The organism is Streptomyces kryoterrae (assembly GCF_054072135.1).
Genome location: NZ_CM133358.1, coordinates 4,802,322 through 4,859,992, shown reverse-complemented (window position 1 = coordinate 4,859,992; position 57,671 = coordinate 4,802,322). Strand labels below are relative to the sequence as shown.

Genomic DNA, 57,671 nt, shown 5'->3' with positions numbered 1-57,671 from the left:
ACCTTGGGGTGAATCGCTCGTCCGCCTCCGTGGCAACACGGCAGGTATACGCGCGTAGGAGACCTTCCTGCTCCGAACCCGTCAGCTAACCCGGTAGGCGAGAAGGAAGGAAAGGAGCACGCCCACGTGGCGTCAAACCCGGCTGCCCCAGAGGCCCCGTTCGTGCCGAGTCAGCGCAGCAGCGAGACCGAGGCGGGCAAGATCCCGACCTTCGGCCTCGGCGGTCGGCGCACCGACGAGGGCCCCTGGGAGGAGTGGAATCCCACCGCGGACTCCACCCGACCCGTTCGCGGCCGGCACCGCGTCGGCAAGCAGCGCGGCGGAGGACTCGCCCGCAGCTCCACCGTTCTCGGCGTCGGCGTCATAGCCGCTGTCGGCGGGGCCGGCATGGCCACCGCGCAGACCGGCAAGCCGCCGGTCTCCATCTCCATCCCCGACCTGCCCTCGGTCGGCTCGCCCTTCACGCACGACGACTCGGACGACGAGCCCAAGGGCTCCGCCACCGCGCTCAGCAGCGTCGGCGTCACCTCCGAGGAGACCCAGCAGGGCACCAGCGACGCCGGCGAGGCCCTGCGCGCCCGCATCATCCTCCAGGCCGAGCAGCAGAAGGACCAGGCCGAGGCCAAGGTCCAGCAGGCCGCCCAGGACACCGCCGCGAAGAAGGCCGCCGCCGAGGCCGCCAAGGTGAAGCGGGAGGCCGCCGCGAAGGTCGCCGCCGAGAAGAAGAAGGTGGCCGAAGCGGCCAGGGCGAAGCTGGAGGCCGCGCGTCTCGTCGAGCTCGCCAAGCAGTACACGCTGCCGACCTCGTCGTACACGATCACCTCGACGTTCGGCCAGGCCGGCTCGCTGTGGTCCTCCGGCTACCACACCGGTCTCGACTTCGCCTCGCCCACCGGCACGCCGATCAAGGCCATCCACAGCGGCACCATCACCGAGGCGGGCTGGAGCGGCTCCTACGGCTACCGCACCATCCTCACCCTCGACGACGGCACCGAGCTGTGGTTCGCCCACCAGTCGTCGATCAACGTCAGCGTCGGCCAGAAGGTCGCCACGGGTGACGTCATCGGCCGCGTCGGCGCCACCGGCAACGTCACCGGGGCCCACCTCCACCTGGAGGTGCACACCAGCAGCTCGGACAGTGCCGGGATCGACCCGATGGCGTGGCTGCGGAGCATGGGCCTGAACCCGTAGGAGACACCCTTCCGGTACCGGCGGTCCTGACCTCGGGGCTGCCGGTCCGGCTTTTACACGAACTTCGTGAACCCGCCGGAATCAGGTCCTCCGTGGCGCGCGTTGACGATGAGCATGACTGCACTCCGCAAGCTCGGATCATCGGACCTAGAGGTCTTCCCGCTCGCCCTCGGCGGCAACGTCTTCGGCTGGACCGCCGACGAGACGCAATCCTTCGAGGTGCTCGACGCGTACGCCGCGGCCGGCGGCAACTTCCTCGACACCGCCGACTCCTACTCGGCCTGGATCGACGGCAACAAGGGCGGCGAGTCCGAGACCATCATCGGCAACTGGCTGAAGGCGCGTGGCAACCGCGAGGACATCGTCGTCGCCACGAAGGTCAGCCAGCACCCCGACTACCCCGGCCTGTCGGGCGCCAACATCAAGGCCGCCGCCGACGCCTCCCTGAGCCGCCTCGGCACCGACCACATCGACCTCTACTTCACGCACTTCGACCAGCCCGAGGTGCCCGTCGAGGAGATCATCGGCGCCCTCGACGAACTGGTGACCGCGGGCAAGGTGCGGTACATCGCCGCCTCCAACATCTCGCCCGAGCGGCTCCAGGACTCCCTGGACTTCTCCGACCGCGAGGGCCTGGCCAAGTACGTGGCCATCCAGCCCCACTACAACCTGGTCTCCCGCGACACCTACGAGGGCCCGCGACGCGACATCGCCTCCCGTACGGGCCTCGCCGCCGTCCCGTACTACGCGCTGGCCTCCGGCTTCCTCACGGGCAAGTACCGCGCCGGTACGGCCGTCGAGAGCCCGCGTGCGGGAGGCGCCGTCCGGCACCTGGAGTCGGAGCGCGGCCGGAAGGTCCTGGCCGCGCTGGACGCCGTCGCGGCGGCACGGGGAGCGGAGGTCGCCACGGTCGCCCTGGCCTGGCTCGCCGCCCGGCCGACGGTGGCCGCCCCGATCGCGTCCGCCCGCACGGTGGACCAGCTCCCGCCGCTGCTCGCGGTCGCGGAACTGGAACTGACGGACGCGGAGATCGCGAGCCTCACGGCGGCCTCGGCGTGAGCGGCGCCTGAGGGCCGCAGGCTAGGAGCGGTACGGGTTGTAGGCCGGGTACGGGTCGTGGACGGGCCGGTTGTGGCTGGGGCTCGGAATGTGGCCGAGGCCGGGGCTGATGTTCTGGCTGTACGAGGGGTACGGCGTCGTCGGTCCGTACCCGTACCCGTACCCGTACCCCTGCCGGCCGTACGGCGGCCAGGTGACCGGCGGGACGGGAGCCGGCGCCGGTGCGATCGCGTGGGCCGCGTGGTCCAGGGCCGGGCGGGCCACCTCCCTGCGCTGCCACAGCTCGCCCAGCAGCTCCTGCTCCCGGACGACGAAGTCGGCGCCCGCCCGGCCGAGGCGCCCCCGGTGGCGCAGGAACGCGAGTGAGGTGGCGTACGCCTCGTACTGCGCCACCTGGCGCGCCGCCGGTCTGCCCAGGTGGCGGTGGGCGTACTCGCGGGCCAGACGGCGGGCGCGCATCGAGCCGAGGGCGTACGGCTCGGCCGGGGACAGCCAGCCGGCCATCGCGTACGCCGGCAGCTCGGCGCGCACGGTACGCAGTTCGCGCTGCCGGGTCCAGATGACCAGCCAGGTCAGCAGCCCGAACGCGGGGACCATGAACGCGGCGTACACCGCGAAGAACCCGTAGTCCCCGAAGGTCGACGAGCCGTTCCAGAAGGCGTGCATGCTCATCGCGAGCAGCAGCCCGGACAGCGGGAGCAGGACCTGGCGGACGTGCTGGCGCTCGCCCGACAGCGCGGAGATCCCGAAACCGATGCCGGTGAGGACCGTGAACAGGGGGTGTGCGAACGGCGACATGACGATCCGCACGAAGAAGGTCGCCGCGGTGACCGAGGCGATACCGCTTTCCCCGGTGAGCTGGTCGGTGCCGAAGGCGGTGCCGAGATAGAGGATGTTCTCCGTGAAGGCGAACCCGGTGGCGGTGACCCCGGCGATGACGACGCCGTCGACGATCCCGGTGAAGTCGCGTCGCCGGAAGAGATAGATGAGCAGTACGGCGGCCGCCTTGGCGGACTCCTCGACGACCGGCGCTATGACCGTGGCCCCGAGGGTGTCCGCGCCGGACGGGTCGGCGGTGGCCGTCGCTATCCATCTGGTCGCGAAGCTGTTGGCGACGATCGCTATCAGGGCCGCCGCGCAGGCGCCCCAGGCGAAGGCGAAGAGCAGGTTGCGCCAGGGCCCCGGCTCGACCCGGTCCAGCCACCGGAACGCGGCGACGAGCAACGGCACGGGCAGTACGGCGAGCCCGAGCCCGACCAGGAACCCCTCGGTGCCGGTCTGTTCACGGACCAGGGCGAGGATGACGAGCCCGGAGAGCGCGAGCAGGCTGGTGAGGGCGCCGTAACGCACCCAGTTCCGCTGCCACCAGTGAGCGTGCCGCAGCGCCCCGCCGACGGGACCGTCGGTGGGGCCGCTGGGATGCGTCGGGTACGGGGGAAAGGTGGCCACGGCATTGACCCTAACGGCGGGTGTTTTACGAGCGTTGCGGCTCGTGCTCTATGGGTGCTGTACGCGGCGGAACAGCAGGTCGTTCACGACATGACCCTTCTCAAGTCCCTGGCCCTCGAAACGGGTCAGCGGCCGGAACTCCGGACGTGGCGCGTAACCACCCCCGGGCCGGGTGTTCTCGAACTCCGGGTGCGTGCTCAGCACCTCGAGCATCTGTTCGGCGTACGGCTCCCAGTCGGTGGCGCAGTGCACGATCGCCCCGGGGCGCAGCCGAGCGGCGACGAGATCAAGGAACTCGGCCTGAATCAGCCGCCGCTTGTGGTGCCGCTTCTTGGGCCAGGGGTCGGGGAAGTAGACGCGCAGGCCGTCGAGGGAGCCGGGGGTGAGCATCTCGCGGAGCAGGATGACGGCGTCACCGTTGGCGACCCGGATGTTGGTCAGTCCGTGCTGGTCGGCGAGGCTGAGCAGGTTGCCCTGGCCCGGGGTGTGCACGTCGACGGCGAGGATGTTGGTACGGGGGTCGTCGGCAGCCATCCTCGCGGTGGCCTCGCCCATCCCGAAGCCGATCTCTAGTACGACGGGCAGGTCGTCCCCGAACAGCTCGCCGAGGCGCAGAGCGCGGCCGTCGATGTCGAGGCCCCACTTGGGCCACAGCCGCCGCAACGCGTCGTCCTGCCCGGCGGTGACCCGGCTGCGCCGGGGCTGGAAGCTCCTGATCCGCCGCTCGAAGTGGGACCCGGCGGGATCGGCCTGAGGCCCACCGGGGAACCGGGGCGCACCCTTGGCCCGGACGGCGGCGGGCGTCGGCTCGGGGGAGGGGGCGGAGTCAAGGGAGTCAGACACAGTGCGGCCGATTTTAGCCCTTGGGGCGTTTCCCACTCACGCACTCACTCCCTCACCTGTTCACGGCATCCCGGGTCTGCCTACCCGCCCAGCACACCCAACGCGCGCCGAGCCACCTCCCGCCCGATGGGCAGCGAAGCGGTCGCCGCGGGCGACGGCGCGTTCAGGACATGCACCGCCCTCGCCCCCTCCCGGATGAGGAAGTCGTCCACCAGCGTCCCGTCCCGCAGCACCGCCTGCGCCCGCACCCCCGCCGCGGCGGGCACCAGATCCGCCTCCGTCACCACCGGCAGCAACCTCCGCACCGCCCGCGTGAACGCCTTCTTGGACACCGACCGCATCAGCTCCCCACCGCCGTACCGCCAGTGCCGCGCCGCTATCCGCCACGACCCCGGCCACGCCACCGTCGCCGCCAGCTCCCGCACCCGCACGGTCCCCCACCCGTAGCCCTCCCGGGCCAGCGCCGGCACGGCGTTCGGCCCGATGTGGACGCCCCCGTCGATCCCCCGGGTGAGATGCACCCCGAGGAACGGGAACGCCGGATCCGGCACCGGATACACCAGCCCCCGCACCAGCTCGGGCCGAGCCAGCGTGAAGTACTCGCCCCGGAACGGCACGATCCGCATCCCGGGATCGTCGCCGGTCAGCCGCGCGATCTCGTCGCAGTACAGCCCGGCGCAGTTGACCAGCACCCGCCCCCGCACGACCTCGCCGCCGCCCGGTCCCGCCGTCCGCACGGCCACCCCGAGCTCCGGCCGCCGGTCGACCTGGACGACCTCGGCCCCGTACCGGATCTCCGCCCCGGAGGACTCGGCGAGCTGCCGGGCGACCGCCACGTAGTCGCACACCCCGGTCGTCCCCACGTGTATGCCGGCGAGACCCCGCACCTCCGGTTCGTACTCCCCGATCTGGGAGGGGCCCAGCTCGCGCACCGGAATGCCGTTCTCCCGGCCGCGCTGGACGAGGGCGTGCAGCCGGGGCAGCTCCTCCCGCTCCGTGGCGACGATCAGCTTGCCGGTGACGGCGTGCGCGATGCCGTACTCCGCGCAGAACTTGACCATCTCGGCGGCGCCCCGCACCGCGTACTCGGCCTTGAGCGAGCCCGGCCGGTAGTAGATCCCACTGTGGATGACACCGCTGTTGCGGCCCGTCTGGTGCCGGGCGGGGCCCGGCTCCTTCTCCAGCACCGTCACCCGGGTGCCCGGAGCGGCGCGCGTGATCGCATACGCCGTGGACAGACCGACGATCCCCCCACCGATCACCAGCACGTCACAGTCGTAAGCGATTCCACGCGTCAGCTCCACCGCACTCCACCTCCTGCTTTCGATAGTGCACTGCGCCACTGACACTCGCTTCAAACGCAGTCACTTCAAACGCAGGAGGAGAGCACGATCCGGACGCCGCGGGTTGGCTGCGCCTTCTCTACGCCGGAGCCATCAGCAGAGGCCGGGCCCGTTCCCGCAACTCCACCACCTGCGGCTCGTCCCCGTACGGCTCCAGCCGGTGCAGAAGATCCCGCACGTACTCGGTGGTGCGCACGGAGGAGATGCGCCCCGCGACCTCCACCGCCCGTACGCCCTGCTCGCATGCCGCGTCGAGGTTGCCCGACTCGAGCTCGGCGACCGCCGAGACGACCAGCCGCAGTCCGTGCGAGCGCACGAACTCCTCCGTCGGCTTGGACAGTGCCTGCTCCGTGAAACGGCGGACCTGGCGCGGTGCCTTCAGGTCGCGGTAGCACTCGGCGGCGTCGGCGGCGAAGCGGTCGTAGCCGTAGAACCCCAGCCAGGACGGGTCGTTGTCGCCGTCGCGGGCCCGCTCCAGCCAGCCCTCCGCGGAGCGCAGGGCCGCGCCGGCCGCGTGGGCGTCACTCGCGCGCGCGTGGGCCCGGGCCTCGACCAGCCGGAAGAAGCTCATCGTGCGGGCCGTCGCGAGGCCCCGGTTGCGCTCCAGGGCGGCCTGGGCGAGGTCGACGCCCTCGTCGCCGAAGCCCCGGTAGGTGGCCTGCAACGACATCGAGGCCAGTACGTATCCCCCCAGGGGTACGTCCGCCGCCGCCCGCGCGAGCCGTAGCGCCTGGATGTAGTACCGCTGCGCCGCCTCCTGTTGGCCCGTGTCGAAGGCCATCCAGCCGGCGAGGCGGGTGAGTTCGGCGGACGCCCCGAAGAGCGCGCGTCCCACCTCGTCCGAGTACGACCCGAGCAGCAGAGGAGCGGCCTCGACCCTTAAGCACTCGGGCACCATCGACGAACGCCAGTCGCCGCCGCCGTACTTGGAGTCCCAGCGCCTGGCGTCCTCCGCGGCCTCCCGCAGTTTCAGCACATCGCTGTGGCCGACTTTCAGCGGTGCCCCGGAGTCCTCGGAAGGGTTCGCGTCGCGTGCCACCGAACTGTCGGCCGGGGTTATCAGCCACCGTGAGGCAGGCGTTGCGTATGCGCTCACCGCGAACGATCCGGCGAGCGACTGCCAGATGCCGCCGGAGCCGGCGCGGCGGCCCGCGAGGTCCAGGCGGTAGAGGTCGGTGGCCGAGCGGACGGCCTGTCCGACGTCCCTGGGGAAGGCGAGGCCCACCTCGGGTGCGGGATCCGCGTCCGCCAGGCCGATCTCGTGGAGCGGCACCGGGCGGCCGAGCTTCTGGCCGATGGCGGCCGCGATGAGGTGCGGCGCGGCGCCCTGCGGCACCATGCCCTTCGACACCCAGCGCGCCACCGACGTCTTGTCGTAGCGAAGAGTCAACCCGCGTTGCGCGCCAAGGTCGTTGACGCGACGTGCGAGTCCTGCGTTGCTGATTCCCGCGAGGGCGAGAACGGCGCCGAGTTTTTCGTTCGGCCCGCGTTGCTCCCTGGACATGCGCCACCCCTCGACACAGACGGCTGCCGCGCTGGCATAACCATGCGGCATTCGTAAACCCAGCGTAGTTCGCCGCATCCCAAGCGTTAAGGGGCATTGTTCCGGATGGCGGGATTGTGGTCCGTACGGAAGTTCTGGGGATGTACGCACCGTTGCGACGTGCCCCCGACGTGTGGCCGTGCGCCTGTCCGTGCGCTCTTCTCCGGCCATGGCGGGAGCGCTTCCATGGATTCTGCGTGGGTCGGCCCGCTGTACTGGATCCAGTGGGCTGGGGGACACCGCCGCCTACATCCCCGCGGGCGGCGGACCGGTCCGGGAGGCGAACTCCGCCTCCCGGACTGTGCGTGGGCGCTGCGCTCCGCAGAGCCTGTACGGAGCGTGCGCGAGCCTGCCTCCACTTCGCCAACTTGGCCGAAAACAGACCCCGCCTTACCGGGTCGATTACGCCTCCCACCATGGAAATTGAGGGCGCGCGGGGCGTCTTGGGGGAGCGTAACGGGGGCGCATTCAGGTCGCAGTCGCGGCTCAGTAGTAGCTCGGTCGTGGCTCGGTCATGCCGTGAACTCCCTGCCCGACGGGTTGTGAACTTTCCGCCGGGGTCCGGCGATCCTCTGACCCGCACGCCGAAGTCCCTTGCTCCGAACCTCGAAGTCCCTTGATCCACGCGTGCGTTCGGGGCCGGGCGGGCATGTTCCAGGGGGTGCACAGGAGTTCGCAGGGGCGCACTTCGGGGAGCGCGAGCGGCTCTGCCGTCCCTCCGAGGCGCGCCCTTCATGGCAGCATGGTGCCGAGTTCGTACGGTGCACTGGTTGTCCACAGCCTGTGGAGGCGTCGATGCGGTGGTTGGTGGGATGGAGCAGCACCGCAGCTGTGGCCGCCAAATACGCGACAGGGCCCAGCGGTTACGCGGCCGACGGCGCGGGAGCCGGAACCGGGACCGGGTCCGGGGCCGGATACGCGGCGGGGGCAACCGGCTACGACGGCGAGACGGTGCACCCGGTCGGCTCCCAACTCCTCTGGGGGGACCCCGATCCGCTCTGGGCGGTCGGCGACTGGCGTCCCGACGAGGTGCGCGTCGTGCGGGCCGACGAACAGACCCGCATCGCGGTCCTGGGCACCTGCGGAGCAACCGACGAGCAGCTGCGGGTCGCGCTGTTCGCCGCCCGCGGAGGAGCACTTCGCCATCTGACGGCCTGGCCGGGGAGCTACACGGCGATCGTCCAGGTGGGGCGCCGGCTCATGGTCAGCGGCGACCTGGCGGGCGCGCGCCCGGTGTTCTACACCCCCTGGGCGGGCGGCACCGCCTACGCGACGGCGGCCCTCCCGCTCGCCGACCTCATCGAGGCCAACCTCGACTTCGGCCACCTCGCCGCGCTCCTCGCCGCCCCCGACGTACCGGCCGCGCTGCACGACTCGACCCCTTACGACGGCGTACGGCGCATTCCGCCCGGGCATGCGCTGATCCTGCGCGCCGGAGCACGGGAGATCGCCGGGTACGAACCGGTCGCCTCCCTGGCGGTCGCGGCGGCCTCCGTGGACCCGGACCGCGCGGTGGACGGCGTACGGGACGCCCTGGTGGAGGCGGTACGTCTCCGGCTCTCCGCCCCTCGCCATGTGCCCGAGGCCACCATGGATCCCGGGCCCGTGCCCGGCATGGGCCCCGCGGAACGGCGTGCCGCGCGCGGAACGCCCGTACCGGGGATAGGGGCGGACCTGTCCGGCGGCCCGGCCTCGGGGACACTCGCGCTGCTGGCGGCGGGCCTGCCGGGCATGCCGGGGACGCTGCTGGGGCACGGCACGGGCGCGGGGGAGCGGCTCGTGGCGGTGACGTTCAACGACCTGGTGGTCGGCGGGCGCGAGGCCGAACTGGAGCGGGCGGGGAACCTGGCGGCGAACCCGCGCCTGCACCACGTGGTGGTGGCCGGCGGCGAGGACGTCCTCCCGTACGCCGACCTGGAGGGCCCGCTGACCGACGAACCGGGCCCGTCCCTGGTGACGGCGGCCAGACACCGGGCCCGGCTCGCCTCGGGCAGCGCGGACCACTTCACCGGCTACGGCGCCCGGCAGGTGCTGGACGCCCACCCCGCCCGCCTCGCCGACCTCCTGATGGACCGCAAACGACGCCACCTGGTCCGCCCCGTGGCCGCGCTCACGAAGGCCGACGGCTCGGTGATGGTCCCCGCGCGCATGTACGGCGCCGCCCGCAAGCTCGCCCGTACGCCCTACCGGGTCGGTATCGAGAACCTCGCCGACCGCCTGATGCAACGCCGTTTCGACGAGCCCGGCGGCGCGGTGGGGGCCTCGCTGGCCGCGCTCACCTGGGCCAGACCCGGCCCGGCCGCGCGCTGGCTGACCGGTGAGGCGCTCGCTGAAGTATCGGTTCGCCTGAACTGGGCGACGGACCGCGCGGGCGCCGGCGTAGGCCCCGGCCAACGCCCCGGCGACTTCCGCGCGCGGGCGGCACTGACCCGCCAGGCGTCGGACGTACGCGTCCTGGAACAGGCCGCGGAGATCCGCTTCCAGCGCCTGCACACGCCCTTCCTGGACAACCAGGTGGTACGCGCCTGCCGAGCCCTCCCGGAAGCACTGCGCGTCCAGCCGGGCGCCCGGGCGTCCATCCTCCGCGCGGTCCTGGAAGGCGCCGGGGTCGCGGACCTGCCCCCAGGCTGGGGCGCACCGTCGCACGCGTCGGCGACCGCGGCGTCGCGGACGGGCCTGCGCGTGTCGGTGGACTCCCTGATGACCCTGTTCGACACGCCACTGCTCGCGGAGGCGGGCCTGGTGGAGGCGAGAGTGGTCCGCAAGGCCCTGCGAGGCGCCGCGGAGGGCGAACCCCTCCCCCTGGACGGCCTGGCGGACCTGGTCTCCCTGGAGGTATGGCTACGTCGCCTGCTCTCCCGCCGAGGCACCTGCTGGACCGGAACCCCGGCCCGCCAACGAGCCGTACCGTCGGGAATCACCCCCCAGAGGGGCGCGCTGGGAGCGGGGGCGGGGGCACACCGGGGGTGAGGGGCGGGGTTACGGGGGCCGGTTTCCCACCCACCCGTTTACGGCCTGTGTGCAGCGCGGGCCCAGGAACCTCCAGCCCGTCTGAGGGTCCCCCTCTGGGGGAGTTTGAGGACGAGGCCCGTTCAGGGCCGACAAGCGGGGGTCCGGGGGCGGCAGCCCCCAGGGACGGGACGGGTAGGGGCGGCGGGGGCGAGAATAGGTCGGTGCGGTACAGAATTCTGGGCGTCACCCAGGCCGAGGACGACCACGGCACAGCCGTACCCATCGGCGGCCCCCGCCTCCGAGCCCTCCTCACCGCCCTGGCCCTCCGCCCCAACCGCACCACCACCCCCGAAACCCTGATCGCCGAGGTCTGGGCGAACACCCCGCCCAAGGACGCCCCCGCAGCCCTGCAGGCCCTCGTCGGCCGCCTCCGCCGCACCCTCGGCAAGGACACCATCACCTCGGACCCCGGCGGCTACCGCCTGACGGCACCCCAGGACCACATCGACCTCCACCTCTTCGAACACCTCGTACGAGAGGGCACGGCGGCCCTGGACCGCGCAGACCCCACGACCGCCGCCCGCACCCTCTCCGAGGCCCTCGCCCTGTGGCGCGGCCCCGCCCTGGCCGACCTCCCCGACCGCACCGCCGCGACCCGCCCGGAGGCCCTGCGCCGCGAGGCGACACGCGCACGCGTGGAGGCGGACCTGCGACTCGGCCGCGCCCACGACGCCGTACCGGAGCTGCGGGAACTGACGGAGGCGCACCCGTACGACGAGCCGCTGCACGCCCTCCTCATCCGCGCCCTGCGCGACACGGGCCGCAGCGCGGACGCCCTGGCCGCGTACGAGACGGCCCGCCGAACCCTGGCGGAGGGCCTGGGAACGGACCCGGGCCCGGAACTACGAACCCTGCACAAGGAGTTACTGACCCAGCCACCACGCCCACCACGCCCACCACGCCCACCAGACCCAGCCGGAGAACCGACCCCCGCCCACCACCCCGACCGCAGCAACAACATCGGCCACACCAGCAAAAGCGGCAACATCCGCCCCCGTCTGACCTCTTTCGTCGGGCGGGAACCCGAGATCGAGGCCATCCGTTCGGATGTGCACAGGACCCGTCTCGTCACCCTCATCGGACCGGGCGGTTCCGGAAAGACCCGTCTCGCCGAGGAAGCCGCCGCCGGCCTCCCCCAGGCGTGGCTCGTCGAGCTCGCCCCGCTCGACCGGCCGGAGGCGGTGCCCGGCGCGGTGGTCAGCGCGCTCGGTCTGCGCGAGACCGTGCTCAGGACCACCGAGCTGACGACCCCGCAGGACGACCCGCTCGCCCTGCTCATCGAGTACTGCGCCCCGCGCAGCCAACTCCTGCTCCTCGACAACTGCGAACACGTCATCGACGCGGCGGCCGAACTCGCCGAGACCCTGCTCACACACTGCCCCGGGCTCACGATCCTGGCCACCAGCCGTGAACCCCTGGGCGTCCCCGGTGAGTCGGTGCGCCCGGTCGAGCCCCTCCTCCCCGACCCGGCCCGCCGCCTCTTCGAGGAGCGCGCGGCAGCCGTACGCCCCGACGCGGACCGCGCCCTCCGCGACACCGAGGCGGTGGAGGAGATCTGCCGTCGGCTCGACGGACTGCCCCTCGCCATCGAGCTGGCCGCCGCCCGTCTGCGGCTGCTCACCCCGCGTCAGATCGCCGACCGCCTCGACGACCGTTTCCGCCTCCTCACCTCGGGAAACCGCACGGCACTGCCTCGCCAGCAGACCCTGCGCGCAGTCGTCGACTGGTCCTGGGACCTGCTCGACGAGCGGGAGCGGACGGTGCTGCGCGAGGTCTCCGTGTTCGCGGGCGGCTGGGACCTCACGGCGGCGGAGGCGGTCTGCACCGGACCGGTGGCCGACCTCGTGGGGGCCCTCGTCGACAAGTCCCTGATAGTCGCGACCCCGCACGAACACGCCGACGACGGCACAGTCGGCATGCGCTACCGCCTGCTGGAGACCATCCACGAGTACGCCACCGAGCGTGCCGCGGAGAACCCCGGTCCGCGTGCCGCCGTCGAGCTACGGCACCGCGCGTGGGTCCGCGCGCTGGTGGAGAAGGCCGAACCGCTGCTCCGCTCCGCCGAGCAACTCCCGTGGATCGCCCGCCTGGAGACGGAGCTGGACAACATCCGGACGGCCCTCGACCGCACGATCAAGGAGGGCGACGAGGAGGAGGCCACCGCCCTGGTCCTCGCGATGGGCTGGTTCTGGTGGCTGCGCAACTACCGCCGGGAGAGCGTGGAATGGCTGTCCCGGGTCCTGGACCTGAGCACACGGCCTCCCCACCCGACCGGGCCAGGAACAGGAACAGGAACAGGAACAGGGGAAGGTACAGGTACAGACGGCTGGGCGAAGGTGCACGCCCGGCGCATGAACCTCCGTATGCTCCACATCTTCCTGACCGTCGACGCCGACCCGGCCACCGTCCCCCACGACGAGCTCTGGCACCGTCAACTCGTCGAGACCCGCGCCTATTTCGAGCGCGGCGGCCCGGAAGCGGCCCGGCTGCCGGGCATCGCCTGGCCGTTCACCTTCCTGTCCGACCGGCTGGGCGTCGACCGCCCCGATGGACCGGACGGCCTCGGCGACACGGCGAACAACCCCGCCGCCACCGCCGCAGCCGCTCTGGACTCCGTGATCGCCAACTGCCGTGTCCACGGCGGCGACTGGGAGGTCGCCGTGACCCTGATGTTCCGTACGCATCTGGTCGTCGACTCGGCGGGCGGCCTGCGCGGCCCGCGTGTCGACGACGACCTCGCGGAACTGCGCGTGCTCAGCCGACGTGTCGGCGACCGCTGGGTGCGGGCCCAGGTGTGCAGCGCGGCCGGGGAGGCCGCCATGTCGCGCGGCGGCTTCGAGGAGGCGAAGCGGGAGTACGCGGAGGCGCTGCGGCTCGCCCATGAGGTGGGCGCCCATGCCGAAGCACCGTTCCTCATCGCGCGGCTCGCCGAGATCGCCTACCGGGAGGGCGACCGCGCCGGCGCGCTGACCGCCCTGGACGAGGCCGGCGCGGCGGCCGAGCGTTACGGAGTGGCGGACTCCCGGGCGTTCGTCCTGCTGCTGCGGGCGCAGATCGCGCTGGACGAGGGGGAGGTCGCCCGCGCGCGTGCGCTGTGCGACCAGTCCCGCGCGGAGATCGCGCACGGCACACCGCCGCCGCAGTTCATGGCGGGGCTGAACGCGATGGACGCCCTGGTCACGGCCGAGGAACGCGGGCCCGAGGAGGGAGTGGCGAAACTGACCGCCACCCTTCGCGAGGCCGTGACCCAGCGGTGCGCCGAGGTGATCACGGCGGCGCTCGCGGACAGCGTGGCGAGACTGCTGGCCGACCTCGGTGACCTGCCCCACGCGGCCCGTCTGCTCGCCGCCTCCGACAGCTGGCGGGGCGACCAACCGCGCCCGATGCCGGACCGCGCGCGGGCCGAGGAGACGGAGGCCGCAGCGCGCCGGGCCCTGGGAGCGGAACGGTACGAGTCCGAACGTATGACCGGATCGGAACTCACCGCGGACGACGTACTCGACCTGCTCGACGAACTCGCCCGCACCCCGGTCACCGGCACATGAACGTCGACTCCGCCCAGTCCGCGAGTGCCACCGAGTCGAACGCCGAGTGCGGTTCCACGACCAGGCGGATCGTTTTGCGCCCGGTGAGGTCGACGTGGACGGGCACGGCTTCCTGGCCGCCCTGGATCAGCTCGGACCGCCACACGCTCTGCCCGTCGGCGAACACCGAGAAGCGGACCTTGCCGAGGCCCATCGTCATGCCGTCGACGCCGACCATGGCGTCGTACGAGGCGCAGTCGCGGTGGAGATCGATGGTGACCGAGGACTCCCCGTGGACGGTCACCCCGTGCTCGTACCGCTTGTCCCCGATCGACACCCCCCACCGCTGCCACACCCAACTGCTCTCGCCGAGCCGCATCTCGGGCTTGGTGCCGTCGCCGGTGATGCCGTACTCCAGCTCGTTCCACTGGTAGTCGGCCGGGGCGGGCGGCGGCGGGGGAGGAGGCGGCGTCGGGGTGGGAGTCGGGGTAGGCGTCGGGGTCGGGCTGGGTGTCGGAGTGGGGGTGGGGCTCGGGGTGGGCGTCGGGGACGCGGTCGGGGTGGGGCTGGGGGGAGGAGTGGGGATGGGCGCCAGGGCCGGGACCACGGCCGGGGGTGCCGGCTCGGGTTCCTGCTCGGGCGGCGTCGGGCTCGGGGTCGGGGGCGGCGTCGGCGCGGTCGGCCGGACCACCGGCACGGACGGGGCCGGCTGTGCCACCGGCTTCTTCGGGACCTCGTCGCCGGCCAGCGCGAACACCACCGCCGCGATCCCGACGGCGACGACCCCCGCCGCGATCCCCGCCTTCACCGGCGCGCCGAGCCCCTCCGAGGCCGCCGCGCCGCCCCCGGCCCCGCCCGACGACGAGCCGCTCGCCGCCGCCGCGCCGCCGATGCCCACCGCACCCGCTCCGGCGCCCCCGGCGACCAGCGCGGCCACCTTGGCGTATCCGGCGGCGCCGAACCAGCCGATGACCGCGATCGGTACGACGGCGGGAATGCCGCTCGCGACCTCCTTGATCTGGCCCGCGGCCAGCCGGCACCTGGCGCACTCCTCCAGGTGCTTGCGCAGCCCCCGTTCGGCCCGGCTGCGCAGACCGCCGCGGGCGTAGGCGCCGAGCCGGTCGGCGTAGCGGGAGCACTCCTCGTCGGTGGTGAGGGTGGAGCTGACGTGGGCCTGGAGGTAGGCCTGCTTGAGCCCTTCGCGGGCCCGGCTGGCGAGCACGCGCGTGCCGTTGGCGTCGAGTCCGAAGAGGGTGGCGACCTCGCTCGGCGACTCGTCCTCGACCTCGGTGTGCCACAGCACCGCCTGCCAGCGCTCGGGCAGCGACCGGAACGCCTGCATGGCCATGGACCGCTCGGCCTCGTGCATCGCGCGCACGTCGGCGCCCAGGTCCAGCGTGTCGGTGTCGGCGGACACCATGGACATGGCGGACATTTCCGAGCCGCGCGCGGCCTGCGTCGCGAACACCGCGAAGTCGTCGACCAGTTGCTCACGCCTCGCCGACGTCGTCCAGTTCGCGGCGACCCGGCGGACGGAGGTCAGCAGATAGGCGCGTACGGCGTACTCCGGGCCGGAGCCGCCGCGCACCGCCTGGAGCATGCGGGCGAAGACCTCGGCGGTGAGATCGTCGGCGGTGTGGCCGTCACGGCAGCAGGTGCGCGCGTACCGGCGTACGGCGCCCGCGTGGCGCCGGTACAGCTCCTCGTACGCCGTGTCGTCGCCCGAGCGCATCCGCCCGATCAGGTCGGTGTCGGAGGGCGGCAGCTCGATGGGCGGCGGCAGCACACTGTCCGCTCGGGGCGGCAGCAGGCTGCCCCCGCGCTGGGCCGGGACGCTGCCCTCCATCGGGTCGTCGAGGTACTGCGGGTACTCCGAGTCGTCCACCGAACCGCCCAGGTACTGAACGCCCCCGGGTCCGCCCTGGTTCGGCACCTGAGGCGAGGTCAGCCCGCCGCCGGCCTCCGGGTCACCGTCACCCGGTGACTCGTCCCGCCCGTCAACGCTCATCGCGGAAAGCCCCCGCCGCCTGCACAGCTGCCTGCACATCGAGTCCCGAACACCGGGTCAGAGTGCCATATTGGCTTTTGTTCAGGACGCCTGGAACGAACCAACCACTCGTCCGTGGGGACTTCCCGCACCGAGGTACTAGCGTTCACCCGAACGGGGAATGCTCAACCGACACACATGTGGACCTTCACAGGGGCCGTGACCGCAACCCCTCCAGCAGGATGTCCAGCAGTCGTGAAGAGGCCGCCGCCTGCTGCGCGGCGTCCGGCAGCGAGGGCGCCGCCGTCGCGATCACCAGCAGTACGTCCGACACCGACACGTCCGTCCGCAGTGCGCCCGACTCGCGCGCCCGCTCCACGAGCCGGCCCACCACGTCGAGCAGCGCCACCGCGCCCGCGTCGTCCGCCGGCGCAGCCGCCGTGATGTCGTCCGACACCAGCCGCAGCTCCCCGTGACCGATACCGGCACCCGCCGGCTGGGTCCGCTGCTGCGGCACCCGCGCCTCGTCGAGACCGAGGCCACCGGAGCCGTCGGAACCAAGGGAACCGTCGTCGTCCGCGACCCCGACCCGCAGTATCTGCGGCGGCAGCAGCCGTCCGGCGCCCGAGGCCACCGACGTCCGCAGGAAGCGCGACAGCGCCGACCACGGCTCGTCCTCCTGGCCGAGCGCCGCGCGAGCCTGGTCGGTCAGCCGGGAGGTCTCCTCCTCGGCTATCCGCCGGACCAGGACGTCCTTGCTCGGGAAGCGCCGGTACACCGTGCCGACACCGACCCGCGCGCGTCGTGCCACGTCCTCCATCGGCGCGCCGTATCCCAGCTCACCGAAGACCTCACGTGCCGCCCGCAGTACGTGTTCCAGATTGCGCTGTGCGTCCACACGCAGTGGCGCCGTACGCGATCCCTCGCCGCGTCCGTTGCCCGCCGCCGCGCTGACCGGTCCGCCTGGTGCGATGGCGGACGCGGATGACCAACGAGAATCCTGAATGTGCATAATGTTCCCCCGGTAATGACGTCTCCCCCCGGAGACTCCCCGCCATTGGCAGCCGGAGCGCGCGGAACAAGCACTGAACACGGGTCCACGCGTCGCAGAGCGGACCCGAAAGAGCGCATCCCCCTACACCCCGTCGACCTACGAACATAGTTGAGCGAGGGTCAATTCAGAAGGGGCGCGTTCCGCACGGGGTGCCGCCCGATCGGAGTACGCGTCGCTTACGTCCCGGTTGCGCCCCCTCCTGCCACCCGGCCCACACCCACTGACCTGCGGTTGTGCCCTGCAGGCCGACGATTCGGGCAACGTTGCGGCCCACCGCCCGAAGGTCACACAAATTGCCGGGCCTGTGGACAAACGCGAGCGCTGGGTGCGTCATGGGATGGTGAAGGAACGTGCGCGCATTCTCGTTGTCGGCGGCGGCTACGTCGGTATGTACACGGCCCTGCGCCTCCAGCGGAAGCTCCAGCAGGAGCTGAAACGGGGCCAGGTCGACATCACCGTCGTCACTCCCGACCCGTACATGACCTATCAACCGTTCCTCCCGGAGGCGGCCGCGGGCTCCATCTCGCCCCGCCATGTCGTCGTACCGCTGCGCCGGGTCCTCGACCGGTGCCGGATCGTCGTCGGCGAGGTCGCGGCGATCGACCACGCCAAGCGCACCGCGACCGTCACCACCCTCGCCACCGCGGAAGAGGGAACGGGCGCCGAGCAACTGACGTACGACGAACTCGTCCTCGCCCCCGGCTCCGTCTCGCGCACCCTGCCGATCCCCGGCCTCGCCGAACACGCCATCGGCTTCAAGACGGTCGAGGAGGCCATCGGCCTGCGCAACCACGTCATCGAACAGATGGACATCGCCTCCTCCACCCGCGACCCCGCGATCCGCGACGCGGCCCTGACCTTCGTCTTCGTGGGCGGCGGCTACGCCGGCGTCGAGGCGCTCGGCGAGCTGGAGGACATGGCCCGCTACGCCGCGCGGTACTACCACAACGTCAAGGCCGAGGACATGAAGTGGATCCTCGTCGAGGCCTCGGGCCGCATCCTGCCCGAGGTCGGCGAGGAGATGGGCAAGTACACGGTCACCCAGCTGCGCCGCCGCAACATCGACGTACGCCTGGAGACCCGCCTCGACTCCTGCGCGGACCGGATCGCCGTCCTCAGCGACGGCGCCCGCTTCCCCACCCGAACGGTCGTGTGGACCGCCGGCGTCAAACCCCACCCCCTTCTCGCGGCCACCGACCTCCCGCTGAACGAGCGCGGGCGCCTCAGGTGCACCGCCGAGCTGCGGATCGAGGGCACCACGCACGCGTGGGCAGCGGGAGACGCCGCCGCCGTCCCCGACGTCACGGCCGCGGAACCCGGCAAGGAGACCGCCCCCAACGCCCAGCACGCGGTCCGCCAGGCCAAGGTCCTCGGCGACAACATCGCCCACTCCCTGCGAGGCGAACCGCTCGAAACGTACTCCCACAAATACGTCGGTTCAGTAGCCTCCCTGGGACTCCACAAGGGGGTCGCACACGTCTACGGGCGCAAGCTGAAGGGCTACCCCGCCTGGTTCATGCACCGCGTCTACCACCTGAGCCGGGTGCCCACCTTCAACCGCAAGGCCCGGGTGCTCGCCGAGTGGGTTCTGTCGGGACTCTTCAAGCGGGAGATCGTCTCCCTCGGTTCACTCGAACATCCCCGCGCGGAGTTCGAACTCGCGGCCGGTGGGAAGCCTTCTCAGAACCTGAACCAGGACCCGAAGGGGTCGTCCTGACCGGATCCAGGAACTCCACCGACTCGGCCGGCGTCTGAAGGATGCCGGCCCGGTCGGCCACCCTGCCAGACTGGTTCTCCACGCCCTTGCCGCACGTCCCTTCTCCACCCATCTCTCCCGCGAGGCTTTCCGCAAGTGCTGTATCTCCCGGGGAACGCCCCCTGCACCTCCGGCCGACCCGCTGCCGGCCTGTGCCGACAAACACGAGGCAAGGTTTCGTGAACTTCACGCGCTGGAGCGCCCGACTTCCCGGAACGCAGCGCCGCGCCGCAGCGCGGACCGATCACACGATCACTCCGGACCGGCTGCCGGACCGACTCGGCGAGGGCACCGGCTCCGGCCCAGGTTCCGTACCCGCCGCCCGCGCCGAGCAGCTCGCCGACGGGTCGCCCTGCCTCCCCGCGGTCGACGACCTGCCCACGCGCGAGGTCCTCGACCGCATCCCGGCCCTGGTCGCCATCGTCCACGGCCCGGACCACCGCATCGCGTACACGAACGACGCCTACACGGCGGCCTTCGGCGTACGCGCGGAGGGCGTCCCCGCGCGGGACGTGGCCCCCGAGCTCGACGAACTGGGCGTGCTGCCCCTCCTGGACCAGGTCCGGCGCAGCTCCAAGTCCCGCACGCTGAAGTCCCGCAAGGCGCACAGCGGACGCTCGTACACGATCACGTGCACCCCGGTCGAGGCGACGGCCACTCCCGAGGGCAGTGGCGGTGTCCTCATCTTCGCCGCCGATGTCACCGACCACGCCGAGGCCGCCGAACGCCTGCGCGCCAGCGAACGCAGCCAGCGCGAGACCGCGGTGACCCTCCAGCGCTCCCTCCTCCCCCAGGAACTGGAGGAACCGGACGACCTCCGCGTCGCCGCCACCTACCATCCCGGCGGCACGGAAGCGGCGGTGGGCGGCGACTGGTACGACGTCATCACCCTCGGCGGAGGCCGCACGGCCCTCGTCATCGGCGACGTCATGGGCCGAGGAGTGCGCGCGGCGGCGATCATGGGCCAGCTCCGTACGGCGGTCCGCGCGTACGCCCGCCTGGACCTCCCCCCGCACGAGGTCCTCCAGCTCCTCGACGGCCTCGCCATGGAGATCGACGCCAACCAGATCGCCACCTGCGTGTACGCCGTCCACGACCCGAACGAGGGCAAGCTGGTGTACGCCTCAGCGGGCCACCTCCCGATCCTCGTCCGCGACGAGAGCGGGGTCGTCCAGCGCGCCGACGAACCCACGGGCCCACCCCTGGGCACGGGCGGCTGGATGCACGCCTCGGGCTCGATCCCGCTCACCCCGGGTTCCACGGCGGTCCTCTACACCGACGGCCTGGTGGAGCGCCGCAACGAGGACCTCGACGAGGGCATCGCCGCCCTGGAGCGCGCCCTGTCGGGCGCCACGGGCAGCCCCCAGGTCGTCTGCGACCGCCTGGTCCGCTCGGCGGGCGTCACCGCGGACCACGACGACGACGTGGCGGTCCTGGTCCTCCAGCACCCGGCCCGCACCGGCCCCGACAGCGACCTGTTCCGCAACGCGGCCCTGGAGCTCATGGGCGGCATCGAGGCGGCCCCACGCGCGCGTGCGTTCGCCTCCGGCGTCCTGACGAGCTGGCGCTTCCCCACCGAACTGCACGACGTGGGCGTCCTGGCGGCCAGCGAACTGGTCGCGAACTCCCTCCAGCACGGCACACCCCCGATGCGCCTGCGCCTGCGCCGCACCGACCGCCGCCTCATCGTCGAGGTGACGGACGGCGACGACCATCTCCCCCTGCGCCGCACCGCGGAACCAGGCGACGAATCGGGCCGGGGCATCGCCATCGTCGCGACGATCGCCACGAGCTGGGGCTCACGCCGGACACCGGGCGGCGGCAAGGCGGTGTGGTGCGAGTTCGTGCTGCCGAACAGCTCTCCTACGCGGTAGGCACTACGGACTCCACCGGAGCCCCGCCCTGCGCGACCACCCGACTCCGCCGCGCCAGCGACGGCTGATTCTGTACGGGGGTCAGCTGCCGCCCCAGCCGTACGGCGAGGACGCTGATCCCCAGCGAGAACAGCAGGAACATCACGATGTACGGCCCGTGCAGCGAAGCCCCCAGCGGCCCGCCCACCGCCGGACCGACAGCCAGCGCGAGCTGCTTCACCAGGGCGAACGCCGAGTTGTACTGCCCCGCCATCCCGTCCGGCGCCAGATCGGCCACCAGCGGCGCGACGGTCGGCGACAACATCGCCTCCCCGAGCCCGAACAACGCGTACGTCGACACGAACGCGGCGGTCGCCATGGCCTGGCTGCCGTGCCCGAGCCCCGCGTACCCGGCCACGCCCCACGCGACGGCCCACAGAATCCCCACGCCGGCGATCACCCGGGAACGCTTCTGCCGCTCGACGAACCGGAGCACCGCGAACTGCGCGACCACGATCACCGCGGTGTTCGCCGCCAGCGCCGAACCCAGCGCGGACGTCGAGATCCCGGCCGCCTCCACCCCGTACGCGCTCAGCCCCGACTCGAACTGCCCGTAACAGGCGAAGAAGAGCACGAAGCCCAGCACACACAACTGCACCATCGCCCGGTTCCCGAGCAACTGCGTCCAGCTGCCCCTGGCCTGACCGGGGGCGCCGTCGATCCTCGGCGAACGAGGCATCCGTACGGTCGCCATGATCACGGCGAGCAGCAGGAACATGGCCGCCTCGATGGCGAACAGCAGGGTGAACGAGCCGACCCGGGTCGTGTCCACGAGGTGCCCGCCGATGAGCCCACCGACGCCGAGCCCGAGGTTCTGCAGAAAGAACTGGGTGGCGAAGTCCCGCGACCGAGTCTCCGCCGACGAGAAGTCCACGATCATCGTCGCGAGCGCCGGCTGCATCACGGCCTGCCCGGCGCCCAGGGCCACAGCCGCAAGGAGTACGGCGGTCGCGTTGGCGGCGAGCCCGAGGCCCATCGCGCCGACAGCGGCGGTCACCAGGGCGACGAGCAGCACCGGCAGCGGGCCCCGCCGGACGATGGCCCGCCCGGCGAACGGCAGCACGACCAGCGCGGCCACAGCGAAGACGGCGAGTACGAGACCCGCCGTCATGGCTCCCAGTCCCCGCACCTGCGCCACATAGACGTAGAGATAGGGGACGGTGAAGCCGAGCCCGAACGCGCTGAGTGCGTTGCCCACATGGATCCGGCGCATCGCTGCGCCCATCGCCCTGGTCACTTTCACCTGCTTTGATCATGAAGTCGTACGCCTACTGAAAGAGTTAGGAGTGAAGACTTCGAAGCTAAAGTTAAGATCTGAACAGTACACCTCGAAGAACTTCGACGCCAAGCGCCCACATGGGATACTCCGCACATGGGTGACACCCCCGCCGTCGGCGAGCCGACGCTCGATGAGCAGATCGCCGCCTACCAGCGCGAGTTCAGGGATCTGGATCCCCAGGTCGAGAAGATCGTCGCGGCCCTGGGCCGGCTGAACCGCCGTATGAACGTCGCGTACGGCCGCCAGACCGCCACGCTCGGCATCAGCAACGCCGAGTGGGAGGTCCTCAAGGCGCTGGTGCTCTCCGGCGCCCCGTACCGCATGGGTCCGAGCGACCTGGCGAAGCGGCTGGGCCTGACGCCGGCCGCGATGACCCACCGGATCGACCGGATGGTGACGGAGGGACTGGTCACCAGGGAGCGTGACGAGTCCAACCGGGTCCGCGTGATCGTGGAGCTGACGGACAAGGGCCGCGGGAAGTGGCAGGAGGCGATGCGCCTGGCCACCCTCTTCGAGGAGGACCTCCTCCAGGACCTCTCCCAGGACGAGCGCGGCAGACTCGGCGACGTCCTCACCCGTCTCCTGCGCCGCGTGGAACACGCCCAGCCGGATGCCGGAGGGCGACTCAGCGACCTCGACTAAAGATCTTGACAGGGGTGGCAGGAGGATGCTTGACATCCCCCTGCCCGATCCGTAAAGTTCTCCGGGTTGCCACGGGGCCGTAACGGTTCTGCGGCAGCACCTTCGCCGCAGTAGCGGCAACCCAAACCATCAGCACGATCTCCCAGCCGGGTTGATTTCGGTGTGCCCGAATTCAATTCGAATGGGGCTCGATGAGCTCAGCGGCCCGATTGGGAATCGCCGAGAGGATCCGCTAGGGTTTGAGACGTCGGAACGGCCCAACAGCCGGGAAGACAAGCCCCGCTGACTGGGAATCGGGCCCGAAACGGTCTGGTAGAGTCGGAGTCGCCGGAAAGGGAAACGCGAAAGCGGAAACCTGGAAAGCGCCGAGGAAATCGGATACGGAAACGGTCTGGTAGAGTCGGAAACGCAAGACCGAAGGGAAACTGCCCGGAGGAAAGCCCGAGAGGGTGAGTACGAAGGAAGCGTCCGTTCCTTGAGAACTCAACAGCGTGCCAAAAATCAACGCCAAGTTTGTTGATACCCCGGCTCACAGAATGTTCTGTGGGTTGAGGTTCCTTTGAAGTAGTAAACACAGCGAGGACGCTGTGAACGGTCGGGCTTATTCCGCTTGACTGTTCCGCTCTCGTGGTGTGGCCCGCAGTCTTTAATTAGACGCAGCCGGGTTGACATTCACGGAGAGTTTGATCCTGGCTCAGGACGAACGCTGGCGGCGTGCTTAACACATGCAAGTCGAACGATGAACCCGCTTCGGTGGGGGATTAGTGGCGAACGGGTGAGTAACACGTGGGCAATCTGCCCTTCACTCTGGGACAAGCCCTGGAAACGGGGTCTAATACCGGATAATACTCCTGCAGGCATCTGTGGGGGTTAAAAGCTCCGGCGGTGAAGGATGAGCCCGCGGCCTATCAGCTTGTTGGTGAGGTAGTGGCTCACCAAGGCGACGACGGGTAGCCGGCCTGAGAGGGCGACCGGCCACACTGGGACTGAGACACGGCCCAGACTCCTACGGGAGGCAGCAGTGGGGAATATTGCACAATGGGCGAAAGCCTGATGCAGCGACGCCGCGTGAGGGATGACGGCCTTCGGGTTGTAAACCTCTTTCAGCAGGGAAGAAGCGAAAGTGACGGTACCTGCAGAAGAAGCGCCGGCTAACTACGTGCCAGCAGCCGCGGTAATACGTAGGGCGCAAGCGTTGTCCGGAATTATTGGGCGTAAAGAGCTCGTAGGCGGTCTGTCGCGTCGGATGTGAAAGCCCGGGGCTTAACCCCGGGTCTGCATTCGATACGGGCAGACTAGAGTGTGGTAGGGGAGATCGGAATTCCTGGTGTAGCGGTGAAATGCGCAGATATCAGGAGGAACACCGGTGGCGAAGGCGGATCTCTGGGCCATTACTGACGCTGAGGAGCGAAAGCGTGGGGAGCGAACAGGATTAGATACCCTGGTAGTCCACGCCGTAAACGGTGGGAACTAGGTGTTGGCGACATTCCACGTCGTCGGTGCCGCAGCTAACGCATTAAGTTCCCCGCCTGGGGAGTACGGCCGCAAGGCTAAAACTCAAAGGAATTGACGGGGGCCCGCACAAGCAGCGGAGCATGTGGCTTAATTCGACGCAACGCGAAGAACCTTACCAAGGCTTGACATACGCCGGAAAGCATCAGAGATGGTGCCCCCCTTGTGGTCGGTGTACAGGTGGTGCATGGCTGTCGTCAGCTCGTGTCGTGAGATGTTGGGTTAAGTCCCGCAACGAGCGCAACCCTTGTTCTGTGTTGCCAGCATGCCCTTCGGGGTGATGGGGACTCACAGGAGACTGCCGGGGTCAACTCGGAGGAAGGTGGGGACGACGTCAAGTCATCATGCCCCTTATGTCTTGGGCTGCACACGTGCTACAATGGCCGGTACAATGAGCTGCGATGCCGTGAGGCGGAGCGAATCTCAAAAAGCCGGTCTCAGTTCGGATTGGGGTCTGCAACTCGACCCCATGAAGTCGGAGTTGCTAGTAATCGCAGATCAGCATTGCTGCGGTGAATACGTTCCCGGGCCTTGTACACACCGCCCGTCACGTCACGAAAGTCGGTAACACCCGAAGCCGGTGGCCCAACCCCTCACGGGGAGGGAGCTGTCGAAGGTGGGACTGGCGATTGGGACGAAGTCGTAACAAGGTAGCCGTACCGGAAGGTGCGGCTGGATCACCTCCTTTCTAAGGAGCATCTAGGCCGCCAAGCTCGCTTGGTGGTCCAGGGCCATTACGTCGGCATCTGTCCGACGGTGGTTGCTCATGGGTGGAACGTTGATTATTCGGCATCTTCAGTCATCTCAGGCTGTGAGTACTGTCCTTCGGGGCGTGGAAAGCTGATCTGAGTGGTGGGAGGGCCGGGCACGCTGTTGGGTGTCTGAGGGTACGGCCGGCTTGTCTGGTCGCCTTCAGTGCCGGCCCCAGTGAACTCGCCTGTAAGGGTGGGGTGGTGGGTGGTTGGTCGTTGTTTGAGAACTGCACAGTGGACGCGAGCATCTGTGGCCAAGTTTTTAAGGGCGCACGGTGGATGCCTTGGCACCAGGAACCGATGAAGGACGTGGGAGGCCACGATAGTCCCCGGGGAGTCGTCAACCAGGCTTTGATCCGGGGGTTTCCGAATGGGGAAACCCGGCAGTCGTCATGGGCTGTCACCCACATCTGAACACATAGGGTGTGTGGAGGGAACGCGGGGAAGTGAAACATCTCAGTACCCGCAGGAAGAGAAAACAACCGTGATTCCGGGAGTAGTGGCGAGCGAAACCGGATGAGGCCAAACCGTATGCGTGTGAGACCCGGCAGGGGTTGCGTATACGGGGTTGTGGGATCTCTCTTTCATGGTCTGCCGGCCATGAGACGAGTCAGAAACCGTTGATGTAGGCGAAGGACATGCGAAAGGTCCGGCGTAGAGGGTAAGACCCCCGTAGTCGAAACATCAACGGCTCGTTTGAGAGACACCCAAGTAGCACGGGGCCCGAGAAATCCCGTGTGAATCTGGCGGGACCACCCGTTAAGCCTAAATATTCCCTGGTGACCGATAGCGGATAGTACCGTGAGGGAATGGTGAAAAGTACCGCGGGAGCGGAGTGAAATAGTACCTGAAACCGTGTGCCTACAAGCCGTGGGAGCGTCGCTCATCAAGTTTACTTGGTGGGTCGTGACTGCGTGCCTTTTGAAGAATGAGCCTGCGAGTTTGCGGTGTGTTGCGAGGTTAACCCGTGTGGGGAAGCCGTAGCGAAAGCGAGTCCGAATAGGGCGTTTTAGTAGCGCGCTCAAGACCCGAAGCGGAGTGATCTAGCCATGGGCAGGTTGAAGCGGAGGTAAGACTTCGTGGAGGACCGAACCCACCAGGGTTGAAAACCTGGGGGATGACCTGTGGTTAGGGGTGAAAGGCCAATCAAACTCCGTGATAGCTGGTTCTCCCCGAAATGCATTTAGGTGCAGCGTCGTGTGTTTCTTGCCGGAGGTAGAGCACTGGATAGGCGATGGGCCCTACCGGGTTACTGACCTTAGCCAAACTCCGAATGCCGGTAAGTGAGAGCACGGCAGTGAGACTGTGGGGGATAAGCTCCATGGTCGAGAGGGAAACAGCCCAGAGCATCGACTAAGGCCCCTAAGCGTACGCTAAGTGGGAAAGGATGTGGAGTCGCACAGACAACCAGGAGGTTGGCTTAGAAGCAGCCACCCTTGAAAGAGTGCGTAATAGCTCACTGGTCTAGTGATTCCGCGCCGACAATGTAGCGGGGCTCAAGCGTACCGCCGAAGTCGTGTCATTTCAGCATATACGCCCAACGGCGGCTGGGATGGGTAGGGGAGCGTCGTGTGCCGGGTGAAGCCGCAGCGGAAGCTAGTGGTGGACGGTTCACGAGTGAGAATGCAGGCATGAGTAGCGATACACACGTGGGAAACGTGTGCGCCGATTGACTAAGGGTTCCTGGGTCAAGCTGATCTGCCCAGGGTAAGTCGGGACCTAAGGCGAGGCCGACAGGCGTAGTCGATGGATAACCGGTTGATATTCCGGTACCCGCTGTGAAGCGTCAAACATTGAACCAGGCGATGCTAAGTCCGTGAAGCCGCCCCGGAGCCTTCGGGCAAGGGGGAGTGGTGGAGCCGACGGACCAGATCTGCAGTAGGTGAGTGATGGGGTGACGCAGGAAGGTAGTCCATCCCGGGCGGTGGTAGTCCCGGGGTAAGGGTGTAGGGCGTTGTCCAGGTAAATCCGGACAGCACATAGCCTGAGACCTGATGCCGAGCCGATTGTGGTGAAGTGGATGATCCTATGCTGTCGAGAAAAGCCTCTAGCGAGTTTCATGGCGGCCCGTACCCTAAACCGACTCAGGTGGTCAGGTAGAGAATACCGAGGCGTTCGGGTGAACTATGGTTAAGGAACTCGGCAAAATGCCCCCGTAACTTCGGGAGAAGGGGGGCCATCACTGGTGAGAGGATTTACTCCTCGAGCTGGGGGTGGCCGCAGAGACCAGCGAGAAGCGACTGTTTACTAAAAACACAGGTCCGTGCGAAGCCGTAAGGCGATGTATACGGACTGACGCCTGCCCGGTGCTGGAACGTTAAGGGGACCGGTTAGTGCACCTTCGGGTGTGCGAGGCTGAGAACTTAAGCGCCAGTAAACGGCGGTGGTAACTATAACCATCCTAAGGTAGCGAAATTCCTTGTCGGGTAAGTTCCGACCTGCACGAATGGCGTAACGACTTCTCGACTGTCTCAACCATAGGCCCGGTGAAATTGCACTACGAGTAAAGATGCTCGTTTCGCGCAGCAGGACGGAAAGACCCCGGGACCTTTACTATAGTTTGATATTGGTGTTCGGTTCGGCTTGTGTAGGATAGCTGGGAGACTTTGAAGCGGGCACGCCAGTGTTTGTGGAGTCGTCGTTGAAATACCAGTCTGGTCGTGCTGGATGTCTAACCTGGGTCCGTGATCCGGATCAGGGACAGTGTCTGATGGGTAGTTTAACTGGGGCGGTTGCCTCCTAAAGAGTAACGGAGGCGCCCAAAGGTTCCCTCAGCCTGGTTGGCAATCAGGTGTTGAGTGTAAGTGCACAAGGGAGCTTGACTGTGAGACCGACGGGTCGAGCAGGGACGAAAGTCGGGACTAGTGATCCGGCGGTGGCTTGTGGAAGCGCCGTCGCTCAACGGATAAAAGGTACCCCGGGGATAACAGGCTGATCTTCCCCAAGAGTCCATATCGACGGGATGGTTTGGCACCTCGATGTCGGCTCGTCGCATCCTGGGGCTGGAGTCGGTCCCAAGGGTTGGGCTGTTCGCCCATTAAAGCGGTACGCGAGCTGGGTTTAGAACGTCGTGAGACAGTTCGGTCCCTATCCGCTGCGCGCGCAGGAACATTGAGAAGGGCTGTCCCTAGTACGAGAGGACCGGGACGGACGAACCTCTGGTGTGCCAGTTGTCCTGCCAAGGGCATGGCTGGTTGGCTACGTTCGGGAGGGATAACCGCTGAAAGCATCTAAGCGGGAAGCCTGCTTCGAGATGAGTGTTCCCACCCACTAGATGGGGTAAGGCTCCCAGTAGACGACTGGGTTGATAGGCCAGATCTGGAAGCCCGGTAACGGGTGGAGGTGACTGGTACTAATAGGCCGAGGGCTTGTCCTCAGTTGCTCGCGTCCACTGTGTTGGTTCTGAAACCACGAACAACCCCACCCCTTGTCTGGTCACGGGGGTGGTGCGGTTGATATGTGTTTCACCGTGTTTCGGTGGTCATAGCGTGAGGGAAACGCCCGGTTACATTCCGAACCCGGAAGCTAAGCCTCACAGCGCCGATGGTACTGCAGGGGGGACCCTGTGGGAGAGTAGGACACCGCCGAACAAATATTACGAAAACCCCCGCACTTTCGAGTGCGGGGGTTTTTTGTTTTCCGGATTTCCGCGGGGTACTACCGTGATCTCTATGAGCAGCTTTGTGGTCAGGTCCGTGCGGGCTGACGAGTGGCGTGCCGCCAAGGAGCTTCGGCTGGCCGCCCTGCGGGATCCCGTCGCGCATCTCGCCTTCCTGGAGACGTACGAAGAGGCCGTGGGCCGGCCTGATTCCTTCTGGCAGGAGCGGGCCCAGCGAGGTGCTGAGGGGGCGACCGGTGCTCAGCAGATCATTGCGGAAGGGCCCGACGGCGAGTGGGTCGGGGGGCTCGTGGTGCTTGTCGAGGAGCCTGGGACCACTGATTGGACCGGGGCCGCTGTCGAGCAGCGGCAGGGGCACATCGTCGGGGTGTTCATGCTGCCCGAGCATCGGGGGTGCGGGCTGACCGACGTACTCTTCGACGCCGCTCTGGAGTGGGCCTGGGAGGCCGCGGGCGTCGAGCGGGTGCGGTTGATCGTGCATCAGCACAACGCGCGTGCGCAGCGGTTCTATCGGCGCGTGGGGTTCGTACCCAGTGGGGTCGTCGTGCCGTTGGGTGGGGGCTCCGATGGCTCCGATCCCGAGGTCGAGTGGGAGTTCGTGCTGGAGCGGGAGCCGCACCCGTAGGAGCTATACGCGTAGGTCGTGGTGCGGCCATCTTGCTCGGAGTTGTTCTCTTGATCGGAGCAGGGCCAGGGTTGGCATGCCGCGGTCTGCTCCGGTGCTGAGCAGTTCCGGGAGCTGGGGTAGTGGAGCGACCGCCGCGACGTCGTCCAGGACGAGCGTCATTGGTGGGTCGAGGCGACCGGAGGATGACCGTTCGGCCATGCGCCGGCCGCGCTCGACCACGCTTGCGGTCAGCGCCGTCAGGAGGGGCATCGCGCCCGGGTTCGATCTGGGGTCCTCGATCGGTTCACCGACCACATAGAGCGTGCCCCCTTCGGCGATGAAGGAATCCAGCACGAGGGCATCACTTCGGTTCGCCGTGCACGCCTCGCGGATGTTCACCGTCGAGAGCGCGGCGAGGGCTCGGATCGTCAACTCCTGTGCCATGTCACGGCGTTCGGGGTGCGCGGTGAGGGCGGCTTCGAGTTCGCCGGCGGCCCCGGGGGCCGCCTTGGAGTTGGTCCGGAGGATGCGTACGGCTTCCTGGACGTTGGTGCCCTGGGACCAGCGGTGTACGTGGCGAACCGTGCGGGCGTCTATGGCGGCGGCGTGGAGGTAGCTGCGGAGGAGTGTCTCGGCGGTTTCCGCCGTTGTCTGGTCGATCTTCGCGGTGGGGCGGACCGGGGTGAGGAGGGCGGTTGCTCTTGCGGCCGCCGTGGGTCTGTCCTCGCAGCCTGTGGTGGGGGGCCAGTGGAGGCGGGCCGGGGTGTCGCAGAGGTGGGTGGGGTCGTAGAGGAGGACGGGGCCGAGTTTGGCTCGGGCGTCCTTGGTGTCCTGCCAGAGGGTGGGGTTGGAGGTGAGGATGAGGGCGGGGCCCTCGGCGTCCTGGATGGCTTGGGTCGCGGGGTGGGTGCGGGTTTCTTTGGGGCCGAAAAAGATTGTTTCCCACCCATCCACCCGTTTGCTGTCCGTTGCCATGGGTGCCGTCGAAAGAACCTGAGTGGGTGTCGGCGGAAGGTCCCCCGAGGGGGCTGGGGCAAGGACCTTCGGGGGTTCCGGCTGCGGTGGTTGTTCGCGGGGCTGTTGCTCCGTGTCGGGCGGCTGCTGCTGTGTGCGTTGTTCCGGGACCTCGCCGCGAGTGGTCCTTCTCGACGCCCGTACCGCCTTCCAGCGGGCCAGGGTGCCCACCGTGAACACCGTCAGGACGAAGAGGATCATCAGCTGGCCGATGAACAGGCCCCAGAACAGCCCCCAGCCCGAGAGCTGTCCCGCCGGTGTCCGGGGCCAGGCGCCCGGTACGTCGTGTGGCTCCGTGATCAGGTGGCGCAGCGCCTCCGGAGTACGGGTGAACGTGACGGCCTGTGGCCAGGCGCCGTGGGAGAGCAGGGCCGCGAGGCCTGTGGCCGCCCAGACCAGTACCGTCAGGCCGAGGAGGAACGCGATCAGGCCGACCAACAGGCCGTCGGAGACGCCGCGTTGGCCCTGTCGCTGGTCGCCCCCGTGCCGTTCGTCCGGTCTCATCGCGTCACGCCACCGTGGACTCGGGGGAGTCGTCGAGGTCGCTGAGGTGCTGTTCGACGAAGGCCGCCGCGCGTTCCTCGGCCTCCAGTTCCGCGGCTCTCAGGGCGTCGTCGGTCAGTTCGAGGTCGCGGGACGATTCCGTCATCGCCCGGTCGGTGAAGACGAGGTCCCGCTCTGTCTCCGTGACGAGGTGTTTGACGACCTGGACGTTGCCGTTGACGTCCCAGACGGCGATGCCCGGTGTCAGCGTCGGGATGATTTCCACCGCCCAGCGCGGTAGGCCGATGACGCGACCCGTTGCCCTTGCCTCGTCGGCCTTCTGGGCGTAGATCGTCCTCGTCGACGCCATTTTCAGGATCGCCGAGGCTTCCTTTGCCGCCGCCCCGTCCACCACGTCCGAGAGATGGTGGACGACCGCTACGAAGGACAGGCCGAGGCGGCGGCCGAACTTCAGCAGGCGCTGGAAGAGTTGGGCCACGAACGGGCTGCTGATGATGTGCCAGGCCTCCTCGACCAGGAAGATGCGCTTCTTCCGGTCGGGGCGGATCCAGGTGTGCTCCAGCCATACGCCGATGATCGCCATCAGGATCGGCATGGCGATCGAGTTGCGGTCGATGTGACTCAGGTCGAAGACGATGAGCGGGGCGTCGAGGTCGATGCCGATCGTCGTCGGGCCGTCGAACATGCCCCGCAGGTCGCCGTCGACCAGGCGGTCCAGGACGAGTGCCACGTCCAGGCCCCAGGCGCGGACGTCGTCCAGTGCGACGTTCATCGCTTCCGCCGACTCCGGCTCGGGGTGGCGGAGTTGCTCGACGATGTCCGTCAGTACCGGCTGGCGCTCGACGATCGTCTCGTTGACGTAGGAGTGCGCGACCTTCAACGCGAAGCCAGCGCGTTCGTCCAGGCTGTGGCCCATCGCCACTTCGATGATCGTGCGGAGCAGGGCGAGCTGGCCCGTTGTCGTGATCGAGGGGTCGAGGGGGTTGAGGCGGATCCCCATGTCCAGGGCGGCCATCGGGTCCAGGCGGATGGGGGTTATCCCCAACTCCTCCGCGATGAGGTTCCATTCGCCGACGCCGTCCTCGCCCTGCGCGTCCAGGACGACCACCTGGCGGTCCCGGAAGCGGAGTTGGCGTAGGACGTAGGTCTTCTCCAGCGCCGACTTGCCGTTGCCGGACTCGCCGAGCACCAGCCAGTGCGGGGCGGGGAGTTGCTGGCCGTACAGCTGGAAGGGGTCGTAGATGTAGCCCTTCCCGGAGTACACCTCGCGGCCGATGATGACGCCGGAGTCGCCGAGGCCGGGGGCGGCCGTGGGGAGGTAGACGGCCTGGGCCTGGCCCGTGGAGGTGCGGACGGGCAGGCGGGTCGACTCGATCTTGCCGAAGAGGAAGGACGTGAAGGTGTCGGTGAGGGCGGTCAGCGGATCCCGCATCAGCGCATCAGCCCTACCTTCGGATTCCGGTGGCGAACGGGAGTGTGTTGACGAATGCTCGGTGGTGCTCTCTGTCGCACCACTCCAGCTTCAGGTACGACTTGCCCGCCGACGCTCTGATCGTGCGCTTGTCGCGCGCCAGGGCCTCCGGTGAGCGGGAGGAGACGGTGATGTAGCCGACCAGGTTCACGCCGGCCGCGCCGCTCGCGAGGTCTTCGCCGCGCTGGTCGATGCGGTTGTGGGAGGCCACGTCGCGGGGGTCGACCGTGCGGTTCATCTTGGCGGCCCGGCTTGCCTCGGCGTCGTCGTTCGTCTTCTCGGTGAGCATGCGTTCGATGGCGATCTCGGTGGGTTCGAGGTCCATCGTGACGGCCACCGTGCGGATGACGTCCGGGGTGTGGACGAGGAGCGGGGCGAGGAAGTTGACGCCCACCGGGGTCATCGGCCACTCCTTCACCCACGCGGTGGAGTGGCACCAGGGGGCGCGCGTCGACGACTCGCGGGTCTTCGCCTGGAGGTACGTCGGCTCCATGGCGTCCAGTTCGGCCGGCCAGGCGTTGCGCTTCGTCATCGCCTGGAGGTGGTCGATGGGATGGTCCGGGTCGTACATGGAGTGGATGAGGGAGGCGAGCCTGCCCTGGCCGAGGGGCTGGCGGACGCGGATGTCCGCCTCCTGGAGCCGGGAGCAGATGTCCGTCAGTTCGCGGGCCATGACCACGGCGAGGCCGGCGTCCCGGTCGACCTTCCTGCCGCCGTGCGGACGCGCCGCGCGGGCCATCGTGTGGGCCTCGGCGGCGAGTTCGCGGTTGAAGTGCATACAGGCGACCAGGTACGCGCGGTGCTGCTCGCTGCTCGTCGACACCATGGACTGCAGCTGGTCGTACGAGTGCTGCAGCCACTGCGGTGACTTCTCGTCGCCGCGTACGGCGACGTCCTTCGCGTGGGCGTCCGGGTCGGCGGGGAGGGTGCGGGCGAGCATCTGGAGGCGGGTGACGAAGCCGTCGCCGTTGGCCACGTGCTTGAGCAGCGTGCCGAAGCGGTCGACCAGGGCCTCCTGGTCCTCGCTGTCGCGCAGGCCTACGCCCGGGCCCTCGATCTCGATCGCCGCCGTCACCGTACGGCGGTCCGCGTGCAGGAGTACGGCGATCTCGTCCGGGCCGAAGGGGGCCGCGAGCCAGTTGATGCGGCCGATGCCGGGGGGCGGGCCGATCTCGACCTCGCGGCCGTCGATCTGGGTGCCGGCCTCCATGACGGAGCTGCGGTAGGCCGTGCCCTGGCGGAGCGTTCGCTTGTAACTGCGGTTGATCTCGAACCACTTGTAGAACGTGCGGCGCTTGTACGGGACGTACACCACCGCGAGGGCCAGCATCGGGAAGCCGGTCAGCAGCACGATGCGCAGGGCCAGAACGGGCACGACCAGGCCGCACACCATGCCGAGGAAGGCGCCCACGATGATGAGCGCGATCTCGCCGGACTCGCGGTTGCGGCCGACGATCGCGTTCGGCCGGGCGCGGCCGATGAGATACGTACGGCGGGGCGAGACGGCGTGGGACACATGGGCCAGGTGGGAATCCGTCGTCAACGCCCGTCACCTCCAGGGCGGTTGGATCGGTTGCTGTTGCCGGCGTGCGGGCTGCGCGGCGGGGGTGCGGCGGAGGGGACAGATCCGCCGCCGCCCGAGGGCCGCGAGCTGTGCGCGGCCACGCCGCCGGACGCGGGGTTGGCGGGGCGCGGCGTGGAGGACGACTGGCCGCCGCCTCCACCGCCCCCGTTGTTGTCCGCCCGGCTGCTGTGGGTCTTGATGCCCTGGGCGACGAGGGTCGCCGGGGAGCTGATGACCGCTGCGGCCTTGCCTTCGGCGCCCTGCATGATGCGGTTGTTGCGGGAGCCCGCGATCTCGTCGCCGAAGCCGGGGACGAAGCGGTAGATCATCGCGCTCGCGAAGATGGCGAGGAGGATGATGGACAGGCCGGAGACGACCGCCGAGAAGGCGTCCGGGCCGTCGTTGGTCGACAGGGCGCCTGCCAGGCCGAGGACGATGGCGATCACCGGTTTGACCATGATGACCGCGATCATGATGCCGGCCCAGCGGCGGACGTGCCCCCACAGGTTCTTGTCGACCAGCCCCGCGTACACGACCGTGCCGAGCAGGGCGCCGACGTACAGCAGGGCGGCCCGGATGACGAGCTCCAGCCAGAGGACGCCGGCCGCGAGGATCGACACCATGGACACCACGATCAGCATGACCGGGCCGCCGCCGATGTCCTGGCCCTTGGCCAGCGCACCGGAGAAGGTGCCGAAGAACGTGTCGGTCTGGTCGCCGGTCGCGCTCGCGAGGACCTCGGTGACGCCGTCGGTCGCCGAGACGACGGTGTAGAGGATGAGGGGGGTGAAGGCGGAGGCCAGGACGGTCAGCCAGAGGAAGCCGATCGCCTCGGAGATGGCCGTGGTGAGGGGGACGCCCCGCACGGCCCGCTTGGAGACCGCGAGCAGCCACAGCACCAGGGTCAGGACGGTGGACGCGGCGAACACGACCGCGTACTGCTGGAGGAACTTGGTGTTGGTGAAGTCGACGTTCGCGGTCTCCTTCACGGCCTCGCTGAGCTTGTCGACCGTCCAGGAGGCGGCGTCGGCGCAGCCCTTGGCGAGGGAGGAGAGGGGGTCGAGGGTGGAGGTGGGGGTGGTGAGGGAGCGCGAGCCGCCCTGCTGGTTCTCGCAGACCGCCTTGGTCTGCTCGGGGAGCAGCGCGCACTCCGGTTTGCCACTCGTCGGCGATGCCGACGGCGTGGGGGACGGTGTCGGTGCCGCGTACGCCTGGGAGGCCAGGAGTACGGCCGTCGTCTGTACGGCCGTCAGCGCGCCGGCGAGCTTGAGCACGAGGTTGGGCCTAGCTGGCGTGTTACCGGGCATAGGTGAACCCTCCGTACTCGTCGATGGCCTTGCTGATCTCGTCGGAGGTGGCGGCCCTGCCGTCGCCGGGGACCGGGTTGGGGCCGTCCTTCGCCGAGTAGGCGACGATCTTCCAGTCGCCGCCCGACCAGCGCATGTCGTAGGTCCAGGTGTTCCAGGACGAGGTGACCGGGCTGGTGGACTTCTCACCGGCGATGCCGGTCAGGCCGACGTACCAGACGTCGACCGTGGCGGTGGCGCCGCCGTATGCCACGGTCTTCGTGCCGACCGGGGTCACGCGGGAGACGAACGTGCTGCCCTCGGGGGCGTTGCCGTTGGCGTCGAGGCCGAGTCTGGTGAGGAGGCCGGCGGAGTAGGCCTTGTCCAAGGGGGCCTTGAGTTCGGCGGCGGCCTCGGGGGTGAAGAGGGCGTCGACGATCGTGTTCCGGCTGTCCTTGCGGAACATGCCGGCCGAGCCCAGCGACACCGCGTAGTTGGCCGCCGCGGACTGGACGCCCTGCCGGTTGTGCGCGAACCCGGAGGGGATGCCGGCGGCCTTCTTGGTGACCGGTTGCTCGCCGGAGGCCGTGGTGGGCGCCGTGTCGGGCCGGCCCGCGCTGTCGCTGTTGGAGCCGCTGCCCGCCGTGGACGAGGACGTGGACTTTGAGGAATCGTCTCCTCCGCGGTTCGCGAAGGCGATCGCCGCGATCAGCAGGACGACCACGCCGACTGCGGTCACGGGGCCCCGCGACGACTTGGTGCGCCGGGCGCCGCCGTAGACGCCGCCGTTGCCCTGGTCGTGGTAGCGGGTCCGGGTCTGGCCGGTGCCGCCGTACCCGCCGTCGTCGGGGCGCGTGGAGTCGCCGTCGTGCTGACTGTCACCGAGACTCATCGAGCGCCCGTCCCCTCGAACTCGCATCGAACCGAACTCGTATCGAACTCGTGTCGAATCGACGCGTACGGGTACGCGTGACAGTACGACGGTAGCCGTGCTGGTTCCCGCGCGGGCGCGGTGTGGTGACTCGACATCAGGGAGACGCAACCTCAGTCGGTGGGCACGACGGGTGGGTGGGTGTTGGGGGGAGGAACCGGGCTCGCCCGGCGGTCCGACTGACGATGCGCCACGCACGGGTGGCGCCGGCTACACGGCCATGCCGTAGACGATGGTGAACAGGGTGCCGAGCGAGCCGATGATGAACACGCCCGTCAGGCCCGCGACGATGAGACCCTTGCCCTGTTCCGCGCTGAAGGTGTCACGCAGCGCCGTAGCTCCGATGCGCTGCTTGGCCGCACCCCAGATCGCGATGCCCAGGCACATCAGGATGGCCACGGCCATCACGACCTGGACCATGGTCTTCGCTTCGGTGCCCAGGCTGCCGAAGGGGCCCCAATCCGGAGCGATCCCGCCGATGATGGTGTTGATGTCGCCCTTTTCGGCCGCAAGCCACATGTAAGTCACCTAAGTCACCGCCCCTGTCGGGTAGTTCCGCGCGTCCCCTGCCGCAGTGCAGAGGTCAGGTCTATTCTCGCCGAAAATGACGCTGTCGGATGTCGACTTGACGTCATTCATTGGCGGGATTCGTACGAATACCTTGCCACCGCCTCTCGCGGCACCCTATGAGGGGAGCGCGGGACGGTGTGCGAGGGGTTGAACGGATCGTATGGTCACTCTGTGTATCACGGCAGGTTACGCCGAGCAATGAGGTGTGAGCGAAACCTGTGGTGTGGTCCCGTCGTTAGTCACCGGTGGCCAGCTGTGACCATCGGTGCGGTCATGGACCGCTTCTGACGGTCCGTATCCAAGTCCAGGCTATCGCGGACCTCGGACATGGCGACGGGCCGCGGCTGGTAGCCGCGGCCCGTTCCCCAGTGCCCGCCGGTGATCCCCACGATCTCCGGTGGCGTTTTTTGTTCCTTCTACCGGTTCAGCCGGTTCTTGTTGGTTCTGTTGGTTCAGCCGGTGAAGGCGGTCAGGCCCTCCGGGGTGCCCAGGCCGGTCGGGCCGTCGTAGCCGGTTCCGGCGGTGCAGTAGTAGCTGGTGGTGCAGGTGCCGTTGTTGCCCGAGGTCACGTCGTTGAGGGCCGAGGTGCCGGCCTTCGCGTAGGGGAACGAGGCGGGGTAGGAGCTGCTCGACGGGGTGCCGGCGAGGGCGTAGACGCCCGCGATGATGGGGGAGGAGGCGCTGGTGCCGCCGTAGGTGACCCACCCGGACTCGCCGTAGGTGTCGTAGACCGAGACGCCGGTCGCGGGGTCGGCCACGGCGGAGACGTCGGAGATCATGCGCTTGGTGCAGGTCGCGTCGGTCTGCCAGGTCGGCTTCGCGTCGTACGCGGAGCAGCCGGAGCCGGTGCCCTCGGTGCTGCTGGTCTTCCACACGGTCTCGGTCCAGCCGCGGGTGGTGGAGGAGGTGGACAGCTTGGTGCCGCCGACGGAGGTGACGTACTTGGAGGCCGCCGGGTACTCGGCGCCGTAGTCCGCGTCGCCCGCGCTGACCGTGATGGCGACGCCGGGGTGGTTGAAGTACGAGGTGTCGTAGCTGGTGTCGGAGGACGACTCGGAGCCGCCGTAGCTGTTGGAGACGAACTTGGCGCCCAGGGTGACCGCGCGGTTCACGGCGGTGCCGAGGTTGGCCATGGTGGCGGAAGTGGCCTCGACCAGCAGGATGTTGCAGTTCGGGCAGGTGGCGCTGGCCATGTCGAGGTCGAGCGAGATCTCACCGGCCCAGCCGCTGTCGGCGGCGGGGAGTGAGGTCGTCGAGCCGGTCTGACTGACCTTCTTGAAGCAGCCGTTGGCGACGGTGCAGGCCGAGAGGCCGTAGTACGAGCGGTACGCCGCGAGGTCGGCCGCCGCGTTCGGGTCGTCGTACGCGTCGACGATCGCGATGGTCTCGCCGGCGCCCTTGGAGGAGGCGGCGGAGGTCAGTCCGTAGGCGGACTGGATGTTGCTGGGGCCGTAACCGGTGGGGGTGGCCGAGGTGGCGTTCGGCTTGATGGTCTTCGGGGCGGTGCCCTTGCGGGCGGCCTGCTCCTCCTGGAAGGCGGTGGTGCCGCCGGTGACGCGCAGGGCGTGACAGGACGCGAAGCCCTTCGCCGGGGTCGCGGCACACTGGTTGGTGTAGCTCACGTGGGCCTTGGCGACCTGTGCGGCGATGGTCTTGGCGGTGACCTTCTGGGGCGCCGTGGCGGCGCCGGCCTGGGCCGCGGTGCCGAGTCCGGCGAGGGCGAGCGCGGCCGTGGCGACGGCCGCGGTGCCTATGCGGCGCCATCTGCCGTGCGTGGACTGGCTGCTGGGGGGTGACGTACGCAACGTACAGCCTCCTGTTAGGGGGTTGGCAGGGGCAGTGCGGGTGGGGGGTTTGCCGCCGGTGCGGTGTCCCCGGCGGCGGGTTGGCGGCCCGCGACGACCCTCGCTTGTTGAGTACGTGACAACAAGATGGGTTACGGAATCCTGACTTCCGCATGACTTGCGGGGGTTGCTGGGTTACCGATCACTGACGGGGTGATGGGTGGGGGGAGGGGGTGGCTTGACCTTGAACACGGGTCGTCCACAACCTGTGCACAGTTGTGTGCGGGGACGCGCGTAGAAGCGTGTGAGGTGGTTGTGGGGTGGTGTGGTGTGGTTCGGGGTTTGACGGGAGTTCAGTCGAGGCTTGTGGTGCGGCTGTTACCGGGGGTGGTGAGGCGGGTGCTGGGGGGTGGCGCGCCGCAGCCGTGGTGGATGCCGAGGCGTGTACTCACGGTGGTGACGGCCGATGTCGACACCGGTGCCGGGGTCGGGGCGGTGTGGATGGTGTGGCGTCCAGGGGCCGTTGGGGCGCGGGAGCACATCGAGTTCCTGGAGTGGTTCGACGGGCAGTGGCGGTCCCTGGGGGGTGGTAGTTCTTCCGTGAACGATCCGGCCGACGTCGACGTGATCGACGTTCGCGGCGGCTCGGGCTCGCTCAGCCTCAGCCGGCGGCTGGATCCGCCGCGCTCCATCGAGACGGCCCTGTGGATCGCCTGCGTCCAGGTGTATCTGGGGCCGGATGTCGACCACATCCTTGTCGGCGACCGCCGGTTCGACGTGGCGTCCGGGCAGCGCAGGGTTGTCGCTGTCTGGAAGGGCCCCCAGATCAGTCGCGGGAGGCGTCCCGTCATCGTCGCTTTCGGGCGCGACGGCGTCGAACTCTCGCGTCTTGGGCCGCTCGACAGCTTGGACAGCCGTACGTGGTTGCGGGTGAGGGAGGAGCTGGGTGAGTGAGTCCGAGGGGGCTTACGGGGGTTACGGGGCTTAGGCGAAGTGGTCGAACCCGCCTGCTTGTACGCCCAGGACGAAGGCGTGCCATCTGTGGCGGTCGGTGGTGACGACTGTGTCGGGGGTGGTGGTCGGGCGGAGGTGGACAGGGGCGTCGGAGGCTTCGACGAGGGTGACTTCGATCGCGGGGGCGGTTGCCCTGGGTGGGGTCGTGTCCGCCTTCAGGGTGGTGGGGAAACACGCGGGTGTGGTCAAGCAGGTGCGTCGGCAGCTTGAGGCGGTTGTCCTGCCTGACGGTCTGGACGTGTACGAGGTGTCCTCGATCGCTCTGCCCGAGGATCCGGACGACTACGCGACGCCCGACCTGATCGTGCTGCCCGTCGAATGGGATGAGGACGACGACTGGCTGGCCGACGCCGCACTCGCCGGTTCACGTTTTCCTGGTTCACGGAGAATTCTCAGCGGGGACCCGTACCCCTTCTTGCGTTCGCGCGGCACAGTTGCCCCTGATGAAGCGCCTCACTCGTCCCCGTGGCAACCGGCGGCACGCTCTGCTTCCCGTCGTCGCGCTGCTCGCTGTCACCTCTGTCTCCGGTGCGGCCCACGGCAGTGCCGTCACAGGGTCCCTCGGTGCCGCCGGTGTGGCTGGTGCGGTCCGGGCGGTTCCGCCGCCTGGTGCCCGGGTGGGGGCCTTGTTCAGCGGTGATCTGGAGGGCGGGCACTTCTGTACGGCCTCCGTCGTGCGCAGTGGTGGGCGGGATGTGATCCTCACCGCCGCGCACTGTCTGAGCGGGGACGGGGACACCGACGTCGTCTTCGCGCCCGGATATCGGAACGGGCGTGCGCCTTACGGGCTGTGGCGGGTGACCAGGACCTTTGTGCCGAGGGCCTGGAGTGATCGGTCCGACGAGGACAGCGACTTCGCCTTCGCCGTCGTGGCGTCGAAGGGTGGGCGGGATCTGGAGGATGCCGTGGGGGCGAACGTCCTTGTCACGGGGCGGGCGACCGGGGTCAGCGATGTCGTCGTCACCGGGTATCCCAACGTGCTGGAGGCGCCCCTCACCTGTACCAACCGGCCCACCGTGCAGAGTCGAACGCAGCAACGTATTGAGTGTCCGGCTTTTACCGACGGTACGAGTGGGAGTCCCTGGGTGGACGGGGAAGGTGAGGTCGTGGGCGTGCTCGGCGGGTTCGAGCAGGGGGGCTCGACCGATGACGTGTCCTACAGCGCGGTGCTCGGGGGCGCGGCTGCCTCGTTGTTTCGGGAGGCCGACGGTTCCGCCGGCGCCTCCGGTTCCTCTTGACGGGCGGCGTGTTTCGTCATGATCACCGCCGGGTGTGGGTAGCCCCTCTACACTGACGTGGGCGTACTCCCGGGCGGTGAGGGGCGGTTGACGGTGCGTAAGGCATGGATCGTGGCGAGCGTCGCCGTCGGTGGCGCCCTCAGCTTCGTGATGCTGCTCGTCGTGGGTGTCTACCTCGTTGCCGGGAACGTCGCCGGTGGGGTCGGGAGTGGGAGCGTCGCGCTGGCCAAGGGGGCTGTGCCGGCCGCGTATTCGGCGCTCGTGCAGAAGTGGGGCAATCTGTGCCCCGCCATCAATCCCGCCCTGCTCGCCGCCCAGCTGTACCAGGAGAGCGGATTCAATCCGCATGCGAAGAGTCCGGCAAAGGCGGAAGGGATAGCGCAATTCATCCCCGGCACCTGGGCCTCGCACGGAATCGACGGCGACGGTGACGGCGACCGCGACGTATGGGATCCGAATGACGCGATTCCATCGGCCGCGTCGTACGACTGCGAGCTCGCCTCCTACGTGAAGGACGCGCCCGGAGACCTGACGCACAACATGCTCGCCGCTTACAACGCGGGGGCGTACGCCGTCATCAAATACGGGGGCGTACCGCCGTATGCGGAGACCCGGAACTATGTGAAGACCATCACCACACTGCAGACGAGCTTTGCCGCGCCTGTGGGGCGCGTCGACCCCTCCGAGCAGGCGGCCGGGGCGATCAACTACGCCCAGGAGAAGCTCGGCACCCCCTACCTCTGGGGCGGCACCGGTACCGCTGAGCAGGGCGGACGCTTCGACTGCTCCGGTCTCACCCAGGCCGCGTACGAGAGCGTGGGCATCCAGCTGCCGCGCGTCGCCAACGACCAGTACAACGCCGGCGCGCATCCCTCGCGGGCGGAGCTGTTGCCGGGCGACCTTGTCTTCTTCTCCGATGACCTCACCAACTCGCGGGCCATCCGGCATGTCGGGATTTATGTAGGCGGCGGTTACATGATTGACGCGCCCAGGACTGGTGCGGTCATTCGGTTCGATCCGATCGACAGCCCCGATTACTTCGGGGCGACGCGGGTCACCGAAGATGGCGCGAAAGCGTTGCCCACGGCGGTATGAGCGCAGCGTGAAACCATCCCCTGAGCTGCGCGTATGTGTCTCTCTTCGATAACGTCTGCGTGATCATTCGGTGGAGAGTGGAACGTATAAACGGAGTCCGTGCGTTCCTGTTCCTGTAGTGGATTCGCCGGCGCCCGGGTCAAGTGTCGGGTGTGTCCCGTTTGTCACGTGTGGCACGTGTCAAACGGTGGGTCCCTGCATCACGGGTGAGTAGGAGTGGCGCACGGAATCAGTGCGCTCCGGAAATTCACGACGAAGGGGCCGCAGCATCATGGCTGGACTCGCCGAAACCGGGTCGAACCCCGACGTCGACCTGCTCTACGACATCAACGGCCTGGCCAAGGACGCGCCCCGGTGGGTCGACCGGGTGGTCGAAATCGTGGGCGGGTACGGGCTGTTGGTCGCCATGGTTCTTGTGGTGATGTGCTGCTGGTGGAGTGTGCGGCGGCGGGGTGGGGACGAAGCGGCCGTGTCCGTGGCCGCGTTGATCTGGGCGCCGCTCGGTGCGGCGGTCGCCGTGCTTGTGAACATTCCGATACGGGGGTTCGTGGAGCGGCCCCGTCCTTTTCTGGATCATCAGGGGCTTGAGGTTCTTGTCTCCGGGAAGACCGACTACTCGTTCGTGAGCGACCACGCGACGATCACCATGGCGATGGGGGTCGGGCTGTTCGTGGCGAACCGGAAGTTCGGGCTGGTGGGGATAGGGCTCGCGCTGGTGGAGGGGTTCTGCCAGGTGTACATGGGGGTGCACTACCCGACGGACGTGGTGGGTGGGTTCGCGCTCGGGACGGCTGTGGTGCTGCTGTTGTCGCCGCTGGCCATGGCTCTTCTCACTCCGGTGACCCGGGCTGTTGAGGGGTCGGGGTGGGGCGGGGTTCTGATTCGGGCTCGGGGGGTTGGCTCGGGTGCGGGTGGTGGGGCTGGTGTGGTTCCGGGGGCTCGGGCGGGGGCGGAGGCCGACGCCGGGGAGCGGGATTTGGCGGCGTAACGGGCGGTTTCCTTCCACACGCGACGTTGCTCGACACCGCGAAGCGCCATGCGTGTCATATGACGCCGGCTTCGGCTCCTGATCGAGCGCCGAGTCCTGAGAGGACCGCGTCGGCTCCGGTGACCGCCGAGCGCAGGACTGCCGGGTCCGCGGTCGTGAGATCGGTGACCACGGTGCGTATCGGCATGTCGGGCAGCCTGTCGGGGTTTCTCGGCGGCTCTGCGGTTCAGAGGGGTCGTGACCGGAGTGACCGACGAGCGGAGAGCTTCCCCCTGGCCGAGGCGGGAGTGCTGTCGGCGGTGTTGTAGCGGGTCCGCCCGGCGAAGGACCGGCAGGCGCAGGGTCGTATCAGGCCGGCAGGTGAGGGCGTCGTCACCGTGTGCTGTGCTCGGTGAGGCCTTCCACCCGCTGCTTGAGGCCCGCGTTGAAGGCGGCGTACCCATCGCGCTTGGGCGTCCTCAAAAATCGCCGGGTCAGGGTGACCAGGACGCCGGAGAATTCCTCGCGGTTGGTCAGGCGGGTGGTGCCGTCGTGATTGGGGGAGAGGGTGAAGGAGTGCTGGCCGTGGAAGAGCCGCTTCGTGCCGAGCGTGCCGGCCCACCGCAGTTCCTGGCCGGGTGTCGCGACGGTGACCGTGGGTCTGAAGGTCATGCCCGGCATGCGCATGGTGAGTCTGTTTCCCACGTGAGCGGTTCCCTCGGCTGAGGTGAAGGTGCTCCACTCGCCGTAGGCGGCGAAGTCGGTGAGGACGTTCCACACCGCTTCCGGGGTGGCGTCTATGTCGACGACTGCGGTGAGCACTGCGTCCATGACGGATTCCACTTCTGGCGTGTGTCGGGAGGAGGGGTTGGCGGTCCCGCGAGCGTGGGGTCTACCGGTGATGGTCTGCGGGGTCTGCGGGGTCTGCGGGGTCCGCGGGGTCCGCGGGGGCAGGGTTTGCGGCGGCGGTGGATCGAAGGCCGCGGTCGACGAGGTCGATGAGATATTCGAAGCTCTCGCCGACGTCGGCGGACCACTGGAATCCGCCGGATCCCTGCAGGTGGGCGAAGCCGTGGAAGATGCTGCGCACTGCCCGCAGCGCGTGGGTCATATTTTGCGGGGGGATGTCGTATCCCCGCAGTACCGCTCCGAAGGGGCCGATCCCTCGTCTGCCGGCGAGCATGATCGGGTCGTCGGGACCGGTCGGCGTGAGGCCGAGGGTGGCCGCGTAGCGGCCGGGGTGGGCGAGCACGAAGTCGCGGAGCGCGCCGGCCGCGGCGGCGAGGGCGTCGCGCCCGGCGAGGCCCTGGATGGCCGTGCCGATCGCGACGCCGGCCTCGTCGAAGGCGAGCGCCGCGATGCGCCGGTGGAGGTCGTCCTGGCCGGCGATGTGCTTGTAGAGCGAGGGGGCGCGCACCCCGAGCCGCTCTGCCAGCCGGCCCATGGTCAGCTCGCTGAAGCCGATCTCGTCGGCGAGCGCGGCGCCGGCGGCGGCGATCGTGGCCGCGTCCAGGCCCGCCCTAGGCACCGACACCGGCCAGGAAGCTCAGGACCGCCGTGAGGGTCTGCTCGGGGAACTGGACGTGCGGGTAGTGACCGGCCCCCTCGATCATCTCCAGCCGGCCCAGACCGGTCGGCAGGTCGGCGACGATCGCCTCGCCCTCGGCCTGCGGCGAGGCCCAGTCGGGGTCGAGGGTGCCCTGCACGACGAGCACCGGGCAGGTGACGTTGCCCAGCTGCTCACCCGCGTCGACGGGGGAGATCTTGCCCATCGCCTGCAGGACCTTCATCCGGCCGGGCTCCTCCAGCATCGCGGTGATCTGCCCTATGCGCGTGTCCCAGTCCGCGGGCTTGGAGCCGGGGTAGGCGACGTCCAGGTACTTGGCCCACTGCCCGGTGCTGCCGAAAACGGTGGTGCCCATGAGATGGGTCATGCCGCGGCGGTAGCCGGCCACCCGCAGGTCACCGAGCCGGAACTGCTGCTTGCGGGTGAAGGGCGCGAGCTCGACCACCGCCGTGATGAGCTCCGGTGCCTTGGCCGCGGCGATCGTGACCGCACCCCCGGCTATGGAGTGGCCGACGAGCACCGCCGGCTCACCGAGATGTTTCACCAGGGCGATCAGATCACCCGCGAGGTCCGTGCGGGTGTAGGACGCCCACCCGACGCTGGACTCACCGTGGCCGCGCAGGTCCACCGCGGCGACCCGGTACCCGGCTTCCACCAGAGCGGGAGTGAAGAACCTGTAGGCCTCGCGGCTGTCGCCCATGCCGTGGGCAACCACCACCAGCGGCCCGGCGACACCGCTCACCTCGTACGCGATGGTCCCACCGTTGACTTTCAGGAACTCGGTCACGACTACCTCCGTGTGGTCCGTCAGCCCAGTGGCTAATGGCATTAGCCAAAAGCTATCACCATTAGCCAGGAGGTCAATCCCCGCAACAGCACTGCGGGCCAGGCCGCGCCGCACACAAAGCCCGCGGGGGTGCCTCCATTGAGGTCCGGTTGGGGGGACGGGGTGGCGAGGGCCGTTACAGCGCCTGCGGGAACGTGAACATCCGGCTCGGGTCGTACTGGTGCTTCAGTTTCTGGAGGCGGGTCGCCGCGTCGCCGTAGTACGCCTTGCGCCAGTTCTGCAGGGTGGGGTCCGTGTAGTTCTGGTAGGCGGCGCCCGAGGAGTAGGGGGCCATGGCGTTGTGGGCCGAGGTCAGCCAGGACTGGGCCGCGCTGCCCGTCGTACCCGCGCGCCAGGACACGATGTACTGGGCCAGCATGCGGCTGCGCCGGTGGACGAACGCCGTCGCCGTCGGTGAGACCCGGTTCACCGCGCCCCCGAGTGCCGTGAACGCGATGCTGCCCGAGCCGCCCTGGACCGAGGTGATGCGGGAGAGGAGCGTCTGGATTCCGGACGTGGAGAGGGAGTGGTCGAAGAAGTCCGAGCGGGCCGCGTATGTTTCCCGGCCCAACGCGCCTTGCGGGGAGCGGCCCGGGGTTCGGCCAGGCAGGTGGCACTGCGCGTCCGTCGCGAAGGACGAGCAGCCCGCGTACACCTCCATCGCCTCCTCGTACGAGCGGCGCTTGAGCGAGACGCTGCTCGCCGGTGAACCGATTCTGTCCGCCAGGCGGTCCACCGCGTTCTGCAGTTCTGTGTAGGTGCCCAAAGAGAATGCCGAGATCGAGATGGTCGGGGTGCCGCCGGCCGTGTTCGCCACGTGCAGGGCCGACCAGATCTCGTCCGGCTGCGTCGGACCCCACTCCTGCCAGGCCTTCATCACCGCCGCCGCCTTCCGCCACGGCCAGGTCATGTACGCCGCCACCGCCTGCGGTGCCGGGTGTGTGCGGAACTGGAGCTCCGTGACGATGCCGAAGTTGCCGTTGCCCGCGCCCCGCAGGGCCCAGAACAGGTCCTTGTTCGTCGTGGCGTTCGCCGTCAGCTCGCGGCCGTCCGCCGTGATCAGCGTCGCCTGGGTGAGGCTGTCGCAGGTCAGGCCGTACGCCCTCGAGACCACGCCGTGGCCGCCGCCCAGCGTCAGGCCCGACACCCCCACCGTCGGGCACGAGCCCGCCGGGATCGTGACGCCCTTCGCCGTCAGGGCGCGGTAGACGTCGATCAGTTTCGAGCCCGCTCCTACTACCGCTGTGCCGCCGCCTGCGCGGACGCGGTTCAGTTTCGACACGTCGACGATCAGGCGGCCGTTGCCCGAGGACCAGCCGGCGTACGAGTGGCCGCCGTTGCGGATCGCCACGGGGACGGAGTGGGCACGGGCGTACGACAGCACCGTACGGATGTCGTCGGCGTGGGCGACGTACGCCACCGCGGCCGGCTTGAGGCCGTCGAAGCGGGTGTTGTAGAGCTGCCGGGCCGATGCCCAGGAGGCGTCCCCGGGGCGGATGAGGGGGCCGTCGAGGTCGCGGCCGAGGGCCGTCCAGTTGGCGGGGGCCGAGGCGCTCGTCGCGGTGAGGGGGGTCGTTCCCCTGGGAGTGCCTTCCGCGGCACCCTTCGTGTCCGGGTTCCCCTTGCCCTCGCACGCCGTCGTCATCGCCGCCAGGGCGGCCACGCCGCCTCCCACGAACGTACGCCGATGCATGGTGCGCCTCGGTTGCACGGTCTCCGTGATCTCCGTGATCTCCATGGTTTTTCGGCTCCCAGGTTCCTAGGTTCCTCCGTTTGAGCCCGTGTTGGCCCCGTCGGACGAGACGGGTTCCGGGCATCGTGGGTTCCCTCGTCCGACAGCGTTTGCGGAGGGAACGGGAGCGATGTATTCCGGGCTTGTACAGCAGAAGCGAGGCGGTGGGGGCCGATCCCCGGGTCGGGACCCACACGTGTTCTCCCCGTGAGCATTCCGTGACCTCACCGCACCGACCGCAGGGGTTCACCCTCCGTTCACCCGCGCCCGTAGGTGGCTTCACCTGATCTGCCTACTTTCGGCCTTACCGGTGCTGCGTGTGCCCTCCTGGGCGCCCTCCGCACCACCCATACTTCGCGACCTCGCACGCCGCCGGATCTCAGGTCGGCGGCTCCTGGAAGGAAATACCAGACAGTGAAGCTTCAGCGCATGAACCGGCGGGCCCTCACCCTCGGTGCTCTCGCCGTCTCCGGCGCCCTGGCCCTCACGGCGTGCGGCTCTGACGACACCAGCACTGACACGAAGGCCACTGGCGGTGCCACCACCGGCGCCAGCAGCTCCATCAAGTGTGACGACGCCAAGGGTCAGCTGCTGGCCGACGGCTCCTCCGCGCAGAAGAACGCGATCGACGCCTGGGTCAAGGCCTTCACGGCCGCCTGCCCCGGCGTCCAGATCAACTACAAGGGCGGCGGCTCGGGCGCCGGCGTCACCGCGTTCACGCAGGGCACGGTCGCCTTCGCCGGTTCCGACTCGGCGCTGAAGCCCGACGACGTCACCGCGTCCAAGGCGGTCTGCACCGGCGGCACCGCCATCGACCTCCCGGCCGTCGGCGGCGCCATCGCGCTCGCCTACAACGTCCCGGGTGTCGACAACCTCGTCCTGGACGCGCCCACCCTCGCGAAGATCTTCGACAGCAAGATCACCAAGTGGGACGACGAAGCGATCAAGAAGCTGAACCCGACCGCGACGCTGCCCAGCACCAAGATCCAGGCCTTCCACCGCTCCGAGGACTCCGGCACCACGGACAACCTCACCAAGTACCTGATCGCCACCACCCCCGACAACTGGAAGTACGAGGGCGGCAAGGCCTGGCAGGCGAAGGGCGGCCAGGCGGCCTCCGGTTCCAGCGGCATCGCGGCGCAGGTCAAGCAGACCGAAGGCGCGATCGGCTACATGGAGCTGTCGTACGCCAAGGAGCTGTCCACGGTGTCCGTGGAGACCGGCGCCAGCGCCCCGGTCAAGCCCTCCTCCGACTCGGCCACCAAGGCCATCGCGGCCGCCACGGTCGTCGGCACCGGCAGCGACCTGTCGCTGAAGCTGGACTACAAGACCAAGGCCGAGGGCGCGTACCCGATCACCCTGGTGACGTACGAGATCGCCTGCGACAAGGGCAACAAGGCGGACACCCTGCCCGCCACGAAGGCCTTCCTCCGCTACATCACCAGCGAAGAGGGCCAGGGAATCCTGAGCGGGATCGACTACGCGCCGATCCCCGCCGAGATCATCGCCAAGGTTCGCACCACCGTCGAGAGCCTGGCCTGATCTGAGCGTGCGGCCGGGTCCCGCCACCAAGGGGGACCCGGCCGCACCGTCCGGTGCACCGCCGCCAGGAGCCGCATCCCCGAGTGCGGCCCCGCAGACCGGAGAACCCGATGGACATAACCACCAAGAACCCAGACACCACCCCACCCCCAGCCCCCCAGCCGCCCACGGCCGAGGAGAAGCGCGCCGCCCGCGGCGCCACCCGCCTCGGTGACCGGATCTTCCTCGGTCTCTCCCGTGGCTCGGGCATCCTGCTGCTGGCGATCATGGCCGCTATCGCGATCTTCCTCACCTATCGCGCGGTCATCGCCATCAACAAGGACGACGCGAACTTCCTCACCACCTTCGAGTGGAACGCGAACCTCAACCCGCCGGTCTTCGGCATCGCGGTCCTGGCCTTCGGCACGGTGGTCTCCTCGATCATCGCCATGGCCATCGCGGTCCCGGTCGCCGTCGCCATCGCGCTGTTCCTCACGCACTACGCCCCACGCAGGCTGAGCGGTCCCATCGCGTACGTGATCGACCTGCTCGCCGCCGTACCGTCCATCGTGTACGGCCTGTGGGGCGCCCTGGTCCTCGTACCGAACATGAACGGCCTCTTCGGCTGGCTGAACGACTACCTCGGCTGGACCGGCATCTTCTCCTGGGAAGAGGGCGCGCCCCGCTCGATGCTGACCGTGGGCATCCTGCTCTCGGTCATGATCCTCCCCGTCATCACGAACGTCAGCCGTGAGGTGTTCCGGCAGACCCCGCGGATGAACGAGGAGGCCGCGCTGGCCCTCGGTGCCACGCGCTGGGAGGTCATCCGGATGGCGGTGCTGCCCTTCGGCCGCTCCGGTGTGATCTCCGCGTCGATGCTCGGCCTCGGCCGCGCGCTGGGCGAGACGATGGCCGTCGCCACCGTCCTGTCCCCGAGCTTCCTCATCCAGACCAGCCTGCTCGACCCGGGCGGCGGCACCTTCGCGCAGAACATCGCCGCCAAGTTCGGCGAGGCGTCGGAGTACGGCCGTGACGCGCTCATCGCCTCCGGTCTGGTCCTGTTCGTCATCACTCTGGTGGTCAACGGCGCGGCCCGCGCGATCATCGCCCGCCGCGCCGAGTACTCGGGGGCCAACGCATGAGCACCGTCGTAGCCGACAAGCCCACCGGTTCCCTGCAGGGCGCCAGGCTCCCCAAGTGGTTCCCCTATGCCCTGGCCGGCGCCTCCGTCGCGCTCGGGATCGGCATCAGCTTCGCCGCCGGCCTGGACAGCAGCATCCAGTGGGGCCTGATCGCGGCGATCCTCTTCGTCGTCGGTACGTACGTCATCGCCACGAGCGTCGAGGGCAAGCGTCAGGCCAAGGACCGCATCGCCACCTCGCTGGTCTGGGTCGCCTTCCTGCTCGCCCTCGTGCCGCTGGTCTCCCTGCTGTGGACGACCGTCTCGCGCGGTGTGAAGGTCCTCGACGTCTTCTTCCTGACCCACTCGATGGGCGTCGTCTCCGACAACGAGCCGGGCGGTGGCATCTACCACGCCATCATCGGCAGCCTGGAGCAGGTCGGGCTGGCCACCGCGATGGGTGCGCCGATCGGCGTACTCACCGCGATCTACCTGGTGGAGTACGGGCGCGGCTCGCTGGCCAAGGCGGTCACGTTCTTCGTGGACGTCATGACGGGCATCCCGTCGATCGTCGCGGGTCTCTTCATCCTGAGCCTCATGCTGCAGTTCGACATGCAGCCGTTCGGCTTCGCCGGCTCGCTGGCCCTGGCCATCCTGATGATGCCCGTGGTCGTCCGTTCCACGGAGGAGATGCTGAAGCTCGTACCGAACGAGCTGCGCGAGGCGTCCCTCGCGCTCGGCATCCCGAAGTGGCGCACCATCCTGAAGGTGGTCCTGCCGACCGCCATCGGCGGTATCACCACCGGCATCATGCTGGCGGTGGCGCGTATCGCCGGCGAGACGGCCCCCGTGCTGCTCCTGGTCTTCGGCAACCCCTTCATCAACAACGACCCGTTCGAGGGTGCGCAGGCCTCGCTGCCGCTGTACATCTACCAGCAGTACGCGAACAGCGGCGGTGCGGAGGCGGCGTACGACCGCGCCTGGGCGGCTTCGCTCACGCTGATCGCCTTCGTGATGATCCTCAACCTCGGAGCTCGCGGCATCGCCCGCTGGAAGGCTCCGAAGACAGGTCGCTGACGCGGCCGACTGACAGCGACCTGTGGTCGGCCGGGTGGCCGCCCGCCCCCTCGAAAGAAGCAGTGATACCCATGGCCAAGCGAATCGACGTAAGCGGCCTCAGCGCCTACTACAGTTCCTTCCGCGCGATCGAGGACATCTCGATGACGGTCGAGCCGCGCTCGGTGACGGCCTTCATCGGCCCCTCCGGCTGCGGCAAGTCCACCTTCCTGCGCACCCTGAACCGCATGCACGAGGTCACGCCCGGCGGGCGCGTCGACGGCAAGGTCATGCTCGACGACGAGAACCTGTACGGCACCGGGGTCGACCCGGTGGCGGTACGGCGTGAGGTCGGCATGGTCTTCCAGCGCCCGAACCCCTTCCCGACGATGTCGGTCTACGACAACGTGGCGGCGGGGCTGCGGCTGGCCGGCTCGTACAAGAAGTCCGAGCTGAGCGACATCGTGGAGAAGTCGCTGAAGGGCGCGAACCTCTGGAACGAGGTCAAGGACCGCCTGAACAAGCCCGGTTCGGGTCTGTCGGGTGGTCAGCAGCAGCGTCTGTGCATCGCGCGCGCGATCGCCGTCGAGCCCAAGGTGCTGCTGATGGACGAGCCGTGCTCGGCCCTCGACCCGATCTCCACCCTCGCGATCGAGGACCTGATCGGTGAGCTGAAGGAACGGTTCACGATCGTCATCGTGACGCACAACATGCAGCAGGCGGCGCGTGTCTCGGACAAGACGGCGTTCTTCAACCTCGCGGCGGTCGGCCAGCCCGGCAAGCTGATCGAGATCGACGACACGGAGCGCATCTTCTCCAACCCGTCCGTGCAGGCGACGGAGGACTACATCTCGGGCCGCTTCGGCTGAGCCGACGTCCCCGGTACGTCCTCCCGCATACCCCTCGCGGTGCTGCATGGCGGTGCCACCGCGAGGCCGAATAGGGCCCGCCCCCGGATTCCGGGGGCGGGCCCGTTCTCGTGTCACGGTGTCCGGTGGTCTGGAGTCACCTGTGGTGGCAGTCCAGGTGTCCCTTGACCCAGAAGCTGTACCAGTACCCGTGGACGTAGACCCACTTGTGGTGGTGGTCGTAAGTCCAGGAGCCCTGGTGCCACTTGCCGTACCCGTCGTAGTGCCCCTCGTGCCAGGTCTTCGTGTAGTAGACCTTCTTCTCCCAGTGGCCCTTGACCCACTTCTTCTCCCAGTGCCCCTTCTTCCATTCGCACCGGTCGTGGTGGTCGTGGTGGTCACCGGTCAGCGCGGTGGCCGCGGTCGTGGTGGCCGGGGCCGCGGCAGCTGTGCCGGAGAGGCCCAGGGCGGCGCCGCCGGCCAGCAGTCCTGTGGCGGCGACACCGGTCACCAGACGACGGACTCGCAGGGATGCAGTCATCCGGCTCACCTCCTTCCTTCCGAGTGGCTCGATTCGCATGACACCAGGGATTCGAAGCGGGCGGGCTCGCGTATGAGTCGAACTGGGATAAATCGAGAAAAATCGTGAGCGCGGTAGGTAGGAAACGGAAAATTCCCCGCCCCTGAAACGAAAAGTCATCCGCAGGCCCGGTGGTATCGAATCCCTCACGAGACTTGTCACTCCGATTCGCCCAGGGGGCGGTCATGACCATCACCGTGGATTCACCCGCGCACATCGCCAGCCATCGCGTCGTGCTGGCCCGCAGCCGCCATGCTCCCGAGGTGGCCCGCAAGATCACAGCCCGGTGGCTCGCCGCTTGCGAGGCCCCCTTCGGCGCTGCCTCCGACGCGGTACTCATCGTCTCCGAGCTGGTCACCAACACCTTTCGTCACACCAGTGGGCCCTGCACCCTGACGCTCACCGTCCGCGGCTCCGAGCTCGATATCGGCGTCGCGGACACCAGTGCGGAAGTTCCCCGGGCGCGGGCTGTCACCGGCGTGGACGAACGGGGAGGCTTCGGTCTGACCATGCTCGGGGAACTGGGCGCCCGGGTCAGCGTCGCGCCGACCCCGGAGGGCAAGACCGTGCACGCCGCACTCGACCTGGGGCCTGACGTCCTTGACCTCAGGGAGTGAATCCGCTGAGCCGAATGAGGGCCCCGGGCTGCGGGTCCCTCCCCCGGCGCGCAGCGTCGGCCAGAAGAAGCACGTCGAGGGAAACGTGAGGCAGATGCCCGGCTTGAGGTACGGAGAAGAACCGCAGCCGCCCTCCCCGAGCGACGCCAAGAGCGTCGAGGCGTTGCTGGTCAAGGTCGCGGCGGGCGACAAGAGCGCGTTCACCGGCGTCTACGAGGCTCTGGCGCGTCCGGTCATGGGGCTGGCCTGCCGCATCCTGCAGGACGCGGCGCAGGCGGAGGAAGTGACACAGGACGTGATGGTCGAGGTCTGGCGTACGGCGGGCCGCTACCGTCCCGAGCGCGGAACCGCCAAGGCCTGGGTGCTCACTCTGGCCCACCACAGAGCGGTGGACCGGGTCCGTCACGTCCAGTCGGCGGCACAACGCGAGCATCGCGTCGGCGCGTTGATCGCAGGCCGGGAGTACGACGAGGTCGCCGAGGCCGTGGAGGGCGATGACGAACGGCGGCGCACCCACCGGTGCCTGGACGATCTCGCCCACCTGTACCGGGTTCCTCTTCTGCTTGCCTACTACCAGGGCATGACCTACCGCGAGGTGGCGGAATCCCTGTCAGCGCCGGCCGGCACGGTGAAGTCCCGGATGCGCACCGGGCTGCGTCTGCTGCACAACTGTCTGGAGGGCCGGTCGTGACATCCGCCGAGGACCTGCACCTGGCCGTTGGGGCCTTCGTCCTGCACGCTCTGCCACCGGACGAGGAAGCCGTCTTCGAGCGGCATATGAGCAGTTGCGAAACGTGCCGGCGTGAGGTGGCCGAGCTGACCGGGACCGCGAGCCGTCTCGCGCTCGCGGAGGCCGCGACCGCTGCCGTGCCGGCAGACCTGCACGAGCGCGTCCTGCGCGAGATCGACCGTACGCCGCAGGGTCACGTCACCGCTTCCCGCCCGTTGCCCGGTCGGCGGCACCGGTCGCTGTCCTGGGCGCTGGCCGCGAGCCTGGCCGCCGCTGTCTCGTTCGGTGGGACCGCCGCCTGGCAGTACTCCCGGGCCGAGGACGCCCGTGCCCAGGCGGCCGCTCTGCGGAGCGGGAAGTACGCGCTGACCGATGTCCTGACCGCACCGGACGCCACCTTGCACACCGGGAAACTGACCGGAGGCGCCGACGCTGTCGTCGTCGTCTCCCGTACCGGCAACCGGGCTGCCTTCGTCGCCACGGGCCTGCCGGCCCTGAGCGACGACAAGGTGTACGAACTGTGGTACTCGGCACCGTCAGGAGAGTTGCGCCCGGCCGGACTTCTGCCGGGCACGGGAGGCCGTCCCGCCCGTGTCCTGGACAGCCCCGTTGACGGAGCGATCGCTGTCGGCATCACCGTGGAACCCGCCGGTGGATCCGAGCAGCCCACCACCGAGCCACTCGGCCTCATCCAGGTCAGCGCGTAACGCCCTCCGCGTCCGTCATCAGCCCGGACCTGCTGCCCCGATGGCCAGGGGCCGGCGACGCGAGGCGAGGGTGCGGTGCCGGTGTCCGCAGCGGCGGAGCACGGCGTGGGCCCCACGGCCGCAAGCATGGCCCGGACATCCGGGGCGGCCGCGGCGCGCAGTCCGCGGCCGCCCATGGGAAGTCCCACCGGTACGACCGGAACGTCCCCGGCCAGTGCGGCTACCCCCGGCAGGGCGCCTGGATGCCGTGGTGGCACAGATCCTCGGCGATGGTCAGCCGCCCGGCGGTACGCGGCCCAGGCGCTTCATCTCATGCAGGTGAAGACCAACCGCTGGTGGAGGGGGCTGTCTTGATGGTGTGGGCGAGGTCCATCGAGATGGGGTCCCCGGTTCCGGACGGCCGGGGTCGGCGGGGTTCTGGGGCGGGCGGAGTCGCGCGGACCCACCGGCGGCGCTACAGGAACGCCAAGTACACGACCCCATAGCCGGCGGCAGCCACCACCGCTGCGGCCGGCATCGTGATGAACCAGCCCAGGACGATGTTCTTGGCGATCCCCCACCGCACCGCCTTCACCCGCTTCGTCGCGCCCACGCCCATGATCGCCGAGGTGATCACATGGGTCGTGGAGACCGGGGCCTTGAAGAGGTACGCCGTGGCGAACATGATCGACGCGCCCGTGGTCTCCGCCGCGAAGCCCTGGGGCGGATCCAGCTCGATGATCTTGCGGCCCAGGGTGCGCATGATGCGCCAGCCGCCCGCGTACGTGCCCAGGGACAGCATCACCGCGCAGGAGATCTTGACCCAGATCGGGATCGCGTCGCCGTAGTCCTGGACGTCGGCGATGACCAGGGCCATCACCACGATGCCCATCGTCTTCTGGGCGTCCTGGAGGCCGTGGCCCAGGGCCATGCCGGCCGCCGACACCGTCTGGGCGATACGGAAGCCGCGCTTGGCCTTGTGCGGGTTCGAGCGACGGAAGATCCACATGATCGCCGTCATCACCAGGTAGCCGGCCACAAGGCCCACCACCGGGGAGATGAACATGGGGATGACGACCTTCTCCAGGACGCCGTCCCAGTAGACCTTCGTACCGCCCGCCAGCGCCGCCCCCACCATGCCGCCGAACAGCGCGTGCGAGGAGGACGAGGGGAGGCCGAAGTACCAGGTGACCAGGTTCCAGGTGATCGCGCCGACCAGCGCGGCGAACAGGATCGCCATGCCCGAGGAGCCCTTGGGCGTCTCGATCAGGCCCTCGCTGACCGTCTTCGCGACGCCGCTGCCCAGGAACGCGCCGGCCAGGTTCATCACCGCGGCCATCGCCAGCGCGGCGCGGGGCGTCAGCGCGCGGGTCGACACGGATGTCGCGATCGCGTTCGCCGAGTCGTGGAAGCCGTTCGTGTATGTGAATCCGAGCGCGACCGCGATGGTCACGATCAGTGCGAAGGTGTCCATGAAGAGGTCAGGACTCCTTGACGGCGATGGTCTCCACCGTGTTCGCCACGTGCTCGAAGGCGTCCGCCGCCTCCTCCAGCACGTCCACGATCTGCTTGAGCTTCAGCACCTCGATCGCGTCGTACTTGCCGTTGAACAGGTGGGCCAGCAGCTTGCGGTGGATCTGGTCCGCCTGGTTCTCCAGCCGGTTCACCTCGATCCAGTACTCCGTCAGGTTCTCCATCGTGCGGAGGTTCGGCATCGCCTCCGCCGTCAGCTCCGCCGCCCGCGCCAGGACCTCGATCTGCTGCTCGACGCCCTTCGGCAGTTCCTCCACGTTGTAGAGGACGACCAGGTCGACGGCCTCCTCCATGAAGTCCATGATGTCGTCGAGCAGCGAGGCGAGTTTGTAGATGTCCTCACGGTCGAACGGCGTGATGAACGAGGAGTTCAGCTGGTGGAAGATCGCGTGTGTGGCGTCGTCACCGGCGTGTTCCGCGGCCCGCATACGCTCTGCGATCTCGGCCCGGCCGGAGGCGTCCGCCCCGAGCAGTTCCATGAGGAGTCGCGAGCCCGTGACGATGTTGTCCGCGGACGCGGCGAACATGTCGTAGAAGCTCGTCTCCCTGGGGGTCAGACGAAATCGCACGTGAGGTCCTCGGAGTCCTTCGGGTTGGGTCAGGCTGATGCTAGGCGCAACATCCGGCCACGGCTATCGGGTGGTCCCCCAGTGTCGCCCATCGGCCGGAGTGGACTGCACGGTGGTCTACACCGGCCCTATACCCAGCAAAGTTGGTTACGATATACCCGGCAGGGGTATATTGACGCTTTTGTGCTGAAGTTTGTTCAACGGGAGGACGCGATGACGACCACCGAGGCCGGCGCGGAGACGCCCGACGTGGTGACCGACGTAACGACCGAGGTGGTGACCGACCACGACCGGGGTGTGCACGGGTATCACCATCAGAAGGACGAGCACCTGAAGCGGCTGCGCCGGATCGAGGGGCAGATCCGCGGGCTCCAGCGGATGGTCGACGAGGACGTCTACTGCATCGACATACTCACCCAGGTCTCGGCCTCCACCAAGGCCCTGCAGTCCTTCGCGCTCCAGCTCCTGGAGGAGCACCTGCGGCACTGTGTCGCGGACGCGGCTCTCAAGGGCGGTACGGAGATCGACGCGAAGGTGGAGGAGGCGACCAAGGCGATCGGACGTCTGCTGCGTACCTGACCCGCCCCGGCCGACCCCTCGACATACGTCGCTTTTCAGCCACCGGGTGTGAGCTTGCGCCCCTCGCGCTCCTCGGCCACCCGCAGCACCTCGTCGATGCTCTCCAGGCTGAGCCGATCCTCGCCGGCCGCCGAGGCCGCGATGATCAGGTCTCCGCACAGCTCGATCTCGGCGAGGGCCACGTGGTCCTGAACTGCCGTACCGCCGACCGGTGCCACGTGCATCACCTCTTCTCTGCCGTCACCGCTTCCTAGAGTAGGGAGCGGGCGACACGCCGCGCATGGCACGGACGGGCTAGTCCTTGCGCTACGGCGGACGCAGCAGGGCCGTACCAGGTTGCTCGCACGGCTCGGTCGCCTGACAGGCCCGACTCGCCTTCCTCGCCTTCCCTGTTCTCCGTACGGCAGTCCTACTGCTCGGCGATCCGGCCCGCGTAGATGTCCGCCGGCCTCGGCAGCCGTACGTGCGCGGGCGTCCCGAAGTCGTACAGCAGCGTCGTCGAGGCGACCGCGACCGTGTCCTTCCGCTGCCCGTTGACGAAGCTGAACCGGTGCAGGAGCTTGCGGATGCGGCCCTCGTCGTCGAGGTAGGCGTCGAAGGGGACCTGGGCCGTGGCGAACCCTTTCGCCGCCGCCCCCAGCGGGCCCCTGTTGCCCGGCGAGGCGCTCCTCGCGGCCTCGGCGAGGTCGGCGGTGCCCCGGTAGTGCCGTACGTCGACGCCGGCGACCCGGGTCCGGCCGACGTAGGTCGCCTCGCGCGTCCCGCGCAGGACCTCGGCGGCGGCGAACGGGTCAGTGGCCCCGCCCGTCACCAGGTTGCCGTCGGACAGGGTCGCGGTGTCCACCCGTACCCACTTGTCGGCGGGGACGCCCGCGCCCCGGTTCTTCATGAACAGGGCGCCCGGGGCGAGGAGTTCGGTGATCGGGCGGTGCGGGCTCGCGCCCGCCGGGTCCTGGGGGAGCAGCACCCGCAGGCGGCCGAGCCGCTTCGTGTAGTCGTAGACGCCCTCGCCCCGGATGGTGACGAGGGTGCCGCCGGTGGCCATCTCCATGGAGGTGGTGGTGCGGGAGGTGCCCGCGTCGACCAGGGTCGCGGCGGCCCGGCGCAGGACGCGGACCGCGTCACCGGCCGGGCGGGCGTCCGCGGTGGCGGTCTCGCCGGCGCGGGTGCACCCGGTGGCGCAG

Annotated in this window: 45 protein-coding genes, 3 rRNA genes and 1 riboswitch (2 of these 49 cut by a window edge); of the genes, 23 read left to right on the top strand and 25 right to left on the bottom strand. The window is 68.9% G+C overall.

Annotation, left to right across the window (positions count from 1 at the left end):
- Positions 1–115: riboswitch (cyclic di-AMP (ydaO/yuaA leader) on the top strand (it extends 43 nt beyond the left edge of the window).
- A gap of 11 nt (positions 116–126) precedes the next feature.
- A complete protein-coding gene (locus ACW4TU_RS20990; protein WP_457429667.1) occupies positions 127–1,191 on the top strand; it encodes a M23 family metallopeptidase in 1,065 nt (354 codons plus the stop codon).
- Positions 1,192–1,305: 114 nt separating this feature from the next.
- On the top strand, positions 1,306–2,250 hold the full coding sequence (locus tag ACW4TU_RS20985; protein WP_457429665.1) for an aldo/keto reductase: 945 nt from the start codon (positions 1,306–1,308) through the stop codon (positions 2,248–2,250).
- A gap of 21 nt (positions 2,251–2,271) precedes the next feature.
- On the opposite strand, the gene ACW4TU_RS20980 is transcribed toward ACW4TU_RS20985, so the two are convergent.
- From ACW4TU_RS20980 to ACW4TU_RS20965, 4 genes are all read right to left on the bottom strand, one after another.
- Complete coding sequence (locus ACW4TU_RS20980) at positions 2,272–3,699, bottom strand: PrsW family intramembrane metalloprotease (protein WP_457429663.1); 1,428 nt, start codon at positions 3,697–3,699, stop codon at positions 2,272–2,274.
- A 48-nt stretch (positions 3,700–3,747) separates the two neighbouring features.
- Positions 3,748–4,542, bottom strand: coding sequence for a tRNA (guanosine(46)-N7)-methyltransferase TrmB (gene trmB / locus ACW4TU_RS20975; RefSeq protein WP_457429662.1), 795 nt, complete (start codon positions 4,540–4,542; stop codon positions 3,748–3,750).
- A gap of 80 nt (positions 4,543–4,622) precedes the next feature.
- Entirely contained in the window at positions 4,623–5,846 is a 1,224-nt protein-coding gene (lhgO, locus tag ACW4TU_RS20970; RefSeq protein WP_457429660.1) for an L-2-hydroxyglutarate oxidase, read from the bottom strand.
- Positions 5,847–5,964: 118 nt separating this feature from the next.
- Entirely contained in the window at positions 5,965–7,389 is a 1,425-nt protein-coding gene (locus ACW4TU_RS20965; protein ID WP_457429659.1) for an NsdA family TPR-like regulatory protein, read from the bottom strand.
- Positions 7,390–8,223: 834 nt separating this feature from the next.
- Between ACW4TU_RS20965 and ACW4TU_RS20960 the strand changes: the two genes are divergently transcribed.
- Together ACW4TU_RS20960 and ACW4TU_RS20955 are read left to right on the top strand one after the other, a co-directional pair.
- On the top strand, positions 8,224–10,398 hold the full coding sequence (locus tag ACW4TU_RS20960) for an asparagine synthase-related protein (protein WP_457429657.1): 2,175 nt from the start codon (positions 8,224–8,226) through the stop codon (positions 10,396–10,398).
- 203 nt (positions 10,399–10,601) lie between these two features.
- On the top strand, positions 10,602–13,985 hold the full coding sequence (locus ACW4TU_RS20955) for an ATP-binding protein (RefSeq protein WP_457429655.1): 3,384 nt from the start codon (positions 10,602–10,604) through the stop codon (positions 13,983–13,985).
- On the opposite strand, the gene ACW4TU_RS20950 is transcribed toward ACW4TU_RS20955, so the two are convergent.
- Both ACW4TU_RS20950 and ACW4TU_RS20945 read right to left on the bottom strand, forming a co-directional pair.
- The gene (locus ACW4TU_RS20950) at positions 13,972–15,972 is read right to left on the bottom strand and encodes a sigma-70 family RNA polymerase sigma factor (protein ID WP_457429653.1); all 2,001 of its coding nucleotides are present in this window, start codon (positions 15,970–15,972) and stop codon (positions 13,972–13,974) included. The two genes, ACW4TU_RS20955 and ACW4TU_RS20950, sit on opposite strands and share 14 nt — an antisense overlap.
- A gap of 187 nt (positions 15,973–16,159) precedes the next feature.
- Positions 16,160–16,963, bottom strand: a complete 804-nt coding sequence (locus ACW4TU_RS20945; protein ID WP_457429651.1) for a TetR/AcrR family transcriptional regulator — start codon at positions 16,961–16,963, stop codon at positions 16,160–16,162.
- Positions 16,964–17,342: 379 nt separating this feature from the next.
- On the opposite strand from ACW4TU_RS20945, the gene ACW4TU_RS20940 reads away from it, so the two are divergent.
- Both ACW4TU_RS20940 and ACW4TU_RS20935 read left to right on the top strand, forming a co-directional pair.
- On the top strand, positions 17,343–18,722 hold the full coding sequence (locus tag ACW4TU_RS20940; protein WP_457429649.1) for an NAD(P)/FAD-dependent oxidoreductase: 1,380 nt from the start codon (positions 17,343–17,345) through the stop codon (positions 18,720–18,722).
- A 218-nt stretch (positions 18,723–18,940) separates the two neighbouring features.
- Entirely contained in the window at positions 18,941–20,635 is a 1,695-nt protein-coding gene (locus tag ACW4TU_RS20935; RefSeq protein WP_457429647.1) for a SpoIIE family protein phosphatase, read from the top strand.
- Here ACW4TU_RS20935 and ACW4TU_RS20930 read toward each other — a convergent pair.
- Complete coding sequence (locus tag ACW4TU_RS20930) at positions 20,625–21,899, bottom strand: MFS transporter (RefSeq protein ID WP_457430222.1); 1,275 nt, start codon at positions 21,897–21,899, stop codon at positions 20,625–20,627. The genes ACW4TU_RS20935 and ACW4TU_RS20930 overlap by 11 nt on opposite strands.
- Before the next feature lie 147 nt (positions 21,900–22,046).
- On the opposite strand from ACW4TU_RS20930, the gene ACW4TU_RS20925 reads away from it, so the two are divergent.
- The 5 genes from ACW4TU_RS20925 to ACW4TU_RS20905 all read left to right on the top strand — a co-directional run bounded on the left by ACW4TU_RS20925 (position 22,047) and on the right by ACW4TU_RS20905 (position 29,103).
- Positions 22,047–22,595: a MarR family winged helix-turn-helix transcriptional regulator gene (locus ACW4TU_RS20925; protein ID WP_457429645.1), complete on the top strand. Its 549-nt coding sequence runs from the start codon at positions 22,047–22,049 to the stop codon at positions 22,593–22,595.
- 671 nt (positions 22,596–23,266) lie between these two features.
- Positions 23,267–24,795 (top strand): 16S ribosomal RNA (locus ACW4TU_RS20920).
- 316 nt (positions 24,796–25,111) lie between these two features.
- A 23S ribosomal RNA gene (locus ACW4TU_RS20915) occupies positions 25,112–28,235 on the top strand.
- Positions 28,236–28,332: 97 nt separating this feature from the next.
- Positions 28,333–28,449: ribosomal RNA gene (gene rrf / locus ACW4TU_RS20910) — 5S ribosomal RNA — on the top strand.
- The 16S, 23S and 5S rRNA genes sit together here, the layout of an rRNA operon.
- An 81-nt stretch (positions 28,450–28,530) precedes the next feature.
- Positions 28,531–29,103 carry a GNAT family N-acetyltransferase gene (locus ACW4TU_RS20905; RefSeq protein WP_457429643.1) on the top strand — a complete coding sequence of 191 codons (573 nt, stop codon included), beginning with the start codon at positions 28,531–28,533 and terminating at the stop codon, positions 29,101–29,103.
- Positions 29,104–29,106: 3 nt separating this feature from the next.
- Here the strand turns inward: ACW4TU_RS20905 and ACW4TU_RS20900 are convergent, their stop codons facing one another.
- The 7 genes from ACW4TU_RS20900 to ACW4TU_RS20870 all read right to left on the bottom strand — a co-directional run bounded on the left by ACW4TU_RS20900 (position 29,107) and on the right by ACW4TU_RS20870 (position 38,230).
- Positions 29,107–30,603, bottom strand: a complete 1,497-nt coding sequence (locus tag ACW4TU_RS20900; protein ID WP_457429641.1) for a TraM recognition domain-containing protein — start codon at positions 30,601–30,603, stop codon at positions 29,107–29,109.
- A 4-nt stretch (positions 30,604–30,607) separates the two neighbouring features.
- Positions 30,608–32,035 (bottom strand): ATP-binding protein, encoded by a 1,428-nt coding sequence (locus tag ACW4TU_RS20895; protein ID WP_457429639.1) that lies wholly within the window; start codon positions 32,033–32,035, stop codon positions 30,608–30,610.
- Positions 32,036–32,048: 13 nt separating this feature from the next.
- On the bottom strand, positions 32,049–33,617 hold the full coding sequence (locus ACW4TU_RS20890) for an SCO6880 family protein (protein WP_457429638.1): 1,569 nt from the start codon (positions 33,615–33,617) through the stop codon (positions 32,049–32,051).
- Entirely contained in the window at positions 33,614–34,945 is a 1,332-nt protein-coding gene (locus ACW4TU_RS20885; protein WP_457429636.1) for a hypothetical protein, read from the bottom strand. The genes ACW4TU_RS20890 and ACW4TU_RS20885 overlap by 4 nt, the downstream gene beginning before the upstream one ends.
- Complete coding sequence (locus ACW4TU_RS20880; protein ID WP_457429635.1) at positions 34,935–35,816, bottom strand: DUF8175 domain-containg protein; 882 nt, start codon at positions 35,814–35,816, stop codon at positions 34,935–34,937. Before ACW4TU_RS20880 ends, ACW4TU_RS20885 begins: the two co-directional genes overlap by 11 nt.
- Before the next feature lie 249 nt (positions 35,817–36,065).
- Positions 36,066–36,374 carry a hypothetical protein gene (locus tag ACW4TU_RS20875; RefSeq protein ID WP_006375688.1) on the bottom strand — a complete coding sequence of 103 codons (309 nt, stop codon included), beginning with the start codon at positions 36,372–36,374 and terminating at the stop codon, positions 36,066–36,068.
- A gap of 503 nt (positions 36,375–36,877) precedes the next feature.
- The gene (locus ACW4TU_RS20870; protein WP_457429633.1) at positions 36,878–38,230 is read right to left on the bottom strand and encodes a S53 family peptidase; all 1,353 of its coding nucleotides are present in this window, start codon (positions 38,228–38,230) and stop codon (positions 36,878–36,880) included.
- A gap of 411 nt (positions 38,231–38,641) precedes the next feature.
- Here ACW4TU_RS20870 and ACW4TU_RS20865 point away from each other — a divergent pair, with 411 nt between their 5' ends.
- Positions 38,642–39,163, top strand: coding sequence for a hypothetical protein (locus tag ACW4TU_RS20865; protein ID WP_457429631.1), 522 nt, complete (start codon positions 38,642–38,644; stop codon positions 39,161–39,163).
- Positions 39,164–39,193: 30 nt separating this feature from the next.
- On the opposite strand, the gene ACW4TU_RS20860 is transcribed toward ACW4TU_RS20865, so the two are convergent.
- Positions 39,194–39,412 (bottom strand): hypothetical protein, encoded by a 219-nt coding sequence (locus tag ACW4TU_RS20860; RefSeq protein ID WP_457429630.1) that lies wholly within the window; start codon positions 39,410–39,412, stop codon positions 39,194–39,196.
- 254 nt (positions 39,413–39,666) lie between these two features.
- On the opposite strand from ACW4TU_RS20860, the gene ACW4TU_RS20855 reads away from it, so the two are divergent.
- From ACW4TU_RS20855 to ACW4TU_RS20845, 3 genes are all read left to right on the top strand, one after another.
- Positions 39,667–40,461 (top strand): trypsin-like serine peptidase, encoded by a 795-nt coding sequence (locus tag ACW4TU_RS20855; protein ID WP_457429628.1) that lies wholly within the window; start codon positions 39,667–39,669, stop codon positions 40,459–40,461.
- Positions 40,462–40,548: 87 nt separating this feature from the next.
- A complete protein-coding gene (locus ACW4TU_RS20850; RefSeq protein ID WP_457429626.1) occupies positions 40,549–41,556 on the top strand; it encodes a C40 family peptidase in 1,008 nt (335 codons plus the stop codon).
- A gap of 271 nt (positions 41,557–41,827) precedes the next feature.
- The gene (locus tag ACW4TU_RS20845; RefSeq protein WP_457429624.1) at positions 41,828–42,544 is read left to right on the top strand and encodes a phosphatase PAP2 family protein; all 717 of its coding nucleotides are present in this window, start codon (positions 41,828–41,830) and stop codon (positions 42,542–42,544) included.
- A 55-nt stretch (positions 42,545–42,599) separates the two neighbouring features.
- Here ACW4TU_RS20845 and ACW4TU_RS20840 read toward each other — a convergent pair whose 3' ends face one another.
- From ACW4TU_RS20840 to ACW4TU_RS20820, 5 genes are all read right to left on the bottom strand, one after another.
- Complete coding sequence (locus ACW4TU_RS20840) at positions 42,600–42,731, bottom strand: hypothetical protein (RefSeq protein WP_457429622.1); 132 nt, start codon at positions 42,729–42,731, stop codon at positions 42,600–42,602.
- A gap of 185 nt (positions 42,732–42,916) precedes the next feature.
- Positions 42,917–43,354 (bottom strand): SRPBCC family protein, encoded by a 438-nt coding sequence (locus tag ACW4TU_RS20835; protein ID WP_457429620.1) that lies wholly within the window; start codon positions 43,352–43,354, stop codon positions 42,917–42,919.
- 61 nt (positions 43,355–43,415) lie between these two features.
- Complete coding sequence (locus ACW4TU_RS20830; protein ID WP_457430220.1) at positions 43,416–44,021, bottom strand: TetR/AcrR family transcriptional regulator; 606 nt, start codon at positions 44,019–44,021, stop codon at positions 43,416–43,418.
- A 22-nt stretch (positions 44,022–44,043) separates the two neighbouring features.
- A complete protein-coding gene (locus ACW4TU_RS20825) occupies positions 44,044–44,877 on the bottom strand; it encodes an alpha/beta fold hydrolase (protein WP_457429618.1) in 834 nt (277 codons plus the stop codon).
- 175 nt (positions 44,878–45,052) lie between these two features.
- On the bottom strand, positions 45,053–46,609 hold the full coding sequence (locus ACW4TU_RS20820) for an FAD-binding oxidoreductase (RefSeq protein ID WP_457430219.1): 1,557 nt from the start codon (positions 46,607–46,609) through the stop codon (positions 45,053–45,055).
- A 453-nt stretch (positions 46,610–47,062) separates the two neighbouring features.
- Here ACW4TU_RS20820 and pstS point away from each other — a divergent pair, with 453 nt between their 5' ends.
- The 4 genes from pstS to pstB all read left to right on the top strand — a co-directional run bounded on the left by pstS (position 47,063) and on the right by pstB (position 51,214).
- The gene (pstS, locus tag ACW4TU_RS20815) at positions 47,063–48,190 is read left to right on the top strand and encodes a phosphate ABC transporter substrate-binding protein PstS (RefSeq protein ID WP_457429617.1); all 1,128 of its coding nucleotides are present in this window, start codon (positions 47,063–47,065) and stop codon (positions 48,188–48,190) included.
- 110 nt (positions 48,191–48,300) lie between these two features.
- The gene (pstC, locus tag ACW4TU_RS20810) at positions 48,301–49,311 is read left to right on the top strand and encodes a phosphate ABC transporter permease subunit PstC (RefSeq protein ID WP_457429615.1); all 1,011 of its coding nucleotides are present in this window, start codon (positions 48,301–48,303) and stop codon (positions 49,309–49,311) included.
- Complete coding sequence (gene pstA / locus ACW4TU_RS20805; protein ID WP_457429613.1) at positions 49,308–50,366, top strand: phosphate ABC transporter permease PstA; 1,059 nt, start codon at positions 49,308–49,310, stop codon at positions 50,364–50,366. The genes pstC and pstA overlap by 4 nt, the downstream gene beginning before the upstream one ends.
- 71 nt (positions 50,367–50,437) lie before the next feature.
- The gene (gene pstB / locus ACW4TU_RS20800; RefSeq protein WP_457429611.1) at positions 50,438–51,214 is read left to right on the top strand and encodes a phosphate ABC transporter ATP-binding protein PstB; all 777 of its coding nucleotides are present in this window, start codon (positions 50,438–50,440) and stop codon (positions 51,212–51,214) included.
- Between the two features lie 136 nt (positions 51,215–51,350).
- Here pstB and ACW4TU_RS20795 read toward each other — a convergent pair whose 3' ends face one another.
- Complete coding sequence (locus ACW4TU_RS20795; protein WP_457429609.1) at positions 51,351–51,734, bottom strand: hypothetical protein; 384 nt, start codon at positions 51,732–51,734, stop codon at positions 51,351–51,353.
- 224 nt (positions 51,735–51,958) lie between these two features.
- Between ACW4TU_RS20795 and ACW4TU_RS20790 the strand changes: the two genes are divergently transcribed.
- The 3 genes from ACW4TU_RS20790 to ACW4TU_RS20780 all read left to right on the top strand — a co-directional run bounded on the left by ACW4TU_RS20790 (position 51,959) and on the right by ACW4TU_RS20780 (position 53,827).
- Positions 51,959–52,390, top strand: a complete 432-nt coding sequence (locus ACW4TU_RS20790; RefSeq protein WP_457429607.1) for an ATP-binding protein — start codon at positions 51,959–51,961, stop codon at positions 52,388–52,390.
- A gap of 94 nt (positions 52,391–52,484) precedes the next feature.
- A complete protein-coding gene (gene sigK, locus ACW4TU_RS20785; RefSeq protein WP_457429605.1) occupies positions 52,485–53,081 on the top strand; it encodes an ECF RNA polymerase sigma factor SigK in 597 nt (198 codons plus the stop codon).
- Positions 53,078–53,827: an anti-sigma factor gene (locus tag ACW4TU_RS20780; RefSeq protein WP_457429604.1), complete on the top strand. Its 750-nt coding sequence runs from the start codon at positions 53,078–53,080 to the stop codon at positions 53,825–53,827. The genes sigK and ACW4TU_RS20780 overlap by 4 nt, the downstream gene beginning before the upstream one ends.
- A gap of 454 nt (positions 53,828–54,281) precedes the next feature.
- Here ACW4TU_RS20780 and ACW4TU_RS20775 read toward each other — a convergent pair whose 3' ends face one another.
- Together ACW4TU_RS20775 and ACW4TU_RS20770 are read right to left on the bottom strand one after the other, a co-directional pair.
- Positions 54,282–55,280, bottom strand: coding sequence for an inorganic phosphate transporter (locus ACW4TU_RS20775; protein WP_457429603.1), 999 nt, complete (start codon positions 55,278–55,280; stop codon positions 54,282–54,284).
- Positions 55,281–55,287: 7 nt separating this feature from the next.
- Positions 55,288–55,908 (bottom strand): DUF47 domain-containing protein, encoded by a 621-nt coding sequence (locus ACW4TU_RS20770; RefSeq protein WP_164321238.1) that lies wholly within the window; start codon positions 55,906–55,908, stop codon positions 55,288–55,290.
- 213 nt (positions 55,909–56,121) lie between these two features.
- On the opposite strand from ACW4TU_RS20770, the gene ACW4TU_RS20765 reads away from it, so the two are divergent.
- Entirely contained in the window at positions 56,122–56,487 is a 366-nt protein-coding gene (locus tag ACW4TU_RS20765) for a metal-sensitive transcriptional regulator (protein ID WP_457429602.1), read from the top strand.
- Between the two features lie 35 nt (positions 56,488–56,522).
- Here ACW4TU_RS20765 and ACW4TU_RS20760 read toward each other — a convergent pair whose 3' ends face one another.
- Together ACW4TU_RS20760 and ACW4TU_RS20755 are read right to left on the bottom strand one after the other, a co-directional pair.
- Positions 56,523–56,711 carry a hypothetical protein gene (locus ACW4TU_RS20760; protein ID WP_457429600.1) on the bottom strand — a complete coding sequence of 63 codons (189 nt, stop codon included), beginning with the start codon at positions 56,709–56,711 and terminating at the stop codon, positions 56,523–56,525.
- Positions 56,712–56,896: 185 nt separating this feature from the next.
- Positions 56,897–57,671, bottom strand: the 3' portion of a protein-coding gene (locus ACW4TU_RS20755) for an SCO4651 family lipoprotein (RefSeq protein WP_457429598.1). 68 nt of this gene lie beyond the right edge of the window; only the last 775 of its 843 coding nucleotides appear in the window; the start codon falls outside the window, past its right edge — the gene reads right to left on this strand; its stop codon occupies positions 56,897–56,899.

Bases quoted from the DNA above. Each gene is read 5' to 3' on its own strand.
- ACW4TU_RS20950 (WP_457429653.1), bottom strand. From the start codon at position 15,972: ATGAGCGTTGACGGGCGGGACGAGTCACCGGGTGACGGTGACCCGGAG.
- pstA (WP_457429613.1), top strand. From the start codon at position 49,308: ATGAGCACCGTCGTAGCCGACAAGCCCACCGGTTCCCTGCAGGGCGCC.
- ACW4TU_RS20965 (WP_457429659.1), bottom strand. From the start codon at position 7,389: ATGTCCAGGGAGCAACGCGGGCCGAACGAAAAACTCGGCGCCGTTCTC.
- ACW4TU_RS20845 (WP_457429624.1), top strand. From the start codon at position 41,828: ATGGCTGGACTCGCCGAAACCGGGTCGAACCCCGACGTCGACCTGCTC.
- ACW4TU_RS20765 (WP_457429602.1), top strand. From the start codon at position 56,122: ATGACGACCACCGAGGCCGGCGCGGAGACGCCCGACGTGGTGACCGAC.
- ACW4TU_RS20885 (WP_457429636.1), bottom strand. From the start codon at position 34,945: ATGCCCGGTAACACGCCAGCTAGGCCCAACCTCGTGCTCAAGCTCGCC.
- ACW4TU_RS20925 (WP_457429645.1), top strand. From the start codon at position 22,047: ATGGGTGACACCCCCGCCGTCGGCGAGCCGACGCTCGATGAGCAGATC.
- ACW4TU_RS20940 (WP_457429649.1), top strand. From the start codon at position 17,343: ATGGTGAAGGAACGTGCGCGCATTCTCGTTGTCGGCGGCGGCTACGTC.
- ACW4TU_RS20855 (WP_457429628.1), top strand. From the start codon at position 39,667: ATGAAGCGCCTCACTCGTCCCCGTGGCAACCGGCGGCACGCTCTGCTT.
- sigK (WP_457429605.1), top strand. From the start codon at position 52,485: ATGCCCGGCTTGAGGTACGGAGAAGAACCGCAGCCGCCCTCCCCGAGC.
- ACW4TU_RS20820 (WP_457430219.1), bottom strand. From the start codon at position 46,609: ATGCATCGGCGTACGTTCGTGGGAGGCGGCGTGGCCGCCCTGGCGGCG.
- pstC (WP_457429615.1), top strand. From the start codon at position 48,301: ATGGACATAACCACCAAGAACCCAGACACCACCCCACCCCCAGCCCCC.
- ACW4TU_RS20900 (WP_457429641.1), bottom strand. From the start codon at position 30,603: ATGAGACCGGACGAACGGCACGGGGGCGACCAGCGACAGGGCCAACGC.
- ACW4TU_RS20760 (WP_457429600.1), bottom strand. From the start codon at position 56,711: ATGCACGTGGCACCGGTCGGCGGTACGGCAGTTCAGGACCACGTGGCC.
- ACW4TU_RS20875 (WP_006375688.1), bottom strand. From the start codon at position 36,374: ATGTGGCTTGCGGCCGAAAAGGGCGACATCAACACCATCATCGGCGGG.
- ACW4TU_RS20985 (WP_457429665.1), top strand. From the start codon at position 1,306: ATGACTGCACTCCGCAAGCTCGGATCATCGGACCTAGAGGTCTTCCCG.
- ACW4TU_RS20945 (WP_457429651.1), bottom strand. From the start codon at position 16,963: ATGCACATTCAGGATTCTCGTTGGTCATCCGCGTCCGCCATCGCACCA.
- ACW4TU_RS20835 (WP_457429620.1), bottom strand. From the start codon at position 43,354: ATGGACGCAGTGCTCACCGCAGTCGTCGACATAGACGCCACCCCGGAA.
- ACW4TU_RS20960 (WP_457429657.1), top strand. From the start codon at position 8,224: ATGCGGTGGTTGGTGGGATGGAGCAGCACCGCAGCTGTGGCCGCCAAA.
- ACW4TU_RS20775 (WP_457429603.1), bottom strand. From the start codon at position 55,280: ATGGACACCTTCGCACTGATCGTGACCATCGCGGTCGCGCTCGGATTC.
- ACW4TU_RS20840 (WP_457429622.1), bottom strand. From the start codon at position 42,731: ATGCCGATACGCACCGTGGTCACCGATCTCACGACCGCGGACCCGGCA.
- ACW4TU_RS20865 (WP_457429631.1), top strand. From the start codon at position 38,642: ATGCCGAGGCGTGTACTCACGGTGGTGACGGCCGATGTCGACACCGGT.
- ACW4TU_RS20790 (WP_457429607.1), top strand. From the start codon at position 51,959: ATGACCATCACCGTGGATTCACCCGCGCACATCGCCAGCCATCGCGTC.
- ACW4TU_RS20930 (WP_457430222.1), bottom strand. From the start codon at position 21,899: ATGGGCGCAGCGATGCGCCGGATCCATGTGGGCAACGCACTCAGCGCG.
- ACW4TU_RS20880 (WP_457429635.1), bottom strand. From the start codon at position 35,816: ATGAGTCTCGGTGACAGTCAGCACGACGGCGACTCCACGCGCCCCGAC.
- pstB (WP_457429611.1), top strand. From the start codon at position 50,438: ATGGCCAAGCGAATCGACGTAAGCGGCCTCAGCGCCTACTACAGTTCC.
- ACW4TU_RS20795 (WP_457429609.1), bottom strand. From the start codon at position 51,734: ATGACTGCATCCCTGCGAGTCCGTCGTCTGGTGACCGGTGTCGCCGCC.
- ACW4TU_RS20895 (WP_457429639.1), bottom strand. From the start codon at position 32,035: ATGCGGGATCCGCTGACCGCCCTCACCGACACCTTCACGTCCTTCCTC.
- ACW4TU_RS20905 (WP_457429643.1), top strand. From the start codon at position 28,531: ATGAGCAGCTTTGTGGTCAGGTCCGTGCGGGCTGACGAGTGGCGTGCC.